Genomic DNA, 49849 nt, shown 5'->3' on the forward strand with positions numbered 1-49849 from the left:
GAAGGGTACCACCAATCAGCAGTTGGCCACCTCTCGCCATTCATCCATGAGTGTCGCACTTATTATCTGAATTCCCGTAGAACTATTTATGTCATTGAATAATCTATCAATAAGAGTCCAAATCCTGATACCGCTGCTGTTGGCCAGCCTGCTGATGTTGGTGATGATCGCCATCAGTAAACAGGGGCTGGACGAAGCCATCCGTGACATAGATGAGACGACCCAGAGCGTGGTCCAGAACAAGGACGACATTGCCAAACTGATCCACGCCACCTACCGGCTGCGCACCAGCGCCATCTATGGCCTCTACGATGCCAAGCTGTTTGCCGCGCTGCCGGCGAACCTCAACAGCGCCGAGCAGGAGATCAACAGCATCCTAGCTCGTCTGGTGATCCCCGGTGCCGAGCAGGATAACCGTCAGGTCGCTGCCGCCCTGCAGGCCTACCTGGGCCATACTCGCGGCAACATGCTGCCGCTGCTGGCGCAAAAACATCAGGGTGGCGGCGATCCGGTCGCCTACGAGGCGGCCCGCCTCCATTTCCGCGAGCTGGGTGAACAGCTGATCAAGCAGATCGACAGCATGTCTGCCCACATCAACCAGCTGACCCAGCAAGAGCTGGCCGAAGAGCAGGCCCACTATGACGCTACCGTGCTGCGTACCCTGCTGCTCACCGCCGGCACCCTGCTGGCGGCGCTGATCTGCGGCTGGGTGCTCTCCGGTCGTATCGTCAGCCCCATCGCCCAGTTGCAGGAAGTGATGCACGCGGTGGCGCAAGGGCGCTTCAACGTCCGTGCCAAGGCGGAGGGCAACAACGAGCTGACCCGTCTGGCCAAAGATATCAACCTCACCCTGACCCAGCTCGGCAGCACCATAGAGAGCCTGACCGGCATCAGCAACAGCGTCGCCTCCGCCGCCACCGAACTGGCTGCCGTGATGACCCAGTCCGAGGCCAATGCAAGGCAGCAGCACAGCGAGATTGAACAGGTTGCCTCCGCCGTGACCGAGCTATCCAGCACCGCTGACAACGTCAACCACAACGCCGCCATCGCCGATGAGCTGGCGCGGGATGCTAATGGCCGGGTCGAACAGGGGCTCGCGCTCTTTACCGAAAGCATCGCTGCCAACAGCCGGATGGCGGGCAGTCTGGAAGATGCCGCCGCCATCGTGGCCCAGCTCAAATCCCAGTCCGAGCAGATCGGCAAGGTGATTGAAGTGATCCAGGGGATCTCCGAGCAGACCAACCTGCTGGCGCTCAATGCCGCCATCGAAGCGGCCCGTGCCGGTGAAACGGGGCGTGGTTTTGCGGTGGTGGCCGATGAGGTGAGAATGCTGGCCGCCCGCACCCAGGACTCCACCAAGGAGATCCAGACCATCATCGAGCGGCTGCAGAGCCAGTCCCAGTCCGCCAACAACGGCGTGCAGGAGACGCTGGAGATCCTCAGCCATAACCAGCGCCTCTCGGCTCAGGTGCAGGATCTGCTAAGTGGCATTACCGGTGCCGTGCGCCAGATCAACGACGCCAACGCCCAGGTCGCCACCGCCGCCGAGGAGCAGTCCTGCGTCACCGCCGACATCAACCGCAACATCACCAATATTCACGAGATCGTGAGCCAGAGCTCCGCTGGTATCAGCCAGAGCGCCACTGCCAGCAACGAACTCTCGCAGCTCGCCGAGCAGCAGCGCAAGCAGCTTTCCCGATTCCAGCTGTAAGCACAGGAAGTGAACAAGACAAAAAGGCCCGCGAGGGCCTTTTTGATTCACGGGGCAATCCGTTTGTCCCTGTTTTAAACGCTATTTTTTGGCCGTTGGTGCCATAAGGGGCTGGGCTGCCCAGTCAAATATCGGTATGGTAGAGGCACGTTATTCCCCCTCACGTGAGCACACCATGAGCCTGAGATTCAAGAAACCCGCTTTTATCGCCCTGGGGCTCATCGCCCTCATTTCCGCCGCCTGGCTCGACTACTATCTGCCGGAGCACACCATCGCCACCATCACCGGAGTCGAGGTAAAGCGCACCGACAAGGATGGCCCCATCAGCCAGAAGAACCCGGCTGACGGCCCCACCACCGACGTCTACTACATCTATACCGAGCGTCCCGGCGAGAAGATCCGGGTGTTCCGCAATGAAGATACTGAGTGGGGCTGGCCCTTCTACTTCAAGTTCAACGCCGCCGACGTGCAGGCCAAGGCCAAATCGATGGAGTTCGAGAAGCGTCTGGCCATCATTACCTCCTACGGCTGGCGCATCAACATGTTCTCCATGTTCCCCAACGTCACCAAGATTGAGAGCACCGAACCCGATGCCTCCACCTGGAGCTTCTTCCGCTGGTTCTGGTTCGGCCTCTGGGCACTGGTGATGGGCAAAGCGGCCATTGCGACCTGGCGCTACTTCGATCGTCTTGAGGACGAGATATGAGTGAGCCGAGTAAAACCCGCACCAGCTTCTACCGGCGGCTCTACGTGGCCTGGCTGATCAGCCAGGGCACGGATACAGTGCCCGCCATCATGGAAGCGACCGGTATGCCGCGCCGCACTGCGCAAGATACCCTGAGCGCGCTGGCCGAACTCGATATCAGCTGCGCCTTCGAGCAGACCGAGGGGGCTCGCCACCTGCAGGGGCACTACCGTATCAGCGACTGGGGTCCCATCAATCCTGACTGGATTGCAGCCCAACTGCCTCTTATCAAAGAGACGCTGAGTTACCCCTGATCCGGAAGCCTGCCAGCAATAAAATAGAGGGGCCAGCCGACAAGGCTGGCCCCTCTATTTCCAGGCCGATTTCCAGGCCGATGGTGTGGCAGGTCGCCCTACTCGGGCATGGCCGAATCTTCCAGTTCTTCTTCCGACTCCCCTCTGGTGCAATCGATGATGGATCGCTTGGGGTTGTTGGGATCGCGCAGCAGCAGGGGCGCCAACCCCTCGTCATGCTTCTGCTCGTCACTAAACTCGCTGCCGTAGGCGTTGTGAGTCAAGCGGCGGGCGTTGGCGATGGGGGTATCGACAAAGAGAGCGTGCACTTCAAAGCTTGCGGCAGGCACGATAAAGCCGACCACCGGCAGGCCGTGCAGCTCCTCGTGCACCTTGTACCAGGCAAAGCCGTCGCTCACCTTGTCGGGGGTGTAGTTGGCCAGCTGTAGATTGGCGGCTCTGCCCGTCTCATCCACATAGATATCGGTAAACTCGCAGGTCGCCAGCCCCTGCCACATCCGCTCAAATGGCGTCGCACAACCTGTCAGTTGCAACCCGGCCAGCAGCACCACCCCTCTCTTCCACATTCCCCGCCCCTTCTTGCAAAAATGAACCGGTGCTCAGCCAAATGCCCGCAGCCGCGTCACCAACAGATCGATAAAGCCCGGACGATCCAGCCCCAGCAGCACCAGCGCATTGGCTGGCTTGCCGGTCAGACCATAACGATCCACCACCGTCATGCCGCAAGTATGGGTGCCGCCAGTCTCGATATCGACCCGGCACTCGACCCCGTGGAACAGCTCGGGAGCCAGCAACCAGGCAATGGTACAGGGGTCGTGCAGCGGTGCACCAGCAAATCCCCACTTGGGATCCCGGTGGTAGATCATGAAAAAGTCGAGCAGCCCGGCCACGCACTGGGCCACCGGATTGCTGATGGCGCGCACCCGCTCGATATCCTCGTCCATCACCTGCGCCTCATGAGTCACATCGAGGCCACACATGGTGATGGGAATACCCGACTTGAACACCATATCGGCCGCTTGTGGGTCGACATAAATATTGAATTCCGCCGCCGGGGTCCAGTTGCCCGCCCCTGCGGCGCCCCCCATCAATACGATGCGTGCAATCTTGGGTTTGAGCTCGGGATGAGCCGCCAGCAACAGGGCGATATTGGTGAGCGGCCCGGTCGGCACCAGAGTCACCGGCTCCGGGCTCTCGCGCAGGCACCTGGCCATCAATTCAATCCCCGTCATCGCCTGCGGCGCAAAGGCAGGATCCGGCAGTGTGGGGCCATCGAGGCCCGATTCGCCGTGAACGTTGTCGGCGATAATCAGCTCGCGGGCCAGTGGTTTCGGCGCCCCCGCCGCCACAGGAATATCGTCCCGCCCCAGCAAGGTGAGGATGCGCAGGGCATTGTTGAGGGTCTTGTCCGGCGTCTGGTTGCCCGCGCTGGTGGTGACCGCCAGCACCTCAAGTTCAGGGCTGGCCAGCGCCAGAATGAGGGCAATGGCGTCGTCGTGGCCGGGATCACAATCGAGAATAACGGGCAGTGCCATGGAAAGGGTCCTTACAACATAACAGGGAGCCATACCTTAACAAGCAAGCTTCGGATGAACTCGGGAAGGGGTCACAAAACGGGGCCTTGTGGGTGACCCAGGCGGTTTACACGGCACACCGCCTCGCTCAAAGCAGCTCATTATCAAGAGGTTGCATGGCGCATCCCGTTCATTTTCCGAGGCAGCGCACCGCCCATTCGCCCGGCCGCGCCGGTTCGGGTATGATCGCCCCCCTTTTCCAGCCCGTGCGTCCTATGTCTGTTATCGTCGACACCTTTATCGCCCCACCCTGCAGTGCCGCCATCGAGATCCTGTTTGAGGATGATCATCTGCTGCTGATCAACAAGCCGAGCGGCCTGCTGAGCCTGTCGGGAAAGAACCCGCAGAACCTCGACTCGGTGCATTATCGACTGGTACAGGATTACCCCGGCTGTACCCTGGTGCACCGCCTCGACTTCGGCACCTCAGGCATCATGGTGGTGGCCAAAAACAGGGCCATCAATGCCCTGCTGTGCCAGCAGTTCAGCCAGCGGGTAGTGAGCAAGGCCTACAGCGCTCTGCTGTGCGGCCATCTGGCTGACGATGAGGGGGTGATCGATGCCCCCATCGCCAAGGATCCGGCGATTTTCCCGCTGATGAAGATCTGCGCCGCCAGCGGCAAACCCGCCCGCTCCCGCTATCGGGTGATTGAGCGGCTGGCGCAGCAGATGCAGGGTCAGGCTGTGCCACTGACCCGGGTAAGGCTGGTACCGGAGACCGGCCGCACCCATCAACTACGGATCCACTGCCAGCTGCTGGGCCACCCCATTCTCGGCTGCGATCTCTACGGCGGTCTGCTGTCACCTGACTGCGAACAAGCACCGCGGCTGATGTTGCATGCCAGCGAGCTGGATTTTGCACATCCGGTGAGCGGCGAGCCGATGCAGATCCGCTGTGCCGCGCCTTTTTAGGAGCAATCAGTAGAGGCCGTCAGTAGATGGCAATAGACGCGAGTGCGGCGGGAATAGAGAAAGGCGTGACGCGAGAAGACGGGAGAAGAAAAGGGACAAACGGCGGATAAAGATAGGGGCCGCGCTTTCGCAACGGCCCCCACCCCCCACTCTTTGTGGTGCTATCAGATCAGCTTGCGGGCAGCGCCCAGTACGATCTTGATGGCATCAGATTCGGTCTTCGCCATGGTTTCGGCGTTCGGGATTTCCTGCTGGGTACGGTTGACGATAACGCCAGCTACCATACCGGCACGCAGGCCCTGGCTGGTGCACATGGTCAGCAGGGTGGCAGATTCCATCTCATAGTTCAGCACGCCCATGGCTTGCCACTCTTTCATGGAACCCTGGAAACGGCTCACTACGCGGCCGGATACGGTGTCGTAACGCTCCTGACCCGGGTAGAAGGTATCGGAAGAGGCAGTCACACCGATGTGCAGCTTGGAGCCCATCTCTTTGGCAGTGTTGACCAGCGCGGTGGTGCAGTCGAAGTCGGCAACCGCCGGGAACTCCATCGGTGCAAAGTGCAGGCTGGCACCGTCGAGGCGCACGGAACCGGTAGTGACGATCACGTCACCCACGTTCAGGTGCGGCTGGATGGCGCCGGTGGTGCCGATACGCAGGAAGGTGTTGATACCCAGCTGGGCCAGCTCTTCTACCGCGATGGAGGTGGACGGGCCACCGATACCGGTAGAGCAGATGATCACGGCCTTGCCGTCCATCTCGCCGCGCCAGGAAGTGAATTCACGATGGCTGGCCAGGTGCACCGGGTTATCCAGCATCTCTGCGATGCGCTTGACGCGCTCGGGGTCACCGGGGACGATCGCCAGGGTGGCGCCTTGCAGATCCGCTTTCTTCAAACCCAAGTGAAATACATCAGACATAGTGGACTCCTGGTTGCCCCCTGCCAGCATGGTCAGGGCGCAAGTTAAGATGATTCTTTATGATACTTTCAAGCCTTTACCCCCTCTTCGGGGAGGCGCCAACTATGGTCGAAAGCGCTTTCCAATTCCTTGAAGCGCCTCACACTTCCACGCATTGACAGTCACAAAGATCGCGCAAAACGTTTGCTAACCCAATGAAATAATTGACAAACGTTTTTCTGAAAAAGGGTCTCGAACAGGGAAAGTCAAGCCCGGTTCAGCGCTTAATTAACGACTCGTGATCGACCCCGTAAAGTTGTAAACAAGATGCTTTTGTATCCCTTTCGAGATGATAGCCTAGCGGCCAACTACCACTTAATGGCTAACTACAGGAAGTCCATCATGGCTACATTCAAGTTCTATATTCCCGCAATCAACCTGATGGGTGCCGGCTGTCTGCAAGAGGCCGCCGCCGATATCAAGGGTTACGGCTATCGCAAGGCACTGATCGTCACCGACAAGATCCTCAACCAGATTGGCGTGGTCGCCAAGCTCACCACCCTGCTGGCTGAACATGGCATTGAGAGCGTGGTTTTCGATGAAACCAAGCCGAACCCCACCATGACCAACGTCGAAGCGGGTCTGACCATGATCAAGGCCAACGGCTGCGACTGCGTCATTTCGCTCGGTGGTGGCTCACCCCATGACTGCGCCAAGGGTATCGCGCTGGTCGCCGCCAACGGTGGCAACATCAAGGATTACGAAGGGGTGGATCGCTCCGCCAAGCCGCAACTGCCGCTCATCGCCATCAACACCACCGCCGGTACCGCCTCCGAGATGACCCGCTTCTGCATCATCACCGACGAAGCGCGCCAGGTGAAAATGGCCATCATCGACAAGCACGTTACCCCGCTGATGTCGGTCAACGACCCCGAGCTGATGCTGGCCAAGCCAGCCGGTCTGACCGCCGCCACCGGCATGGATGCCCTGACCCACGCCATCGAGGCTTATGTCTCCACCATCGCCACCCCGGTGACCGATGCCAGCGCCGTGATGGCCATCGAACTGATTGCCAAGCACCTGCGCACCGCCGTCAACCAGGGCGATGATCTGCACGCCCGCGAGCAGATGGCCTATGCCCAGTTCCTGGCCGGCATGGCCTTCAACAACGCAAGCCTCGGTTACGTTCACGCCATGGCGCACCAGCTGGGCGGTTTCTACGACCTGCCCCACGGTGTCTGCAACGCCGTGCTGCTGCCCCACGTTCAGGCTTACAACGCCCAGGTGAGCGCGGCTCGTCTGAAGGATGTCGCCCGCTACATGGGTGTGGACGTGAGCGCCATGAACGACGAGCAGGGCGCCGCCGCTGCCATTGCCGCCATCAAGCAGCTGGCGCTGGATGTGAAGATCCCGGCCGGTCTGGAGCAACTCGGCGTCAAGGCCGATGACTTCGATACCCTGGCCAGCAACGCCCTGAAAGATGCCTGCGGCTTCACCAACCCGAAACAGGCCAGCCACGACGAGATCGTCGCCATATTCCGCGCAGCCATGTAATCGCTGCCTGATTGCCAGAAAGGGTCGCAGTGCGACCCTTTTTATTGGCTGATGGATCAATGGCTTTTTACTTCCGTGGAGGGAGTCGGTATGATTTGCCGAGCCAAAAAGACTGTATGGATGATCTGAACTCGATATGCGGATGAAACACCTGATTGCCGCGGCTTTGACCGCCCTCACCCTCTCCGGTTGCAGCCTGGTCTATCGCATTGATATTCCCCAGGGCAACTATGTGGAACAAAAACAGGTCGACAAACTGCGCCAGGGGATGACCCGCGAGCAGGTCAGCTATGTGCTGGGGACCCCCATGCTGCGCGACGGCTTTGACCCCAACACCTGGTACTACCTCTATGAATTCCAGCCGGGCCACGGCGACAAGGAGCGTAAAGAGCTCACCGTCACCTTCGCCAATGACAGGCTGACCACAGTGACGGGTGACTTCCCGCTGCCAGCAGCCTTCAATACCCCGCTCTGATATCTCGCAAAACCGGCCTCGCGCCGGTTTTGTTTTATCCACCCCCCGCGCTATGTATCCTGACCGTTATCCTGCCAGGCAACACTGAGTCATTTCCCCCCATTGCAGCTGCCCGCAAATTGCCTGATGCTGATGAGCAGCCACCATGGCATCAACACCATCGAATGACACAGGGAGAATCCCCATGAGCCGGATCCTGATTGCCGGAGCCAGCGGCCTGATCGGTCGCGAACTGGTGCAGCAACTGCCTGCCGAACATGAACTGACCCTGCTCTGTCGCAAGCCGGGCAAGGAGGCACACCACTGGCTGCCGGTCAATTTTGATTAGCTGGCCAGCGTCACCCTCTCCCGCCCGGTGGATATTGCCTTTTGTGCGCTCGGCACCACCCGCAAGGAGGCGGGCTCTGCCGAGGCGTTTCGCCGGGTCGATCTCGACTATGTGCTCGCCTTTGCCGAACTGGCCCGCCGCCACGGTTGCCAGCGGCTGATCGTGGTCTCGAGCATGGGAGCAAACGCATCGTCTCCGGCTCTCTATCCGCGTACCAAGGGGGAGATGGAGCAGGCCCTGCTGGCCCAATCCTGGCCACGGCTCGCCATCGTGCGCCCCGCCATGTTGCTGGGGGATCGCCAACCGCCGCGCCGCTCGGAGCAGATCTTTCAGGCCATCTATCCGCTGTTTCGGCCGCTGCTGGTGGGCAGGCTCGCCCGTTGGCGCGCCATCGAGGCCCAGCAGGTGGCCCGCGCCATGATCGCCCTCTCGCAACTGCCCGCCGGGTGCGAGATTGTCGAAAATGAGCAACTGCTGACCCTCTGAGCCCGGCCTTTTCCACCGCTTTCGCATACCGTCGTTAAAACAGAAGGGCAAGCCAACCGGCTTGCCCTTCGTTTCTCTGTTGGCGTGATACACCCCAACCACCTCTTGCCACTATTGACTGCCGTCGCTGGTCAGGACGAGCGCCATCAACCACGAATATGGTCGATAAAGGCGTCGATCTGCTCGCGAGTGCAGGCCGGATTCATAAAGACCGCCTTCTCCCCGGCGATGTAGGAGTATTTGCCGCGGGCGTCGTAGTCTGAGTGGGCCACCGCCTCCACCCAGTTGGTGTAGAGCCCCACCTTGCCGCGCCCCTTGAACAGGCTGCGGTGGTAGTCGGTGTTGCGCTGCAAACGGGCCTTGTAGGCGGGATCGCTGGAGCGGGCCAGCTCGAAGGCGAACTCGGCCTCCGGATCGCTCACCCACTCGGGGTTGTAGATCTTGAAGCCGACGCTCGGCCCCTGATTCTCCTGCGCCACCAGCTTGACGTTGCCGAGCTGGCTTAACCGGAAGCGGAAGTAGTTGGCATTTTGCAGGCAGTGGGCCAGCACGGTGCGATACCCCTCGACCCCCATGTAGTTGAGCGCCGCATAGGCACCGAACAGGCCGCTTGCGCCACGGGAGCACTCGATGGTGGATTGCAGGTGGGTCTGGCCCTGAATGTCCCGCTCAAAATAGGAGAAGTTCTCCGGGTCATTCTCCATCGCCTTGAGATCATCCTGCTCCTTGATCATCACCAGACTGGAGGTGTAGGGCACATAGCCCCACTTCTGGAAGTCGACAGTGAACGAATCGGCATATTTGAGCTCGGCAAAGCGCGCCACGTTGCGCTCGATCCCCGCCAGGGTGGCGCTGTTGATGGCGAGCGGGTTGGTGGCAAAGTCGTAATCGAGGAAGAAGATCATCGACCAGCCGATGGCCGCATCGACGTGGATATGGGGCTTGACCGTCACCTCGAACTGCTCGCAGAGGCGATTGCGCAGCTCGAACACGGGTTTCACCTGATCCACCCCGAAGGTGTCGGTGGTGCCCATGGTGAGCATGATGGTGGGTACCACGTGCTTCAGGGCGAAGCAGGCGGTCAGGGTGCGCTCGAGGTGGTCAAGATCGATGTCATTGTTCTCGCCGACCTGAATGCGGATGGTCTTGTTCTCGATATCGACCCCAAGCAGGGAGAGGTTGGTGATATTGGAGTAGTGACCGCCCTGGGAGTTGATAATGCGGTAATCCTGATAGTGGCCGAGCCCCTTGTGCTTGGCCTCCGGCAGGCTTTTGCGAATGCCGAGCAGGTAGCCATAGAGGTTACAGAAGGTGCCCCCCTGGGTGAAGATGCCGGTGGCACGCTCGGGATCATAACCCGCCAGCAGCGCTATCTGGCGCACCACCTTCTTCTCCAGCTCCTCGGCCACCCCGGCATATTCGGAGTAGACCAGATTGGGGTTGGCCAGAATGCCCAGCTGGGCGCCGTAGATGGCGGGATCCGCCGACATGGTGATGACGTTCTCGACGCTGGAGGGGTTCTCCCAATCCTTCGACAGGGCGGCGGCAAACAGCAGCTCGGCCATCGGCTCGCCCGGGGTGCGCATGGTGGCGGGCACCGGCATGGTCTCGCAGAGATCGGCAAGGCGGGCGCGGCCATCTGGCCAGGCGTTCAGACGGGCATCCGGGGCCAGGCCACGGGCCCGAAATTCATTGAGGGTGGCAAAGCCGGGTTCGCGAAAAACCGGCCAGAGATCGGGATTGCGCGAGAAAAAGTTGGCTTTTACGGCTGCAAACCGGTTTGAGAACTCGGGGTGGACGGCGTTGACGCTTTCGTCTTTCAGATAAACTAAGTCACTCATTTTTATACCATTAGTACAGCAAATGTGCGGCCGTTATACCCCTGTGCCAGCGGGGCCGACAGCGACAATATCTAATGGCCTACCCTACTTTTTGTCATGTATCAGCCATGACAAGGGCTGGCAAAAAGGCGCCTTTGGGGCGCCTCTTTGCATTTCGTGATCTCGTTCACATGTTGGCTGACATAGTCCTTACTACCAGACGGCCATCAGCCAGCGTCCCCCTCAACGCAGGGAGGCCAACAGCCACTGGGCAAACTCCATCAGCTCGCTCTGCTGCTGCGGAAAAGCTGCCAGCCAGGGCTGCAGGCGCGCGGCGACCGCCTCCGACCGATAGTCGCAACCCGCCAGCTCGGCCGCCAGCAGATCGAACGGGGCGGGTTCCAGGGTATCGCTGAACAGCTGCGCCCGGGTGATAACCCCCTTCTCCACATCAAAGTGCAGCTCCACGCCGCCCCAGCCAAAGCGCTCCTCCAGCAGATGGCTGAACGCCGGGGCATGGCCATAGTTCCACTCCCAGCTGCGCTGGCGGGCGAAGGGCTCGGCAAAGCCCGGCAGATCCGGCATCTGCGCCGGGGAGATATGCTCGGGTTCGACCCGCGCACCGTAGTGGTGGAAAAACGCCTCGGTAAGCGCCTCGCTCACCTGCTGATGGTCGATCCCCGGCAGCAGTTCGCACAGATTGGCCACCCGGCTGCGCACCGAGCTGATCCCCTTGGCGGCCAGCTTCTTGGGGTCGGGATTGAGGTAGTTGGCGAGGCGACCAAGATCGGCATCCAGCAGCAGGGTGCCGTGGTGGAAACCGCGATCCAGGGTCTCCCGATAGGCTGACCCCGATACCTTGCGCTCCCCGTCCGGGGTGGCCACCAACAGATCGTTGCGACCGGAGGCAAAGGCCTCGATCCCCAACCGCTTGAGCCCGCCCAGCACGATGGCGGTGGAGATGCTCTTGTCATACTCCGGCTTGCCCGCCATGAAGGTGAAGCAGCTGTTGCCAAGGTCGTGGAACACGGCGCCACCACCACTGCTGCGGCGCGCCAGGGTCACGCCATCCTCTTCTATGCGGCGGGTATTGCACTCCTTCCACGGGTTCTGGGCCCGGCCGATCACCACGGTATTGGCGTTGCGCCAGAGGAACAGCACCCGCTGGCCGGGGTCCATCTGGCGGAAGATGCACTCCTCGACAGCCAGATTGAACAGGGGATCGTGAGAGTCGGAGATAAGAAGACGCAAGCGGGACATAACAGGACCTTATCCGGAACAGGGGGCAACATGATAACACTGACGGGGCCACCACTGACCCGTTTCACCTTAACCGGCGCGCAGCAGCATGCATACATTGGCTTCACACCCGACCGTCCCATAAAAGTATCTTTTGATATAACGACACAACTTGACGTGAAACCACGAAAAAAATGCAGTCAAACCACAAAGACAACGATAAAAACGGGAAAAAATGGCTAGAATGCGACCACTTTAATTGGCCATATGGCTCTCTTCTTCGTCACATAACTCGCCAAAAAACAGTATGCGCATATCGAGTGTGATGAATGACACAAAAATGACTTTTAATGTCTCGGACACCCCATTGCAAACGCCTTCACCCCCCTTGCAGGTTACAACGAATTGCTTGAATCTAGCTTAGACACCGCCTCCCGAGAGAACGCTGTATGACGGAGAACACCGACCCCCGCCAGCGCCCCAGCTGTTTCCTGCCGATGCTGGTCAGTATGGTCATCGCCACCCTGATCTCTCCCCCCTTGCGGGCCGAGGAGCAGGTCATCGTGCAACTGCCCTGGCAACATCAATTCCAGTTTGCCGGTTACTACGCGGCCATCGCCAAGGGCTTCTATCAGGATGCCGGTCTGCGGGTCACCCTGCGCGAGGCGAACGACCGGACCGATGTGGTCAGCGAGGTGATCTCGGGAAAGGCCCATTTTGGCATCAGCGGCAGTGACCTGCTGCTGGACCGGGCCGCTGGCCGACCAGTGGTGGTGCTCGCCGCCCTGCTGCAACACTCGCCACTGGTGCTGCTGACGCTGGAGCGGCCCGATATCCGCAACCCGGCGGATCTGGCCAACAAGCGGCTGATGCTGGAGCCTGGCTCCAACGAGCTGTTGACCTATCTGACCCGGCATAACGAGCGCCGTGACTGGGTCACCGTTCCCTATGAGAGAGGACTGCAGGCACTGCTGGCGGGCGAGGTGGATGCCATCAGCGCCTACAGCTCCACCGAACCCTTCTATCTGCAGCAAAAAGGGATCCCCTATCGGGTCTTCAGACCGCGTACCGTCGGCTTCGATTTCTACGGTGACAACCTGTTTACCTCCGAGCGGGAGCTGATCACCCGACAGGATCGGGTATACGCCTTCCAGCAGGCCAGCCTCAAGGGGTGGCGCTATGCGATGGACAACCCCGAAGAGATGATCAACCTGATCATGGATCAGTACCCGAGCGGCGCGGGTCGTGAACAGCTGGCGTTCGAGGCCCGCGAAACCAGAGCGCTGATGCAGCCGGATCTTGTCGAACCGGGTTACATGCAGCAGGAGCGCTGGTTGCAGATCGCCAAAACCTATCTGGAGGCAGGCATGCTCCAGGTGCTGCCCAACCTCGACCACTTTATCTACGACCCGGCGCAAGAGCGGCTGCGCCAGCAGCGCAAGCTGCTCGACAAGAGCGTGGCGGTGGCCATGCTCGTCACCTTTACCCTGATGACTCTGCTCGGCATCTTCTTGCACCTCTATCTGCGGCTGCGTCAGGAGGCGCGGGATCGCCAGCGGCTGACCCGTGAACTGGCCCAGAGCGAACAGCACTACCGCTTCGTGGCGGAGAACAGCGCCGATGTGATCTGGACCATGGATGCCACCAGCTTGCGCTTTCGCTATGTCAGTCCGGCCATCGCCGCCCTGAGCGGCTACGAGGCTCCCGAGCTGTTCGCCATGCCACTCAAGCAACTGCTGCCAGATGCCTCGCGGCAACTGCTGCGCGAGGAGATCTCCGCCACCCTCACCGCCTGGCAACAGGGGGAACACGACCAGACCCGCCGGGTCATCCGCACCCAGTTGCGTCACAAGCATGGCCATCTGGTGGCGACCGAGACCATCACCACGCTCCATGGCAGTGGCGCGGCCCAACCCGAGGCGATCCTGGGCGTCACAAGGGATATCACCGAGCGGGCGGCGCGGGAGGCCATGATGCACCGCCTCGCCTTTTACGACCCCCTCACCGGCCTGCCCAATCGCCGCCTGCTGCAACAACGGCTCAAGGAGCTGCTGGAGCAGGAGGCGCCCCGTCCGCTGGCGCTGATGTTTATCGATCTCGATCACTTCAAGCCGATCAACGACACCTTCGGCCATGAGACCGGGGATATCCTGCTCAATCTGGTGGCCGAACGAATGCGTCACTGTGTGCGGGAGCAGGATCTGGTGGCGCGGCTGGGGGGCGATGAGTTCGTCATCTTGCTGCCCGATACCGGCGATGAAGTGCTGGCGGTGGCCGACAAGCTGCACCGCCAGTTGCGCGATCCGTTCCAGCTGGAGGGGCAGGAGCTGCTTATCTCCAGCAGTATCGGGCTGGCGCTCTATCCGGAGCACGGAGAGGATGCCAAGACCCTGATGCACCAGGCCGATCAGGCGATGTATCAGGCGAAGCATCGCGGCCGTGGCCGGGTCTGCCTCTTTAGCGCAGGGCTTGATCCGGAGCAGGGAGCCCTGCTGTGGCAGCCCGGCCACGAGTGCGGTCACCCGCGCATCGATGCCGAACATCGCCAGCTGTTCGTGCTGACCAACCGGCTGCTTGAACGGGTCAAGGATCAACACGAACACCCGGCCCCGTTTCTGGAGAGTCTGGAGAGCCTGTTCGAGATGGCCCGTCACCACTTCGCCTTTGAAGAGCAGATGCTGGCGGAGATCGACTATCGGGAGCTCGCCAGCCACCGTCAGGATCACCAACGCCTGCTCAACAAGGCAGGTCAGCTGCTGCACGCCGCCAAAGCGGGGACGCTGGGCAACGACGAGCTGCTCAACTTCATCATTCAGGAGCTGGTGGTCGGCCACATGAGTCAGGCGGATCGCCGCTACTTCCCCCTGTTCAGATCTGAGCGCAACCTGCCGGTCGCGGAGGTGGTCGCCTAGTTCCCCCCTGTTCAGATCCGAGCGCAGCGTGCCGATCGCAGAAGGGATCGCCTAGTCCCCCCTGTTCAGGTCCGAGCGCAGCGTGTCGATCGCAGAAGGGATCGCCTAGTCACCCCGCAGGGCAACCACGGGGTCGAGACGCACTGCCCGCAGCGCGGGGGCGACCCCGGCCAGCAGGCCGACCAGCGCGCTGCAACCGAGCGCCAGCAGCAGATAGAGAGGATGGAGGGTGAGCGGCAAGCCGGCCGCCAGCAGGGCAAGCAGCAGCTTGAGCCCGCCGAGCAGGGCCAGCCCCATAGCCCCGCCCAGCAGCGCCAGCACCACGGCTTCGAGCAGAAACAGCAGCAGAATACGGCGCCGCGGGCAACCCAGCGCCATCAGCAAGCCCACCTCGGGGATCCGCTCCTGCTGGGCGATGCTCATGATGCTGAAGATGCCGACCGCCCCGATCAGCAGCGAGATAATGCCAAGCCCGCCAACCGCCAGTTTGATGATGGAGAGGATCTTGTCGAGGCTGGTCAGCATGTCCTGCTGGGAGGTGAGGGTAAAATCCTCGGCGCCGTGGCGGGCGATCAGCACCCGCCGGATCTGGGCCGAGATGTCGGCCTCCGTCTGCCCGGCGCGATAGATGACATCGATCTCCTGCAGCCCCTCCTTGTTGAACAGCGCCTGGGCGTGGGCGGCGGGCAGATAGATCATGTCGTCCAGATCAAAACCGAGAAATTGCCCCTTGGGGGCCAGCACCCCGGCCACCCGAAAGCGGCGATCACCGGCGCGTAGCAGACTACCCGGCGCATCCCCACCGGGGAACAACTCCGCTGCCACCTTGGAGCCCAGCACCGCATAGGCGCGGGGCATGGCACTGTCATCGGCGGGCAGAAAGCGCCCCTGCACCAGGGTGAGGCGCCAGCCGGAGAGCGCCGCCGGGCCGGTGCCCAGAATGGCGGTGCTGCGGGTCAGCCCGCGGCTGCGCACCTCCCCCTGCCCCTGCACCACCGGCAGTGCCGCCTCGATACCTGGCAATCTGGCGAGGGCATCGGCATCCTCCAGCAGCAGGGGACGGCTGCTGGAGAGAATACCGGGCGGGCCGCCTGCGGTTTCGGTCTTGCCCGGCGTCACGGCGATCAAGCGGGTGCCAAATTGGGAGAAGCTGTCGAGCAGATAGAGCCTGAGCCCCTCGCCGATGCCGGTGAGCAGGGTCACCGAGGCGATCCCGATGGCGATACCCAGCGCCGACAGCAGGCTGCGACTGCGCCCCGCCAGCAAGGCGCGCCAGAGCCAGAACAGCAGATCAGCGGCGCGCATCAGCCCCCACTCCATTGCCCGCTGCGCAGGCTACTGACCGGATCTTGCCGTGCCGCCCGGGAGGCGGGCAGCCAGCTAAAAAAGAGCCCGGTCAGCAGGGCCGCCGGTATGGTGCAGAGGGTCGCGAGCAGAGGGACTGCCGCCGGAAAAGCGGGCCACACCAGCCCGGCGAGGGCCACCAGGGCATAGCCCAGGGCTGTGCCAAACAGCGCGCCACCGCCGCTCAGCAGCAGCGCCTCCCATAAAAACAGCTGGCGGATCTGGCGACTGTCGGCCCCCAGCGCCTTGAGCAGACCGATCTCGCCGGTGCGCTGGCGGGTGCTGATCAGCGCCAGATTCATCATCATGATGCCGGAGACCAGCAGGCTGATGGCGCCGATACCGGCAACCGCCAGGGTGAGAGTCGAGAGAATGGTGGAGAAGGTGGCCAGCATGGCGTCACGGCGCACCACGGTCACATCGAGCACCCCGTGGCGCGCCTGCATCAGCTGCTCCAGTCGCTTGACCAGCGGCGGCACGGCCTGCCCCGCCAGCTGCTGGATCAGCAGCCGAAACAGCCCCTCGGTATTGAACAGCCGCATGGCGCTGCCGACCGGGATCAGCGCGGCTTCCGCCATATCCATCCCCAGATTGCTGCTCTGGCTGGTGAAGACCCCCACCACCCGAAAACGGCGATTGTCAAAACGCAGCCACTGGCCGACCGGGTCGGCCTGACCGAACAGCTCCCGGGCCACCTTGGCCCCGAGCAGGACGGCCGGTCGATCCTCTGCGGCATCCCCCGGCAACCAGCGGCCGGAGAGCAGCTCCAGCCCGTGGGTATCGCGCAGCCCGTTGCTGCTGCCAAGCAGCATGGTCTGGCGCAGCCGCGCCCCCTGTTTGGCCTCGGCAAAGCCCATCACCAGCGGTACCAGCCGCACGTTTGGCTGGTGCTGGCCAAGATAGTGCATGTCATCGAGAGTGATCTGCCGCAGGCTGTTGCCGGTGACCGGCGGCAGCCCGCCGGTGGTCTCCTTGCGGCCCGGGAACATCACCAGCAGATCCTTGCCAAGGGAGCTGAACTGGTCGGCCACATAGCGCCTCGCCCCTTCCCCCAGCGCGGTGAGCAGCAGCACCGAAGTGACGCTCAGACTCACCGCCAGGATCAGCACCAGTGCCCGTGAGCGCTGGCGCAGCAGGGCCACGGCGGCAAAGCGGATCACATCGGGCCGACGCATTCAGCCTCCGTCACTATGAGTGCTATCAATGCTATCGGTGCTGATACGGCCATCGTTCATCAGTATCCGCCTGCCCGCTCGTTCACCGAGGCGCGGATCGTGGGTCACCACCACCAGCGTGATCCCTTGCTCCCGGTTGAGCCCCTCCAGCAGGGTAATCACCTCCTCCCCGGAGCGGGAGTCGAGATTGCCGGTGGGCTCGTCAGCCAGGATCAGCCGCGGCGCCATTGCCATGGCACGGGCGATGGCTACCCGCTGACGCTGACCGCCGGAGAGTTCGGCAGGGCGGTGTCCGGCCCGGTTCTCCAGCCCCAACTCCCCCAGCAACTGCTGGCTGCGGCGATGGCGCTCGGCGGGAGCAATCCCGCACAGCATCAGCGGCAGCTCGACGTTTTCACGGGCGGTGAGGCGGGAGATCAAGTGAAACGACTGGAACACGAAACCGATACGATGGCCGCGCAGCTGGGCCAGCGCCGGCTCTGACAGGGTGGCGGTATCCTCCCCTCCCAGCCAGTAGCGCCCCTCGTCGGGCCGATCCAGCAACCCCAGCACATTGAGCAGGGTCGACTTGCCGGATCCCGAGGGGCCCATCACCGCCAGATACTCCCCCTCGGCAACCCGCAGAGAGACGCGATCGAGGGCAGCCACCTCGCTGCCACCCAGAGTAAAGCGACGACTGACGGCATCGAGGCGAATGAGATTACTCATCCGGCTGCTCCGTGGCGGCGCTGAAAGGGCCCTCCCCGACAATCTGTCCGGGCTGGGCCGCCAGCCGATCACCGGCAGCGAGCCCCTCGGCCACCTCAATCCAGTTCCAGTTCTCCACGCCCCAGCGGGGCACCACCCGCACCAGCTTATCCCCTTCCAGCCGCAGCACGCTGCCATCGTCGGCCCGGCTGCTGGCCGCCACCCGTAGCACATCGCTGGCGCGGGTCACTTCGACCTCAAGGTCGGCGCTGTAGCCAATAAGCAGGGGGACATCGGTGGGCAGGGCAGTGAGTGCAGCCTCCACTTCCACGGTACGAGCCTGCTTCTCCAGCTCCTTCACATAGGGGGCGATGCGGGTCACGGTGGCGGCAAAATCGCGCCCGGGCATGGCGTCGAGCAGCACCCGAGCCTGCTGGCCCACCTTGAGGCGGGCGGCATCCACCTCATCGATGGGGGCTGAGACATACAGACAGCGATCGTCGATAAGATCGATAACCGGAGGCATGGCGACCCCAGGTGGTGAGGGGGTCATGTACTCGCCCAGCTTGCTGTTGACCTCCGCCACCACACCGGCAAACGGCGCCAGCAGGCGGCGCTCGCTCAGGCGGGCCTCCACCTGGGCGACCTGCGCCTCGTCGACCCGCTCCTGCTGACGGGATGCGCGGCAGATATAGCGGCGGGTATCGGCCAGATTCTGGGCCTGCTCCGCAAGCGTGCGGGAGGTGAGGTTTTTGGCCAGCAAGGTGGCCAGCCGGTTGGCCTCCCGCTCGTAGTAGGCCGCCTCGCTACAACGCTCCTCGCGCTGGGTCTTGCCAAGGGCCTGCTGGGCACGGGCACGGGCGAGATCGGCACGGATATCATCACTCCAGAGGGTCAGCAGCAAATCCCCCTGTTTCACCCGCTCCCCGGCCTTGACGGCGATCTGCTCCACCACGCCGCCACCGGGCAGACTGAGCCCGGCCCGCTGACACGACTTGATGGTGCCAGCCCGGGTGTTGACCACGGTGACCAGCACATCCCCCCGCCCCACTTCAACCAGCTTGACCGGCGTCGGCAGCGGTCGCCACCACCATGCCACAGCAGCCACCGCTACCACGGCGCCACTTCCCCACCACAACCAACCTCTCTTCATCGCGCATCCTTTCGCTAGTGACTCCCGTCATGAGCGTCGGGAGAGCAGGGCATAATAGAGCAAGGGTATCACCACCAGGGTGAGCAACGTGGAGACCAGGATCCCGAAAATCAGGCTGATGGCCAGTCCGTTGAAGATGGGATCATCGAGGATAAACAGGGCCCCGATCATCGCTGCCAGCGCCGTCAGCATGATGGGTTTGGCCCGCACCTGCGCCGCTTCGATCACCGCCTGCTCGAACGCCACCCCGGCGCTGTGCTGCTGCTCGATAAAGTCCACCAGCAGGATGCTGTTGCGTACGATGATCCCGGCCAGGGCGATCATCCCGATCATCGAGGTGGCGGTGAACTGGGCCCCCAGCAGGGCGTGGCCCGGCATCACCCCGATGAGGGTGAGCGGAATGGGCGCCATGATGATGAGCGGCACCAGATAGGAGCGGAACTGGGCCACCACCAGCAGATAGATGAGGATCATCCCCACCCCGTAGGCTAGCCCCATGTCGCGGAAGGTCTCGTAAGTGATCTTCCACTCCCCGTCCCACAACAGCGCCACCTCTCCCAACTTGTCGGGCTGCTGTACGTAATATTGGGGCAGGTCGATATCGGCACCGGCGGCAAACATGCCGTAGAGCGGGCTGTCGGTATGGCCGCCCATGTCGGCCACTACCATCACCATGGGCTGCATGTTCTTGTGCATGATATAGCTGGGGGCCACCTCATCACGGCGACTCACCAGCTCGGAGACCCGCACCAGCTGGCCGCTCTGGCTGCGCACCTTGAGGGCCAGTACGCCCGCCAGATCCCGTTTGTCACCGGGTGCCAGCTCGATGCGCACTGGCACCGGATACTTGGCGCCGTGCCCCTGCAGCCAACTGGCATCCTGATAACCCACCCCGCCATTGAGGGTGCTCACCAGGTCCCCGAGATCGACTCCGAGCAGGGCCGCCTTGCTACGATCCACCACCAGCCGCCACTTGGGCTGCGGGTCGGTCAGATAGATGTCGACATCCACCAGATCCGCCGTGGCCACAAAACGGGCCTGAACGGCGCGAGCAGCCGCTTCGCGGGCGGCCTGAGTCGGGCCATACACCTCGGCGACGATGGGTGACCAGACCGGCGGGCCGGGGGGCACTTCCACCACTTTGAGGTTGCCCCCTGCCACACTGGCGATGGCCTGCAGCGGTGCCCGGACCGACTGGGCAATCTGGTGGCTGCTGCGATGGCGCTCATGCTTGTCTACCAGATTGACCTGAATATCCCCCACGTTGGCACCGCTGCGAATGAAGTAGTGACGCACCAGCCCGTTGAAGTTGATGGGGGCGGCGGTGCCGGCGTAGATCTGGTAATCCTTCACCTCAGGCACCTTGGCAAGCTCCCGCCCGACCGCCAGCAGGGTGCGCTCGGTCTGCTCCAGCGTCGCCCCCTCCGGCATGTCGAGCACCAGCTGGAATTCCGACTTGTTGTCAAAGGGAAGCATCTTGAGCACTACCCACTGCACCATGGGCATGGCGGTGGCCGCCCCGACCAGCAGCAACACCGCCAGCCAGAGCTTGCGTCTGGCACGTTTGGCGCCATCACCGATCAGGAAAGGGGTCATCAGCCGCTGGAAGACGCCAGCCTTGGCCTCACCGTGGGCGACATGTCCCTCGCTCTTGAGCAGGTGGCTCGCCAGCCAGGGTGAGAAGATAAAGGCCACCAGCAGGGAGATGAGCATCCCCATGCTGGCATTGATGGGGATGGGGCTCATGTAGGGGCCCATCAGCCCGCTGACAAAGGCCATCGGCAGCAGGGCCGCGATGACGGTCAGGGTCGCCAGTATGGTCGGCCCCCCCACCTCGTCCACCGCCCCCGGAATAAGATCCTTGAGCGCCCCCTTGCCCAGGCCACGATGGCGGTGGATGTTCTCCACCACCACGATGGCGTCATCCACCAGAATGCCGATGGAGAAGATCAGTGCAAACAGCGACACCCGGTTGAGGGTAAAGCCCCAGGCCCAGCTGGCAAACAGGGTCAGCGCCAGGGTGATGACGATGGCAACTCCTACCACCAGCGCCTCGCGCCAGCCCATGCTCACCAGTACCAGCAGCACCACCGCTGTGGTGGCAAAAATCAGCTTGCCGATCAGGGTGTTGGATTTGGTCTCGGCGGTGATGCCGTAGTCCCGGGTCACCGTTACCTCGACCCCGGCAGGGATAAGCCGATTTTTGAGACTCTCGACCCGCGCCTCAACCCGCTTGGCCACCTCGACCGCGTTCTGGCCCGGCTGCTTGCCGATGGCCAGCGTCACCGCCGGATAACTGGCCTGCCCCTGCCCCATCCAGCTGCGTTTGGTCGGAGTCTCCTGACCCAGAGAGACACTGGCCACATCCCCCAGATAGACCGGCTTGCCGTCGTGCAGCCCCACTACCAGCTCGCGGGCCTCCTGCTCGCTTTGCAGGAACTGCCCCACCTGCACCTTGATCTCCCGGTTATCTTGCTCGATAGCCTGTGTCGGGCCTACCTGATTGGCGGCGGCAAGTCGCTGACTCAGCTCACCCCAGCTGATGCCGTGGGCGCTGAGTGCCGCCGGATCCGGCATCACCCGCAGCACGGCGCTCTGGCTGCCCAGCGTGTAAATATCGCGGGTACCGGGCAGTCGCTTGAGTTCGGTCTCCAGCTCATGGGCGACCCGGGTCAGCTCGGGGGCCCCCAGTTGCTTGCTCCCCTCTTTGTTCCACTCTTTGCTCCATAAGGTGAGACTGACGATGGGGACATCATCGATCCCCCGGGGTTTCACCAGCGGCTGACCGACTCCGATCCCCTGTGGCAACCAGTCGCGGTTGGAGTCAAGCTGGTTGTTGAGATCGACAATGGCCTGCTCGCGGCTCACCCCCACCTTGAACACCACCACCAGCAGGGCACCATCGGGTTGGGAAAAAGAGTAGAGGGTATCAATTCCCTTTATCTGGGAGACCACCTGCTCGGCAGGGGTGGTAACGAGGGATTCCACCTCTGCCGGCGTGGCTCCCGGGAAGGGGATATAGACATCGGCGAAGGTGACATCGATCTGCGGCTCCTCCTCCTTGGGGGTCACCAATACCGCAAACAGGCCGAGCAAGAGCCCCACCAGCGCCAGCAGCGGGGTGATGGCCGAGCCCTGAAACAGCGCAGCCAGCCGACCGGCAGGCCCCAGCCTCTCCTTGTTGCCGTTCAGCTCGCTACTCATGGGCCAGCTCCTGCTGCCGCGCCCAGGCATCGGGGGCCAGCTTGTCACCGGCTTGCAGCCCGGCCAGGATCTCGCACTGCCCTTCAAAGCAGTGGCCGACCCGCACCGGCGTCAGGGCCCAGCCAGCAGGTTGCTGCAGATAGACGCCGTTGAACTCCCCTTGCCGCAGCAGGGCGCGATCCGGCACCTGCAACACCTGACGCTCACCCTGTTTGAGCTGCACCTTGAGCCACATGCCGGGCAGCACCCCGGCGGTTTGCGGCGGCAGGTCGAGGCGCAACCTGAAGGCGTGGCTCTGGCTGTCGGCATAGTTGAAGCGGGTCAGTTTGACCGGGGTGACAGGCTTGCCATCAGGCAACAGCACCTGCACATCCGCAGGCTCACGAGCCAGCGTCAGGGCGGATTGGGGCAGCTCCACCTCCACCCGCAAGGTGTCGAGGGAGAAGCCGGAGAGCAGCGGGGTACCGGGGGCGACCGTCTCTCCCAGCTCCACCAGCCGCTTGGTCACCACCCCGGCGTAGGGGGCCAGAATGCGGGTATAGCCGTAAGCCTCGCGGGCCTGAGTGAGGGCCGCATCGGCCGCATTGACCTCGGCGCGAGCCGCACGATCGGAGGCCTCGGCATTATCAAGTTGGGCGCGGGTGATCACCCCCTTGGCAATCAGCGCCTGAAAGCGGGCGAGCTGGCGCTCGGCTTCCACCTGCTGGGCCTGCGCCCGGGCCAGCCGCGCCTCGGCCCCCGTGACGGCGGCAAACTGCTCCTTGCCGCTGATCTCCAGCAGCGGCTGCCCCGCCTGCACCTGATCGTTCACATCCACCAGCATGCGGGAGACCCGGCCGCTGGTCTGGGCCGCCACCGTCCCCTGATTGATGGCAGTGACGGTGCCATCCAGCGTCAGCCAGTCGGTCACCGGCTGTGGCGCCACTGTCAGCAAGGACTCTGTCTGCGGGGGCTCTGTCAGTGGGGCAATAGGCTCCCCGTCTGCTGCTAGGGCCCGGCTGGATGTCATGGCCTGCGATGTCATCACCAGCAAAGTGATCCCCAGCAACCGGATCTTTTCCATCATTACTCTCCTTCCCTGGCATCATCAGTCACTGCACGGGATCAGTCGGTATTGGACTGGCGCACCTTACCCTTTCCCCGAGCTGGCGCCTTGGTCAGCACCCTGGCCAGCCCTCTATCAAACAGCAAGATCCCGGCCACCATGGCCGCTATAAACAACAGTATCATGGGCTGTCCGCTGGAAATGAGACTCAGAGCAGGCCCCGGACAGATGCCCACCAACCCCCAGCCGATGCCAAACAGCGCGGCCCCGCCGATCAGGCGGCGATCCAGCCGAGGGGCCGGTACGGCGACGATGGGCTCACCCAACAAGCTCTGGCGGCGGGGTTTCACCAGCAGAAAATAACCCGGCATAAAGACCAGCAAAGCCCCCCCCATCACGAAGGCGAGGCTGGGATCCCAAGCCCCGGCCAGATCGAGAAAACCGGTGACCCGGGCGGGATCCACCATGCCGGAGATGGCCATCCCCAGCCCGAACAGCAGGCCCGCAAACAAACTTGTCAGCAACTTCATGGCGATCAGCCCCTTACAGCAGATGATGAGTGACAAAGACGGTGATAAAGCCAACCGCCATAAAGGTCAGGGTGGCGACAATGGAGCGCAGGGAGAGCCGCCCCATGCCACAGATGCCGTGGCCGCTGGTGCAGCCATTGCCAAGACGGGTACCGATGCCGACCAGCAGACCGGCCAGCAACACCAGCGGCCAGCCGGGCAGACTGGTGAATGCAGGCATGCTGGCCCAACCCAGTGTCAGCGCCAGCCAGGCACCCGCCCCCAGTCCCAGCAAAAACAGCACCCGCCACGGCGCACGGTGTTGCAGCGCACCGGCCAGAATGCCGCTGATCCCGGCAACCCGGCCGTTGAACAACATCAGGATCAGAGCCGACAGCCCTGCCAGCATGCCGCCGCCCAAAGAGAGCAGCCATTGGCTTTCCATCATCAAGATTCCTTATTTTCTGAGTGACAAAAATGGGTTTGCAGCGCCCCCAACACATCGGCGGCCGCCTCGCTCACTAGCGAGTAGTAGATCTGCTGGGAGACCTTACGCGAACGGATCAGGCCGTAGCGCTTCAATACCGAAAGTTGCTGGGAGAAGGCCGACTGCCCGAGTTGGCTGTGGGCCAGCAGCTCCCCGACCCCCTTCTCCCCCTCCACCAGCTGGCAGAGCACCATCAGGCGTTCAGGATGAGCCAACGCCTTGAGCAGGGAGGCGGCGGCTGTCGCATGTCTGTTCATCTCGTCGAATTGGCTCATAAGCGTAAATTAGCAATTGCTGATATTTGTTCTATTGTATAAAACAACACTAAATTAGCAATATCTAAAGTAGATAGGGAGAAAGACCATGACAGTAGATAACGGCGTCAGAATCGTCGCGGGTTGCATGTTGCTGCTCTCGCTGATCCTTACCACCTGGGTTCATCCGGGCTTTGTCTGGTTGAGCGCCTTTGTCGGGGTCAACCTGATCCAGAGCGCCTTCACCGGTTTCTGCCCGGCCGCGATGATCCTCAAACGGCTGGGGTTGAAATAGGGTCACGGGTGACGGTGGGGAGAGCAGAAGATGGAACGAGGGCGGTGATGATGCTCACCGCTCTTTCATCGTCCTTGTAGTAGCCAGCCGACCCCGATTATTGACAAACTTGTATCTAAATGTTGCTGAAAGGGAGTTGAGGCTTTACCTCACCGCTCTGGATGAGTACCATTTCGCCGTTCTTAACACAGCGGAGACCATCAGTGGGCAACTCATCAAGTGACAGATGTCTGCCGACCCTTATCGTCGGCACCCCGGTCGCGAGCTAGCCGCAGATTTCCTCTGCCGCAACTCGCAACCCTGCGAGAAGCGGAAATCCACTCCCCTCTTCTCCCTTTTTACACTTGACGTCTGGCAACCAGTGGCCAACCGCCATGGTCGCCATGCCTGCATAGTTTCTGCTTCCCACAAGGAGGCTGCTATGCGTTTTATCTCAATCAAACCGGCTGCGGATCGCGCGGTCGCAACAGGTTCTGTTGCAACCCGGGCTCACCCCCTGCTGAGCAAGCTCGGCCGTGGCATGTTGCCACGCTGGCTGGGCGGCAAACAGCATCAGCACCACTACCGGCTGCAGATCCGCTGCGAGGATCGCGCCGATATGGAGCAGGTGCTGGATCTGGTGAACCACACCCTGCAACCGGCGGGGCTGCAACCGATGCAATCGATGAAGCCGGGTCGCGGCGGCGGGCGTGAGCTGGTGCTCAACCTGCAGTGCACCCCGCCCCAGCGACGCTATCTGGTGCAGTTTGTTCATCAGGTCGGAGTAGCACATCCGGTGCGCTGGCAACTGCGCCCACGCATCGACTGCGATCCCGAACTCAACTGACCGCACACCTGCGTTAACCACAGTGAAAGGGGCCAGCCACGCTGGCCCCCTTGTCGTGAGCAACAGCTTGCTCTGCGGCTGATCGGATAGCCGATACGCCGTTCATGCTCGCATCCATGTTCGAACCTATGTTCGCGCCCATGCTCGGCTCGCCCCTAGGTGCCCGAGAGTCGGTGCGCTGTGTTGTGTTTCTGCTGGCCATCCGCGCAATCATCCCCTGATCCATCCGCCTCCCGGCGTTTCATCATGGATTGCGCCAAGCCAGCACTTATCAGAAGGAGTACGCCATGAAGATGTGGCAACAAATTGACATGATCTCCCTGCTCGACACTCTGGCCAGCCTGCTGCTCGCCTTTGTGCTTGGCAGTCTGGTCGGGCTGGAGCGCCAATACCGCCAACGTACCGCGGGCCTTCGCACCAACGTGCTGGTCGCCGTGGGGGCCGCCCTGTTCGTCAGTCTGGCCCAGCGCATCTATGACCTGCACGGCGGCAACTACAACGTGGTCCATGTGGTGGCCTATATCGTCTCCGGCATCGGCTTTCTCGGCGCAGGTGTCATCATGCGCGAGTCGGGCAATATCCGCGGCATCAACACCGCCGCCACCCTCTGGGGCGTGGCGGCGGTAGGCGCCGCCTGTGGTGCTGGACTCGCCATGGAGGCAATTCTGGGGGCCCTGTTCGTGCTGGCCGCCAACACCCTGCTGCGGCCATTGGTCAATCAGATCAACCGCCGCCCGGTGGACAATACCGACACCGAAGTGACCTACAAGGTGACGGCCTTGACCCAGCGTGAACATCAAAAAGAGGTGCTGCACTGGCTCGAAGAGATGCTGGAGCAGGCCAACTACCCCTTGAGCGAACTCGATATCGAGCCGTTCGGGGTGCGGGATCTGGAGATCTCGGCGGTGCTGCTCGCCACCTCCATTGATGGCGACGAGCTCGACGCCTTGATGCAAAAACTGGCCATCCACCCCCATATCAAGCAAGTGTTCTGGCGCGCCAGCACCACGGATTGAGCTCTCGGTCAGAGGAATGGTGCCATCCACCAACAGCAAAAAGCCCCGCCAGCAATGGCGGGGCTTTCTCATATGGGATGGGTGAAGTGTGACTAACGGCGGCTGCGCCAGCGCACCCTGGGGGTGATCACCTGGGCGGTCTGTGCGGGAGGATTGCCCGCTATCAGTTGCTGCATCAGCTCGAAAGCGGCGAGAGCCAGCGCCGGACAATCCTGCGCCACCGAGTCGATGCGCATGGGAATGCAGTCGAGCAGGTCGTGATCATCGAAGGTACACAACCGCATACCCGTCTCCATCAATCCCGCCTCGTTGAGGTAGCGCAGTACCCCTTCCAGCAGGGTAAAGGAGGCGGTAAAGAGCCCCCTAGGAGGCGCTCCCAGCTCGGCCACCAGCTCGGCCATCAGCTGATAACCGGAGCTCGGCTGATAGTCGCGATGACGCACCCGGGCGGCATCGGCTTCAAAACCGGCACGATGGAGCCCCAGCTCATAGCCCGCCAGCCGGTGACGGCTGGGGGAGAGATCCAGCAGGCCACCGAAGTAGTAGATCTCCTCGCCGCACTCGCTGGCCATGTCCCGCACCAGCTCGGCGGTCGCCTTGCAGGCATCGGAGATCACCATGGGCAGGCGCGACTCGCCGATGTGGCGGTCGAGCTGCACCACCGGCAGGCGGTCGTGGATGCGGGCATAGATGTCATCGCTGTGGCCGCTGGAGGCGACAATCAGCCCATCCACCTGACGGCTGATGAGGTTGTCCACCACCCGCTGCTCGAGGGCGGGATCATCCTCGGAGCAGGCGATCAGCAGCTGGATACCCGCCTCCCGGCAGTGGGCCTCGAGGGCACGGGCAATGCGGGCAAAACCGAAGTTGGTGAGATCGGGGATCACCAGCCCCCAGGTGTAGCTGCGGGTCTCGCGCAGGGAGCGGGCATGAAAGCTCGGCAGGTAGTGACACTCCTCCGCCACCGCCTGAATGCGCTTGCGGGTATCGTCGGCAATGCGGTACTCCGCACTCTTCCCGTTGAGCACCAGACTGGCGGTCGCCTTGGACACCCCCGCCAGTTCGGCGATCTGGGCAATCGTGATCCGTTTCTTCTTCTCCACCTGGCCTCCCGGCTGACTAGAACCGGGCTATTGTACTAGGCACGCCGACAGCGGCCAGTGATTGAGGCAAATTTTGCAGCCATCATCGCCGTTGCCTGATGAAAGTTGCGGCTTGTCCCCGGGGAAGTAGCGCGCCGACAGGCTGTTTCGCCCCTCATCGATGAAACACTCCAGACTGGAGCGATCGCACAGGACGGTGATCCGCCCGCCAGCCCATGGGCTGCTGCGGGTCTCCCACGTCCCGCTCTGCCAGTTCTGGCGCCGCAAGGTGATGCGGTCCGGCTGCCACACCAGCTCGGCCACGGCACCGAACCAGAGACTCCCCTCACCACACAGATCCAGATCGAGCCAGGCCGAGTCGATGGCCAGCCCCGAAAACTCGCCAAGCGTCCCCTCGAAACGGGTCAGCTCTCCCTTGAGCGCCGCAAGCTCCGCCACCGGCCGCTGGCAGAGCCACTCATCCTGCCAGAACAGCTCCCGCGGGCAGCTCATCTGGTGGATCCAGCCGTAAGCGACAGTGGGCTGGCTCATCTCGTTCTCCTCCGGCAGACCCAGCCAGCCAAACAAGAGGCGGCGACCCTGAGTGTCCAGGGTAGTTTGCGGCGCATAGAACTCGAAGCCCCGATCCAGCTCGTGGAAAGCCCCGTGCTCGAAGCGCTCGCCGTCGAAGTTGCCAGAAAGCCAGCCGCACTGGTAGAGGTTGCGATAATCCTCACCCACCGGGGCAATCCCCTGCGGGCAGCTGATCAGCACATGGCGCTCCCCCAGCGGGAAGAGATCCGGGCACTCCCACATATAGCCAAACTCACCCAGCCCCCCTCGCCCGCTACCGGCGATGGGGCCCACCCGCTGCCAGCTTTGCAGGGTGTCACCGCGATAGAGCAGCACTTCGCCCTTGTCATCCAGGGTGCGGGCCCCCAGCACCATCAGCCACTGCTGGCCGTCGTGCCACACCTTGGGGTCGCGCACGTGGCCGCTGTAGCCTGCGGGCAGATCCAGCACAGGCCCCAGCTTGGCAAAACCACCCTCACCGTCGGCCCGGGCCAGACACTGATAGGCGGTGCGGCTGCCATCCGGGTATTTGACATTGCCGGTGTAGATAAGAGTCAGGCGCCCCTGCTCGTCGCTCACCGCCGAGCCCGAATAGCAGCCGTGGCTCTCATAGGCTTCGGTGGGCAATAGCGCCACCGGCTCGTGCTGCCAATGCAGCAGATCGGTGGAGGTGACATGGCCCCAGCCCTTGTTGCGGTGCTCGCAGCCCAGCGGATTCCACTGGTAGAAAAGGTGGTAGCGCCCGTCGTGCTCGATAAAACCGTTGGGATCGTTAAGCAGCCCCACCGGGGCTGCCAGATGCCAGCGAGGCCGATGGGGATCGGCCGCCGCCTTGAGCTGTCCGGCCAGCAGCGACCGGACAATCTGGTTGAGAAGATCGCTTTCCTTCATCACTCCACCTTGTACTTGAGCAGGTAGGATGCGGCGAAGGCGGCGCCAAAGGCGATCACCAACCCGATGATGTAATGAATAAGGCTCATGGGCTGGACGATGGCCATGCCGGGAATACCGGTCAGCCCCACCGCCGTCATTCCCACCTTGGCCGCCACCACGTAGGCGCCGCCGCAGGCCCCGCCAAACAGACCGGCGAGGAAGGGTTTGATGTAGCGCAGGTTGACGCCAAAGATCGCCGCTTCGGTGATACCCAGCAGGCAGGACATGGCCGCCGGCACGGTAATGGCCTTGATCTTCACATCGCGGGTCTTGAAGTAGACCGCGAGGCAAGCCCCGCCCTGCGCCACGTTGGCCATGGCCCAGATGGGCAGCAGGAAGTTGACGCCAATTTGCGGATTGGCCAGCAGCCCAGCCTCGATGGCGTGGAAGCTGTGATGGATGCCGGTGATGACGATCAGCGAATAGGTGCCGCCAAACACCAGGCCCGCCAGCCAGCCCGCCTGCTCATAGAGGGCGCTCAGACCGAACGAGATGCCATCCCCCAACACCCGACCCGACGGGCCGATGAAGAGCAGCGCCACGAAGCCGGTGATGATGACGGTGAGAAACGGCGTGAGGATCAGATCCAGCGCGTCCGGAATGCGCTTGCGCAGCTGTTTCTCCAGATGGGACATAAACCAGACCGCCAGCAGCACCGGGAAGACGGTGCCCTGATAGCCGATCATAGCCACGTCGAGCCCGAAGAAATCCATGGTCTTGAAGCCACCGGCCACGCCCCAGGCGTTGGTCAGTGCCGGATGGGTGAGAATGCCGCCGAGGGTCGCGCCGAGGTACGGATTGCCGCCAAACTCCCGCGCCGCCGTAAAGCCGATCAGGATCGGCAGTATGATAAAGGCCGCCGAGCTGAACATGTCGAGCATCACAAACAGAGCGCTGTCGGCATTGACCCAGCCGTAGGTGCGCACCATGCCGAGCAGCCCCATCAGCAGGCCCGAGGCCACGATGGCCGGAATGATCGGCACGAAGATGTTGGAGAGCGTTCGCGCCAGCCGCTGGGCCACGTTGAGCTTGGCCGTCGCCATGTCGGTCAGCTCCGCCTTGCTGGCCATGCCGGTGCCGGTCAGCGCCACGAACTCGGCATAGACCTTGTTGACCAGACCGGTGCCGAAGATCACCTGAATTTGACCCGCGTTGCTAAAGCACCCCTTGACCCCCTCCAGCTTGTCGATGGCGGCCTTGTTCACCTTGCTGTCATCGGCCAGCACCAGCCGCAGCCGGGTGGCGCAGTGGGCGGCGCTGACGATATTCTCCTTGCCCCCGAGCAGGGGCACCAGATCCTTGGCTATCGCACTGATATTCATATTCTTCCTCTTATGACCCGCCACGCTGGCAGGCCCTTGTCACATGAGAGTAGGGGCTGTCGAGCCGGGCTTCTAGCCGCAGATCAACAGCCGCTTGTGTCTGATCGCAAAAATTCATCCAGTTCGGTGCGGGTCGGCAGCGCCGTCATCGCCCCCTTGGCAGTGGTGGCGAGCGCCCCGCAGCCGTGGGCCTGCGCCAGGATGGCGGGCAGCTCGGCCAGAGTGGGCAGCGACGAACGCCCGGCCAGCGCCGCCAGTAGCCCGGCGACGAAGGCATCCCCCGCCCCCGTGGTGTCGAGCGGAGTCACTTTCTGCCCCACCCACTCCAGCAGCTCGCCACCCAAACGGGCCACCACACCGGCCGCCCCCCGGGTCACCAGCACCAGTGCCGGGCCAGAGAGCGTCGCGAGCCCGGCGGCCAGATCATCCTCGCCGCTCAGCAGTTGCAGCTCCTCCACCGAGAGCTTGACCACATCCGCCAGCACGATGGCTTCGCGTACCAGCGGCAGCATCTCGGCGGGGTTGCCCCACACCTCCGGGCGTAGGTTGGGGTCAAAGCAGACCCGCCCGCCTGCCGCCTTGATGGCGGCCATGGCCTGCAGGCAGCTGGTGCGCACCGGCTCGTTGGCGAGCGCAATCGAGCAGGTGAGCAGCCACTGACCGGCATTAAAGCGGGGCAACTCATTTGGGGTGAGGAACTGGTCAGCGCTGGGGCGCACCATAAAGGTGAAGCTGCGCTCCCCCTCGTCATCCAGTGCCACTAGCACAGTGCTGGTACGATGGTCAGGATCGAACCGCAGCGCGGCGATATCCACCCCCTCCCCGCGCAGGGTGTCTGCCATAAAGCGGCCGAACGGATCGGCACCGACCCGGCCGATAAAGGCCGCATCGCCACCAAGCCGTGCCACGCCAACCGCCACATTGGCGGGTGCGCCACCCGGACACTTGAGGTAGTGCAATGCCCCTTCCGGGATCAAGTCCACCACCGCATCCCCCATTACCCACACACGATTCGTCACCTTGCTACTCCACTGCTGCATCGGATCCACGGTCAAACCCGAACTCTGTTCTGTTGGCTGGCATTATCAGCTAAACCGTTTTAGCCAACCAACAGATCTCGGCACCGGCTGCCATTTTTGTGATCGGGATAACGAACTAGAACCAGGTTTCCATCTGTACGCCAAAGTTCCACTCGCCACCGGCGGTGAAGTTGCTCTGGCCCATGGCATCGTCGCTGGCATAGTTGTCGAGCTCGGAGGACCAGTCCATCCAGGTGGCGAACACCCGCAGCTCGGGCCGCTCGAAGAAGCCGGCGGTCTGCGCCTTGAAGGTGGGGGCGAAGGTGAGCTTGGTGAAGTTGCCGTTCACCGCCTGGCGACCCTTGTAACCCTTGGGGTCGAGATCCATGTACTGCCAGGCCGCCTCGTAGACCAGCTCGACGTTCTGGCTCAGCACCTGCGCCACTCGGGTATTGAAGGTGAGCCAGCGGTACTCGTCCCCTTTCACGTAGCGATCCTGACTCTGCTCGGCCAGCAGGGCCGGGGCAAAACGCCAGCGGGGCCCAAGATCGGTGGCGCCAAACACGGCGACCCGCACTGCATCGGCATCCGGCAGCAGCTCGCTGTCAGAGCCCAGCCCCTTGAGCTCGGCACCCAGACCATGACCGTACAGCACCGCCGCCTTGGCAAAACCGGGGTTGATGCCAAAGAAGCTCTCGCCGTGGTAGGCCAGCAGGGTGTGGGCCCCCTTGTCCGCCGCCTCGCTGCCTGCTCCCTTGTCATTGATGCGGGCGTCATTGTCCTTGGCCGAGAGACCGTTCACCATCCACTGCCAGTTGCCGACGCGGTTGTTCATGGTGAGGATGTAGCTCTCGATATCGGAGAGACCGCTGGCGCTGATGTCGCCGTAATCCCGGCCATAAAGAGAGAAGTTGGCCTTCCAGCTGTCGGCCAGCTGCACGTCGTAGACGCCGCCGCCGGTACCGGCCAGGAACACCACGTCAGAATCGAGCCAATGGATGTCGAAGTTGTCGCGGTCAAAGCGCTTGCCCGCCCACAGCACCGCATTCTTGAAGGGGCCGTCGAAGCTCGCCAGATTGCCGATCTCGGCAAACACCTGACGGGTATTGAGGCTCGAATCGCTGGCGGTCCAGTCGTTGCTGGTCTCCACCCCGTCTGCCAGCATCAGCTTGTAGCGGGCCCAGCTGCCATCCTCGAAGGTCTGGGTTTTCAGCAAGTTGGCTTCCATGTAGGTGTCATCCTCGTTGCCAAGGCGACCGACAGCTCCGCCCACCGAACCGGCTGGCGTGAGGTAGGGGCCGCCGCGGCCGCCGTTGCCATTGCTGTTGACCAACAGGCCCGAGCGGGCATAGCCGTGAAACTCGAAACCCTGGGCACCAGCGGTCTTCTCATCCACCTTCTGGCTGCGGTTGTTGGCCACCTGCGCCTGCTCGCTGGCGGCGCTCGCCTTCACTTCCGCCTGACTGGCACGGCTCTCTGCCGCCTCGGCTCTCGCTTCGGCCGCCTGTACCCGCGCCTCCAGCGCCGCCAGTCTGGCCTCGACACTCTCACCTGCGACACTCGCCTGCGCCGCCCATAGCGGGCTGCTCATCCCCAATCCCAGCGCTACCGCCAGCGCCAACTTGCTCTTGAACATCATCATCTTCCTCACCTGTCATCTGTAGCCCGAACGGGCGCTGTTGTTATCGACAGCCAGAGCATAGCTAAACCGCTTTAGCTAACTCAATATGACAACTAAACCGTTTCAGCAACAGTGTGAGCGGGATAACATTTGTACAGCAGGAATTGGCGGGAGTTGTGAGGAGGATCCCTCATCAGGATCCACTCAATAAGGCGGATCCTGGCTAAACGGCGGGCAAAAAAAGAGCCGGCACAAGGCCGGCTCTGTTTATTCGGGTCGCTGAAATCAGCTGGTCAGATCGTCGAAGAAGCGTTTCACCCCTTCGAAGAAGCCTTCCGATTTCGGCTTGTGGGTCTTGGCAGCGGCACCGCTGAACGACTCGTCCAGCTGGCGCAACAGCTCTTTCTGCTGCTCGGTGAGGTTGACCGGAGTCTCGATCACCACCTTGCACATCAGATCCCCTACCTGGCCGGAGCGCACTGACTTCACGCCCTTGCCGCGCATGCGGAACATCTTGCCGGTCTGGGTCTCCGGAGTGACCTTGAGCTTGACGCGGCCATCCAGGGTCGGCACTTCAATCTCGCCACCGAGGGCAGCAGCGGTGAAGCTGATGGGCACTTCGCAGTAGAGGTTGTTGCCATCACGCACGAAGATCTCGTGCTCTTTGACGTGTACCTGTACGTAGAGATCCCCTGCCGGTGCCCCTGCTTCCCCCGCTTCCCCTTCGCCGGAGAGACGGATGCGATCGCCGGTATCGACGCCCGCCGGAATTTTCACCGACAGGGTCTTGGTGCGCTGGTAGCGACCTTCACCGTGGCACTTGCGGCACGGATCCTTGATGATCTTGCCGCGACCGTGACAGTGCGGGCACGCCTGCTGCACCGCGAAGAAGCCCTGACGCATCTGCACCTGGCCGGAGCCGTGGCAGGTCGGGCAGGTCTGGGCACTGCTGCCGGTGTGGGCACCGGAGCCGTTACAGACTTCGCAGTGAACCAGGGTCGGCACCTTGATCTCCTTGGAGACCCCGCGTACCGCCTCTTCCAGCGTCAGCTCCATGGTGTAACGCAGGTCGGAGCCACGGGCCGGGCCACGACGGGCACCACCACGGCCACCGCCGAAGATGTCACCGAATACGTCACCAAACATGTCGGCGAAGTCGGCATTGCCGCCAAAGCCGCCGTGGCCACCGCCACCCTGGCTCGGGTCAACACCGGCATGGCCGTACTGGTCGTATCGGGCACGCAGGTTGGCATCGGTCAGGACCTCGTAGGCTTCCTTGACCTCTTTGAACTTCTCTTCGGATGCGGCATCACCCTGGTTACGGTCCGGGTGATACTTCATGGCCAGGCGCTTGTACGCCTTCTTGATCTCGCGATCGTCGGCATCTTTCGCCACACCCAGTACTTCGTAGAAATCGCGCTTCGACATACTCATCCTGTGGTTACGCAGACGGGCGTTGGTTACCCAACGCCCGTGAATTCATTGACCAAGCCGATGGGCGAAGCGGACTTCGCCCATCTGGGTAGGGCTTACTTCTTGTCGTCTTTCACTTCTTCGAACTCGGCGTCGACCACGTCGTCGTCAGCCTTGGCAGAAGAGGAGGACTGACCGGCATCAGCACCGGCTGCGCCCTGGGCCTGAGCCTGCTGCTGGGCAATTTCCATCAGCTTCTGGGACGCTTCCAGCAGAGCCTGCTGTTTGGCTTCGATGGCAGCCTTGTCGTCACCCTTGAGGGCCGCTTCCAGCTCGCTCACCGCGGCTTCGATCTTGCTCTTCTCGTCGGCAGGCAGGGCTTCACCGGCTTCGGTGATCTGCTTGCGGACGGAGTGGACCAGACCATCAGCCTGGTTGCGGGCATGCACCAGCTCTTCGAACTTTTTGTCCTCGGCCGCGTTGGCTTCGGCTTCGCGTACCATGCGCTCGATCTCGTCATCAGACAGACCAGAGGAAGCCTGGATAGTGATCTTCTGCTCTTTGTTGGTCTCTTTGTCTTTCGCAGAGACGTGCAGGATACCGTTGGCATCGATGTCGAAGGTCACTTCGATCTGCGGCAGACCGCGCGGTGCCGGACGGATGCCTTCCAGGTTGAACTGGCCCAGAGACTTGTTGTCGCTGGCGCGCTTGCGCTCACCCTGCAGCACGTGAATGGTCACGGCAGACTGGTTGTCTTCGGCTGTGGAGAACACCTGGGACTTCTTGGTCGGGATGGTGGTGTTCTTCTCGATCAGCGCAGTCATCACGCTACCCATGGTTTCGATACCCAGGGAGAGCGGGGTGACGTCCAGCAGCAGTACGTCGGTCTTGTCACCGGACAGTACGGCACCCTGGATGGCAGCACCCATGGCCACGGCTTCGTCCGGGTTGACGTCTTTACGCGGCTCTTTGCCAAAGAACTCGGCAACGGTCTTCTGAACCAGCGGCATACGGGTCTGACCACCAACCAGGATCACGTCGTCGATCTCGCCAACTGCCAGACCGGAGTCTTTCAGGGCGACACGAACCGGCTCCAGAGAGTCCTTCACCATGTCTTCTACCAGGGATTCCAGCTTGGCGCGGGTCACCTTGATGTTCATGTGCTTCGGACCGGTGGCATCTGCAGTGATGTACGGCAGGTTGACGTCAGTCTGCTGGGCAGAAGAGAGCTCGATCTTGGCTTTCTCGGCGGCATCTTTCAGACGCTGCAGAGCCAGCTGGTCGTTACGCAGGTCGATGCCCTGCTCACGCTTGAACTCGTCTACCAGATAGTTGATGACGCGGTTGTCGAAGTCTTCACCACCCAGGTGGGTGTTACCGTTGGTCGCCAGTACTTCGAAGGTGGTTTCGCCTTCAACTTCGTCGATCTCGATGATGGAGATATCGAAAGTACCGCCACCCAGGTCATATACGGCAACCTTGCGCTCGCCCTTGACCTTGTTTACGCCGTAGGCGAAAGCAGCTGCGGTCGGTTCGTTGATGATGCGCTTAACATCCAGACCGGCGATGCGACCGGCATCCTTGGTAGCCTGACGCTGGGCGTCGTTGAAGTAGGCCGGAACAGTGATAACTGCTTCGGTTACCGGCTCGCCCAGGTAGTCTTCGGCGGTCTTTTTCATCTTTTTCAGCACTTCGGCAGAGATCTGCGGCGGTGCCATTTTCTTGCCCTTCACCTCAACCCAGGCGTCACCGTTGTCGGCCTTGGCGATGGCGTACGGCATGATCTTCAGGTCACGCTGTACTTCGTCATCTTCAAAACGACGGCCGATCAGACGCTTGATGGCGAACAGGGTGTTTTTCGGGTTGGTGATGGCCTGACGCTTGGCCGGCTGACCAACCAGGATCTCGCCATCATCGGCATAGGCAATGATGGACGGAGTAGTACGATCGCCTTCTGCGTTCTCGATCACGCGAGCAGTGTCGCCGTCCAGAATGGCAACGCAGGAGTTGGTAGTACCCAGGTCAATACCGATGATTTTACCCATTTGAGAAATCTCCAAATACTTTGAATAAACTGGCGAGGAACTCGCCTTAATGCGTTAACGGCTAGGTGGGGCCTGCCAATCTGGCTTTCAAGCTCCCGGCATCAAAATTTTTGTGCCGCCGTGGCCTTGCATCCTATATGGGGTCGCAAGCGGCCACTTCAAGCCCTGCCCCGCAAAAACCCCACCTTTTGTCGTGATCAGTCCATGACAGACCAGACAGATAAACAAAAAGCCCGCCAAGCGGCGGGCCTGGGCATCAAGTGCCGACTCAGTCGGCGGCCTTGGATACCATGACCATGGCCGGACGGATCACGCGACCGTTCAGCTCATAGCCTTTCTGCATCACGGCAATCACGGTGTTCGGCGCCACGTCGGCACTCGGCACCATGCTCATCGCCTGATGGGCATTCGGGTCAAACGGCTGGTTGGTCGGATCCAGCGCAACCAGACCGAACTTGGCCACACCGCTCTGCATGGATTTGAGGGTCAGCTCGACACCTTCCACCATCGGCTTGAGGGCGTCGTTCTCCTTGTCGGCGAGCTCGATGGCGCGCTCCAGGTTGTCCAGCACCGGCAGCAGTTCGGCGGCGAACTTCTCCAGCGCGAACTTGTGCGCCTTCTCCACGTCCAGCTCGGTACGACGACGCAGATTCTCCATCTCGGCAGCGGTACGCAGGGCGCGTTCGCGCTCTTCCGCCGCCTTCTGGATGGCGGTCTCCAGCTGCTCTTCCAGTTCGGCGATACGGGCCTGCTCGGCTGTCACTTCACTGTCTACATCGGTCGGCTCGACTGGCTGGGCTTCCACTTGCTCCATCGCTTCAACCTTTTGCTCTTCGTGGTTCATGACATCTCCAGATTCCGGGGTTACTTACGAGGGCCTTGACGTCTGGCTGAGCGACCAGTGACATCAGACCGACTATGTTGGCGCTATTATGGGGATGGATCCCTGTCTTTCAAGGGGAAAAAGGCCAATCCGGGTCACTCAAACAGGACTATTGGCACTTTCCTTGCTGCATCTCTGGCAATCCAGCTCAGCTTTTAACCAGCAGCGTCAAGGAGATAGCCCTCCCCCCTCAGCGAGGGAAGCGCGCGGGAGGACGTCACAAGCGTGACAAACCGCTGTATACTGCCCCCAATACTCACCCAGACCCGACAGACTATGGATTCTCCGTTCAAAACCATCGCCCTGATTGGCAAGCCTCACCATGAAGGGGCCAACCAGACGCTGACCGGCCTGCATCAATACCTGACCTCACGCGGTTTCCGGGTACTGGTGGAGAGCCGGGTTGCCCAGACCCTGAGCATCCTCGATGAAAACGTCATGGATCTGGTCCAGCTAGGCCAACAGGCCGATCTGGCCATCGTGGTCGGCGGTGACGGCAACATGCTGGGGGCGGCGCGGGTGCTGTCGCGCTTCGATGTGGCGGTGATCGGGGTTAACCGGGGCAACCTTGGCTTTCTGACCGATCTCTCGCCGCAGGATTACCTGCTGCCGCTGGAGCAGGTGCTCTCCGGTCACTACAAGAGCGAACACCGCTTCCTGCTGGAAGCCTCGGTCTATCGCCACGGCGAGCGCAAGTCGAGCAATCTGGCGGTCAACGAAGCGGTGCTGCACCCGGGCAAGATCGCCCACATGATCGAGTTCGAGGTCTATATCGATGGCAGCTTTATGTATAGCCAGCGCTCGGATGGCATCATTGTCGCCACACCGACCGGCTCAACTGCCTACTCCCTGTCGGCAGGTGGGGCCATCCTCACCCCCAAGCTCAACGCCATCACGCTGGTGCCCATGTTCCCACATACCCTGAGCAGTCGCCCAATCGTGCTCGATGCCGACAGCGAAGTGCGGCTGCTGGTCTCGCCGGACAATCAGGACGATGCCATGCAGGTGAGTTGTGACGGTCAGGTGACGCTTGCTGTCCACCCGGGGGACGAGATCCTCATCAAGAAGAGCCACCACCAGCTCCATCTGGTTCATCCCCTCGACTACAGCTACTTCCACGTACTGCGCAACAAGCTCGGCTGGGGCAGCAAGCTGTTTTAATCGGCGCTGACCGACAACGGCATTGCCACAGAGGGCGCCTGAATTGGCGCCCTTCTCTTTTCTTTTGTGGCAACGTCCCCTGCACTCTCATATCAGTACCTCGCGCCAATAGTCAGCACCGCATTCTCATAGCTATACCGCACTGGCGCGGCTTTCCTTTGTTAAAAATAGCAGGGCCCTCTTTACTGTATATAAGACCAGTATATACTGGATGCATACACAGTAATGTTGACCTATACAGGATGAGACCATGCTGACCCAGCTGACCGTCAACAACTTCGCTATCGTCAAGTTTCTCGAACTCGATCTGCAACCGGGGATGACCTGCATCACAGGGGAAACCGGTGCCGGTAAATCCATCGCCATCGACGCTCTCGGTCTCTGTCTGGGTGAGCGGGCCGAAGCCGGCATGGTGCGCCCCGATAGCGACAAAAGCGAGGTCAGCGCCCGCTTCCTGCTCGACAACAACCCGGCCGCCCGCGCCTGGCTCGCCACCAACGAGCTGGAGAACGAGGGTGAGTGCATCGTGCGGCGAGTCATCTCTGCCGAAGGGCGTTCGCGCAGCTATATCAACGGCGTGCCCGTCCCCCTCACCCAGCTAAAGAATCTGGGCCAGCTGCTGGTCAACGTGCACGGTCAGCATGCCCACCAGATGCTGCTCAAACCCGACTACCAGCTCGCCCTGCTCGACGGCTACGCCGGCCACCATCTGCTGCTCGACGAGGTGCGCCAGCACTATCAGCAGTGGCGCCAGCTGCAAAACGAACTTAACCGGCTCAAGGCCGAGCAGCAGCAGCGGGAAGCCCGTCGCCAGCTTATCGAGTATCAGGTGCAGGAGCTGGACGAATTTGCCCTGCAGCCGGGCGAGTTTGAGGAGATCGAGGAGGAGCACCAACGGCTGGCCAACGGCACCGAATTGATGCAGGAGTGCGGCTTCTGCCTCGATCTGCTCTACGACAACGAAGAGACCACCATCGCCGGTCTGCTGCAGACAGCCGTCGACCGGGCCGAGGGGCTGGTCAGCATGGACAGCCGACTCACTCCGGTGCTGGAGATGCTCAACGAAGCCCTGATTGGGGTGCAGGAGAGCCACAGCGAACTGCGCAGCTATCTGGATCGGCTGGAGCTGGATCCCGAACGTTTCAACGAGCTGGAAACCCGCCTCTCCAAGGCGATCAATCTGGCCCGCAAGCACCATGTCAAACCGGCAGAGCTGGCCCAGTACCATCAGGAGCTGGCCTCCGATCTCGCCCGCCTCAACTCTGACGAAGAGCGGTTAGAGGGGATGGAAGATGAGCTGGCCGAGGCCCGTCAGGCGTTTGTTCAAGCCGCCGAGGCCCTGAGCCAGAGCCGTCAGCGTTACGCCCAAGAGCTGGGCGCCAAGGTGACCAGCAGCATGCACGAACTGGCGATGCCCGATGGTCGCTTTGCCATCGAGGTGCGCCCCGATGCCCAAAGCAGCCTCTCTCCGCTGGGAATAGATCGGGTCGAATTTATGGTCACCACCAACCCGGGTCAGCCCATCCAGCCGCTTGGCAAGGTGGCTTCGGGCGGTGAACTGTCGCGTATCAGCCTTGCCATCGTAGTGATCAGCGCTCGCAAGGTCTCCACTCCGACCCTGATTTTCGATGAAGTGGATGTGGGGATCAGCGGCCCGACAGCCGCCGTGGTAGGTCGCCTGCTTCGTCAGCTTGGCGAGTCGACTCAGGTGATGGTGGTCACTCACTTGCCGCAGGTGGCGGGCAATGGCCACCAGCACATGGTGGTGAGCAAGCACACCGACGGCAAGACCACCGAAACCCGGATGGATGCGCTCGATCAGAGCGCCCGGCTCAACGAACTGGCTCGCCTGCTGGGAGGGGATCAGATCACCGACATTACCCTGGCCAACGCACGCGAGCTGCTGCACCATTAATTCCCTGGCCAGCCTGATGGCAACATAACCACCGGCTGGCTCTGGCTCTGGCTCTGGCTCTGGCTCTGGCTCTGGCTCTGGCTCTGGCTCTGGCTCTGGCTCTGGCTCTGGCTCTGGAAAAGCATCCTGCTTCAGCAGGGCAAATACATCCCGGCAATTTGTCAGAGCGGTGAGATCACCGACCCAGATCAATAAAATGGTGGATTTGGCCAAGCAGGCAGCAACATCTGCCGGGATCGGGTTGCCTTGACGAGAGGGATTTCGCATAGTGTTGCCCCCTTTATGGGTATCCAATTGTGAGGCTTTGTCTATGATCCACGTTTTTGGCCACAAGAATCCCGACAGTGACAGTATCTGCAGCGCTCTGGTGATCGCTGACTGGCTCAATGCACAAGGCCGTCAGGCCACCCCATGGCGCCTCGGCGATCTGCGTACCGAAACCCGCTTCATTCTGGAGCAGGCTGGTGTCGCCGAGCCCGAGCGGCTGACTCAGGATCTGACAGGTGAAGATGTCTGGCTGGTCGACTTCAGTGATCTGGAGCAGGGCCCAACCACCCTCTCCCAGGCCAATGTACTGGGTCTGGTGGATCACCACCGCCTCGGCTCCCTGATCACCCAGTCTCCGCTGGATGCCTGGATCCGTGCCGTTGGCTGCACCTGCACTATCGCTTTTGATCTGCTGAGCCAACAAGGTACCGTGACCCGCAGCCAGGCTCGCCTGATGCTGGGTGCCATCATGAGCGACACCCTCTGTCTCACCTCGCCGACCACCACCGAGCAGGACAAGATCGCCTGCGAGCGTCTTGCACCGCTGGCCGAGGTGTCGCTGGCCGAGTTTGGTCAACAGCTGCTGATGGCAAAAACCGATCTGAGCGGTCTCACTCCTGCGCAGTTGCTGCAGCAGGATGAGAAAGCATTCCAGGCCGAAGGTCTGAACTTCATCATGAGCCAGATTGAAGTGGGCAGCGAACAACAGCTTGCCGACCAGATCGACACTCTGCAGCAAGAGATGGCACACCGTGTTGAAGCCGAAGGGCTCGACTTCTTCGCCCTGATGGTGACCGACCTGACCGCCGCCACCAGCCGCATCTACTTTACCCGCCATGCCAAAGTACCGGCAGAGTCCAGCTACCACCCGGGCTTTGTGAGCCGCAAGAAGCAGGGTCTGCCCTGGGTGATGGCGTTGCTGGCCAAGGCTTAAGCACGCCTATCACCAAGCCTCAGCAAAAGCCCCGCCTCTGTGCGGGGCTTTTTTATTTCACCACCGCTCGAGTCGCAACTTGCCACCCAATTGACAGGTAACACCATAACTTTGCTTACATATTTTCGGCTGTTATTTACCATGGCTTTGCTGCACGATTGTCGCCCTATAACCCTTTCGTGTTCTGATTTCATTCAGGTGTTCAATGAAAATAAGCTCCAAGCTGAGAACCCGGGCGATCTTCACTCTGCTCGGGCTGGCACTGATCGGCTGGCTGGTATGGCCAAGCGATCCTCCCAAAGCGATCCTCAAAGCGCCGGTTACCCGGGAAGATATTGCCCAGACCGTGCTGGCCAGCGGTGTGCTGCAAGCCGTTGAACAGGTTGATGTCGGCGCTCAGGTTTCCGGCCAGGTCACCAAGCTGGCGGTCGAGGCAGGCGATCGGGTCAAGAAGGGGGATTTGTTGGCGGAGATTGATCCGCTCATCGCCCAGAACAACCTGAAAACCGCCGAGGCCGAGCTGGCAAGCAACCGCGCCCAGCTCAAGATCAAGCAGGCTCAGCTCAAGCAGTATCAGCTGGCATGGCAGCGCCAGTCACAGATGTTCAGGCAGGAGGCGAGTTCGCGCGCCGATCTGGAGAGCGCCGAAGCGCAGCTGGCCGTCACCCGGGCTGATCTGCAAAGCAGTCAGGCCAACATCGACAACGCCATCATCAAGGTGGAGCGGGCCAAGACCGAGCTCGGCTACACCAAGATCCTGGCGCCGATGGATGGCACCGTGATTACCATTGTCACCCGCCAGGGCCAGACACTGGCAGCGAGCCAGACGGTACCAACCGTGCTCAAGCTGGCCGACCTCGATACCATGACGGTCAAGGCACAGATCTCCGAAGCGGATGTCACCAAGGTGAAGGCGGGGATGCCGGTCTACTTCACCCTGATTGGCGATCCGGACACCCGCTATCAGGGGAAATTGCGCGCCGTGGAGTTAGCGCCTACCAACATCAACGATCAGGCTGCAACCGGTACCACCACCAGCAATGCAGCCGTCTACTACTACGCCCTGTTCGATGTGCCAAATCCAGACCATACCCTGCGGGTCGCCATGACGGCCCAGGTGACCATAGTGCTCGGTGAGCGCAAGCAGGTACTCACTGTGCCGCAAACTGCCCTCGGCAAGTCGCTGGGAGACAACGAGTATGAAGTCACCGTGATCAAGGACGATGAGACGACCGAAACCCGCCATATCAAGACCGGCATGAAAGATGAAATCCGGATCGAAGTCGTGAGCGGTCTGGACGAAAAAGAGCAGGTGCAGCTCAATCACGGCGCACCTGCCGCTCAGGATGATGTGGCGGTCATGCTATGAGTGAGCCCCTGATCCAGCTAAAAGGGATCGAGCGGCGCTACCAGAGCGGCGAGCAGGAGGTGACCGTCCTCCATCCCCTCGATCTGGTTATCGAAGCCGGAGAGATGATCGCTATCGTTGGCGCCTCCGGCTCCGGCAAATCGACCCTGATGAACCTGCTGGGCTGCCTCGATCGCCCCAGCGGTGGCCAGTATCTGTTCCGGGGAGAGGATACCGCGACGCTCGATGCGCTGGCGCTCGCCCGCCTGCGCTGCCACCACTTCGGCTTTATCTTCCAGCGCTATCACCTGCTGCCCCATCTCGATGCGGCCGCCAACGTCGAGATCCCGGCCATCTATGCCGGTACCAGTCGCCATGACCGACAAGCACGGGCACGTCAGCTGCTCGGTCGCCTCGGGCTCGCCGAGCGCAGTCACCATACGCCGGGACAACTCTCCGGCGGCCAGCAGCAACGGGTCAGTATTGCCCGGGCGCTGGCCAATGGTGGCGAGGTGATCCTGGCAGACGAACCAACCGGCGCGCTGGACAGCCAGAGCGGCAAGGAGGTGATGGCGATCCTCAAAGAGCTCCATCAGCAGGGGCACACCATCATTCTGGTGACCCATGACATGGAGGTGGCCAGCCACGCCGACCGGATCATCACCCTCAAAGATGGCCGGGTGCAGGCAGATAGCGGGCGCAAGGTCGCTGCCAACCAGCCGGTGCTCAACATGCCGCCAGCCGCTGGCGAAGGAGTCAGTTATGACTGGGATCGCTATCGTGAAGCGGGGCGTATGGCGGTTCACGCCATGCTGGCCCACCGGATGCGCACCTTCCTCACCATGCTGGGGATCATCATAGGCATCGCCGCCGTGGTGAGCGTGGTCGCGCTGGGACAAGGGGCGAGAACCAAGGTGATCGACCAGATCAATGCGATGGGTACCAACACCATCGAGATCTTTCCGGGCAAGGGGTGGGGTGATGAGAAGATGGCGAGTATCCAGACCCTCAACAAGGGGGATCTCGATGCCCTGCTGGGGCAACCCTATCTGGCCGGCGCCAGCCCCGAGATTGCCAGCCCGGGCCAGCTGCGTTACCGCAACAAGACCAGCAGTGGCAGCGTGACCGGGGTGAGCAACGACTACTTCAAGGTGAAAGGGATGACGCTGGTGAGTGGACGCCTGCTCGAGTGGCAAGATATCCAGCAACGTGCCGCCGTCGCAGTGGTGGACAAGAAGAGCATTGGCAGCCTACTTGGCAAGGATGATCCCGTTGGCAAGGTGGTGATGGTCGGCACGCTACCGGTGCGCATCATCGGGGTTGTCTCGCAGGAGACAGGTTTTGGCCCCTCCAGCCAGTCGGTCAATGTCTGGCTCCCCTACAGTGCGGTGATGAGCCGCCTGATTTCGCAGCATCACTTCAGCCAGCTCACCATCCGGGTCAAGGATGGCATACAGCCGGCACTGGCGGAGCAGGCGGTAATCGAGCTGTTGACCAAACGCCACGGCGTGAAGGACTTCTTCACCTTCAGCAGCGACAGCATCATCAAGTCAGTGGAGAAAACGACCGCCACCATGACCCTGATGGTCTCGGCCATCGCGCTGATCTCGCTGATCGTCGGCGGCGTCGGGGTAATGAACATCATGCTGGTGTCGGTGGTGGAGCGAACCCGCGAGATCGGCATCCGCATGGCGGTAGGTGCCCGTCAGTCCGACATATTGCAGCAATTCCTGATTGAAGCGGTGATGGTGAGCCTGCTCGGCGGGATTTGCGGGGTTGGCCTCTCCCTCGGGATCGGCATGCTCTTCTCCCTGCTGGTCGACAGCATCAAGATGCAGTTCTCGCTCTTCTCTATCCTGATGGCGTTTGGCTGCTCGTCACTCATCGGGATCCTGTTTGGTTATCTGCCAGCACGCAACGCGGCAAGACTCGACCCCGTGGTCGCGCTGGCGAGGGAATAACATGTACAAATTATCCTGGCTGGCCCTCTGTATCGCCCTTGGTGGCTGCAGCCAGCAGAGTACCTATCACCGGCAAGATCTCGCCATCGCTCCTGTCTGGCAGCAGGCGAACAGCGAACAGCTTGCCACCCAGGCAGGCCCCTGGTGGCAAGCCTTTCACGACCCGCAGCTCAACCAGCTGGTCGAGGCGGTGCTGGCCGCCAACCCGGACATGCGCATTGCCGCCCTCAAGCTCAAGAGCGCCCGGCTGGGTGCTGATCAGGCCGATACCAATCTCACCCCCTCGGTCAATGGCAGCCTGGGCGCGAGTAGCAACAAGGATCTGAAGAGCGGTAAATCAACCAGCAGTATGGGGCCATCACTTGGCCTGAGCTATGAAGTGGATCTGTGGGGCAAGCTGGCATCGGCGCGGGATCAGGCAAGCTGGGAAGCGGCCGCCAGCGAGCAGGATCTGGCCAGCACACGTCTGATGCTTATCGGCAATAGCCTTGAGCAATACTGGCAGCTTGGCTATCTCGCCTCGGCCATTACCTTGAGCGAGCAACAGCTGGCCAACTTGGCCCGCACCGAGCAGCTGACCCAGGCCAAATACAAGGCCGGAGCCATCACTCGACTCGATCTGGCACAGGCCCGCCAGCAGCAAGCGGGCAAACAGGCTGAGCTCGCCTCTCTCAAGGCACAGCAGGAGCAGGCCCGTAATGCCTTGCGCCTGCTGCTTGGCCGCAGCCACGGACAGCTGGAGTATGCACCGACTTCGCTGACAACCCGGCCCATTCCTGAATTGGCTGTCGGCATTCCCGCCGATCTGCTGGCCCGTCGCCCCGATGTGACAGCGGCGGAGCTGCGGCTGCGCAAAACCCTGGCCAGAGGGGACGAGATCCGCACCGGTTTTTATCCGAGCCTCACCCTGACCGGCAGTGCCAGCACGGCATCGGATAAATTGGCGCAAGTGCTGCAAAATCCGGTCGGCTCTCTGGGTGCAACCCTTGCCCTCCCCTTCCTTGAGTACAACCACACCCGTCTTGCTATTGCGAGTTCACAAGTTGATTACCAGATTGCCGAAAGCGAGTTTCGCAAGCAGCTCTATACCGCGCTGGTCGAGGTGGAAGACAATCTGGCAGCACGAAGCTACGGCCAACAGCGGCTCAGCTACCTGCAGGAACAACTCGGGTATGCCAAAGAGTCTGAGCGATTGGCCAAGACGCGCTTTGAAGCTGGGGCTACCGGAGTTCAGGCCTGGCTCGACGAGCAGAACCGCCTGTGGGATGCCGAGCAGAGCCTGCTGGCTCAGCAGAAGGAACAGCTCAACACTACAGCGAAAATCTATCGTGCTATCGGCGGCAGCGATAAGCTGACCCAATAATCAACATGCCCCACCTCGTGAAAGCGGGTGGGGCCTTGTAGATTTCTCCCATTTTCTTCTTTCTTTTTACTTCCCCACTCCAAGGCTCTCCCTTGTCTAGAAATATGCAGGATGAGAGATAACGCTTGATGCACTTGTGTTTCTGTTGTCATATCCCCCTTCCCATCATTTTGAAGCAAATACATACAAGGTAAACAACCGACATTCCGCACCTGATTTAGGAATAAATTTGTCGGTAGCGCTCACCCAATACCTCCAAAATGATCTGCTGGTCTCCTGTTAGCTCCGTTACTTGTGGCGGAGCTTCTCCCAGTCGATATTCATGGATGCCACCAAAGCGCAAAAAGATCCAACGGGCCGTCGGCTGCTGGGTCGGTTTCTTTTTCATATCCGCCACACTGCGATTCTGCTCCACTAATCCCTGCCGGATCCGGTGCTCCAACGCTGCGTAAATCATCAGGCTACAGGTCATCACCATGAGCAACGCTTCAATCCGCTCCGGCTTTTTCAGGTACAGTGAGGAGGTTAAAAACTCCGGGCTCTTGAGAAAACGAAAGCCTCGCTCGACATTCTGCTGTGCTTTATAGGTGGCCAACAGTTCGGCCATAGTCAGCGTATCGCTGTGGTCATTGGTTGCCAGGATGAACACCCCGGTCTGGTTGCGAGCCTCTTCAACGCAAGCCAGACTAGTTGCCGCCAACCCAGTGATTTGAAACTGATGGCCAATTGGCTCTTCGCCACTCTTGGGTCTGCCACGTCCTGTATAAACGGGTTCACCTACCACTTCGGCATCCAGTTGCAGCAGCATCAAGCTGGCGGTAAAACGGCTCAACTCAGCGTGGGCATCCGCTTGACAGGCAAAGCGTCGGGCACACAATTTGGCGAAGGCTTTGAGCTCGCGGGTGCTCTCTTTAAGCAGGTTTTTTGCCAGTGTCTGCTGCTCGCGATGGCTGGCCTGTTCGCTGCGCACCAACATCCAGCGCTGCGCGACGCCGGCATAATGGGCGGATTGCCAACAGCCATGATAACCATTGCCCAGCGCAACCAGCGACTGGGTGCCAATCGTTGCCACGGCCTGCTTGGCCTCATTCAACGTGACAGGCACCCGGGTGACAAACAGTTGCTGCTGTTGCTCCAGCAATTGCAAGGTCTCGGCGCAGTACAGTGCTGCATCACCGACCAGATAACGGCTCTCCTGCGCGGCCTTGAGGCTGCTCAAATGGCGACGAACAGTCTGGGCAAAGGCTTTGGTGTCGTTACTGTTGCCACTGAGGGCCTGCATGTAGATGGGTAGCCCGGCCTGATTTTCACAGATGAGTTCCAGAATAACCTGGTTCAGCTCTGGCCGATGATCTCGACTATAACCCCGCACCAATTGCAGCTTGCCGGTCTGCTCGCCATCGGCCTGGTCATAGGCGCCATCGACGTGGAAGCTGGTGATATCGAGGTGCACAGCGGTGCTTTTGAGCCCCAGCCGCTCGACGACTTGCGCCGCCATCACCTGATACAAGGTGCTGACATCGGCGTCGAAGAGGGCATCGAGACAGCGCCCGAGCACATCATCATTGAGGTCATCAGCACAGATCCCGGGGCCGATCAGGCGCTCAACCGGCTTGTTAGCGAAAAATTGCGGGAACATGTGCAGGGTGCTGCTGTGAAAGCCGAGGCCGTTCACTATCATGGCGACCAGCGCTTGACCATGTGAGACCTTGAAAGGGGGCGTTTTGGGGAGCACGGCATCGATCATGCGGGCAATGCCCAGTTCTTGGCAGAGTGCGGCGACCAAACCAAGGTGATCGAGGTTACGGATAGAGATAGCGGGAGCGGCCATGATGATCTACCTGCAAAAGAGAGTAATAGATCAGAATGGCCGATCGCCGTCAAGCTTTGAAAAAGCCAAAATTAGGTGCGGAATGACGGAAACAACCCTTGTCGGGATCGAGCCGCGCACTACCTGCATTTATCGCAGCTCATAAAATGCTAGAGATAAGGTTTACGGAGAACCAGTTTACAAAGAGGGACGAAAAATAGTGGTGAGCGGATTGAATAATCCAGTGAGAATATGCAGCAGGCAAAAATAATGCCGCACAGAGGCGGCATTATCGGATATCCAAACTGACAAAATCAGATCAGGAAATCGTTCAGGTCTTTGCCCAACGCTACCTGAGCAGCAATGGCTTTCGGCATACGGCCTTGACCGGTCCAGGTTTTTTCCTGACCATCTTCTTCGTACTTGTATTTAGCCGGACGCGGAGCACGCTTGCTCTTGGCAGCACCAGTCGCAGCAGCCGGAGCAGCGGCACTAGCCAGCAGCTCACGAGGATCAATACCAGCCTGCTGCAGCATTTCGGTGAATTCGCTCAGCTTGCGCTGACGCTCTTCCTGTTCCGCACGTTCCTGCTCAACAGAATCCGCGCGCTCTTGATAAACCAGATCAAACTTCTCTTTCGCTTCCAGCAATTGTTCAAACGGCAGCTCACGAATAGCCGCACGCAGACTACGAATGTTCAGCAGAACCTTCAGAAACTCGTTCATTATTTCCTCACAAAAAATCGGTCACAGAGATAACAGTTTTAGAATAGCATGGACAATTCACGACAACATACAGTTTTTATTTACTTCAAGCTTTTTATTCGCAGTTAAGTCAGTGGTGGTTGTCTGTGTTCGCAAAAGAGAACACAGATATAGATGAAACACGCTTATGCCAGGCTGCCATTCTGAAAAAAGGCTAAATAAACGACAAAGATAGACTCATAATTACCACTTAGTGCCAATGAACCCACTCCGAATCTGCTAGGTCTATGCTTGATAGTCATGAGAGATATCTCAGTAAAATGCACAGCGCAACACAATCCACTATATCAAATCAGGAGAGTAGGTCTGCAAACTCAGTGGTTAACTGATATACCCCTTCCCCAATTAAGCCCTCGAAGAAATTGCCATCAAACAATTAGCTTATCCATATAAATCATCATGTTATGAGATCCTAATAGCTGGTTCTTGATTTCTACAGCGGCAAAGGTAGTAACCCTTAACCATCCCCTCATATGAGCGAGGCGTGGCGCGGCTTCTGAGGTATGATCGCCATCCTTGACCAGCTAATACC

The 49849-nt window shown here is 61.2% G+C and carries 41 protein-coding genes and 1 pseudogene; 17 read left to right on the forward strand and 25 right to left on the reverse strand.

Features of this window, described 5'->3' with window-relative positions; genetic code table 11:
- Nucleotides 1–88: 88 nt before the first annotated feature.
- The 3 genes from OKC40_RS12665 (at nucleotide 89) to OKC40_RS12675 (ending at nucleotide 2710) form a co-directional block, all read left to right on the forward strand.
- Nucleotides 89–1711: a methyl-accepting chemotaxis protein gene (locus OKC40_RS12665; protein WP_270795398.1), complete on the forward strand. Its 1623-nt coding sequence runs from the start codon at nucleotides 89–91 to the stop codon at nucleotides 1709–1711.
- Nucleotides 1712–1886: 175 nt separating this feature from the next.
- A complete protein-coding gene (locus OKC40_RS12670; protein ID WP_005344342.1) occupies nucleotides 1887–2417 on the forward strand; it encodes a DUF1523 family protein in 531 nt (176 codons plus the stop codon).
- Nucleotides 2414–2710: a winged helix-turn-helix domain-containing protein gene (locus tag OKC40_RS12675; RefSeq protein WP_139472933.1), complete on the forward strand. Its 297-nt coding sequence runs from the start codon at nucleotides 2414–2416 to the stop codon at nucleotides 2708–2710. Before OKC40_RS12670 ends, OKC40_RS12675 begins: the two co-directional genes overlap by 4 nt.
- A gap of 98 nt (nucleotides 2711–2808) precedes the next feature.
- Here OKC40_RS12675 and OKC40_RS12680 read toward each other — a convergent pair whose 3' ends face one another.
- Complete coding sequence (locus OKC40_RS12680) at nucleotides 2809–3276, reverse strand: hypothetical protein (RefSeq protein ID WP_270795400.1); 468 nt, start codon at nucleotides 3274–3276, stop codon at nucleotides 2809–2811.
- A gap of 33 nt (nucleotides 3277–3309) precedes the next feature.
- Nucleotides 3310–4245 carry a pyrimidine-specific ribonucleoside hydrolase RihA gene (gene rihA / locus OKC40_RS12685; protein ID WP_270795401.1) on the reverse strand — a complete coding sequence of 312 codons (936 nt, stop codon included), beginning with the start codon at nucleotides 4243–4245 and terminating at the stop codon, nucleotides 3310–3312.
- Nucleotides 4246–4466: 221 nt separating this feature from the next.
- Between rihA and OKC40_RS12690 the strand changes: the two genes are divergently transcribed.
- Entirely contained in the window at nucleotides 4467–5195 is a 729-nt protein-coding gene (locus OKC40_RS12690) for an RluA family pseudouridine synthase (RefSeq protein ID WP_270795405.1), read from the forward strand.
- A gap of 164 nt (nucleotides 5196–5359) precedes the next feature.
- On the opposite strand, the gene udp is transcribed toward OKC40_RS12690, so the two are convergent.
- Entirely contained in the window at nucleotides 5360–6115 is a 756-nt protein-coding gene (gene udp / locus OKC40_RS12695) for a uridine phosphorylase (RefSeq protein ID WP_042018691.1), read from the reverse strand.
- Nucleotides 6116–6496: 381 nt separating this feature from the next.
- Between udp and yiaY the strand changes: the two genes are divergently transcribed.
- From yiaY to OKC40_RS12710, 3 genes and pseudogenes are all read left to right on the forward strand, one after another.
- Nucleotides 6497–7648 (forward strand): L-threonine dehydrogenase, encoded by a 1152-nt coding sequence (gene yiaY, locus OKC40_RS12700; RefSeq protein ID WP_270795406.1) that lies wholly within the window; start codon nucleotides 6497–6499, stop codon nucleotides 7646–7648.
- Nucleotides 7649–7784: 136 nt separating this feature from the next.
- Nucleotides 7785–8123 carry an outer membrane protein assembly factor BamE gene (gene bamE / locus OKC40_RS12705; RefSeq protein ID WP_005337980.1) on the forward strand — a complete coding sequence of 113 codons (339 nt, stop codon included), beginning with the start codon at nucleotides 7785–7787 and terminating at the stop codon, nucleotides 8121–8123.
- A gap of 184 nt (nucleotides 8124–8307) precedes the next feature.
- Nucleotides 8308–8937 (forward strand): annotated as a pseudogene (locus OKC40_RS12710) (NAD(P)H-binding protein).
- A 146-nt stretch (nucleotides 8938–9083) separates the two neighbouring features.
- Here OKC40_RS12710 and OKC40_RS12715 read toward each other — a convergent pair.
- Both OKC40_RS12715 and OKC40_RS12720 read right to left on the reverse strand, forming a co-directional pair.
- Entirely contained in the window at nucleotides 9084–10778 is a 1695-nt protein-coding gene (locus OKC40_RS12715) for a pyridoxal phosphate-dependent decarboxylase family protein (protein WP_270795408.1), read from the reverse strand.
- Nucleotides 10779–11000: 222 nt separating this feature from the next.
- Nucleotides 11001–12017 carry a lipoate--protein ligase A gene (locus OKC40_RS12720; RefSeq protein WP_270795410.1) on the reverse strand — a complete coding sequence of 339 codons (1017 nt, stop codon included), beginning with the start codon at nucleotides 12015–12017 and terminating at the stop codon, nucleotides 11001–11003.
- Nucleotides 12018–12445: 428 nt separating this feature from the next.
- Here OKC40_RS12720 and OKC40_RS12725 point away from each other — a divergent pair, with 428 nt between their 5' ends.
- A complete protein-coding gene (locus OKC40_RS12725; protein WP_270795412.1) occupies nucleotides 12446–14908 on the forward strand; it encodes a diguanylate cyclase domain-containing protein in 2463 nt (820 codons plus the stop codon).
- Between the two features lie 105 nt (nucleotides 14909–15013).
- Here the strand turns inward: OKC40_RS12725 and OKC40_RS12730 are convergent, their stop codons facing one another.
- The 9 genes from OKC40_RS12730 to OKC40_RS12770 are packed head-to-tail and all read right to left on the reverse strand — an operon-like array spanning nucleotide 15014 to nucleotide 24787.
- Nucleotides 15014–16213: an ABC transporter permease gene (locus OKC40_RS12730; protein WP_182939253.1), complete on the reverse strand. Its 1200-nt coding sequence runs from the start codon at nucleotides 16211–16213 to the stop codon at nucleotides 15014–15016.
- Entirely contained in the window at nucleotides 16213–17427 is a 1215-nt protein-coding gene (locus OKC40_RS12735) for an ABC transporter permease (RefSeq protein ID WP_270795414.1), read from the reverse strand. Before OKC40_RS12735 ends, OKC40_RS12730 begins: the two co-directional genes overlap by 1 nt.
- Nucleotides 17428–18135 (reverse strand): ABC transporter ATP-binding protein, encoded by a 708-nt coding sequence (locus OKC40_RS12740; RefSeq protein WP_107684168.1) that lies wholly within the window; start codon nucleotides 18133–18135, stop codon nucleotides 17428–17430.
- On the reverse strand, nucleotides 18128–19267 hold the full coding sequence (locus OKC40_RS12745; protein WP_182939251.1) for an efflux RND transporter periplasmic adaptor subunit: 1140 nt from the start codon (nucleotides 19265–19267) through the stop codon (nucleotides 18128–18130). The genes OKC40_RS12740 and OKC40_RS12745 overlap by 8 nt, the downstream gene beginning before the upstream one ends.
- Before the next feature lie 27 nt (nucleotides 19268–19294).
- Nucleotides 19295–22471 (reverse strand): efflux RND transporter permease subunit, encoded by a 3177-nt coding sequence (locus tag OKC40_RS12750; RefSeq protein WP_182939250.1) that lies wholly within the window; start codon nucleotides 22469–22471, stop codon nucleotides 19295–19297.
- The gene (locus OKC40_RS12755) at nucleotides 22464–23534 is read right to left on the reverse strand and encodes an efflux RND transporter periplasmic adaptor subunit (RefSeq protein ID WP_182939720.1); all 1071 of its coding nucleotides are present in this window, start codon (nucleotides 23532–23534) and stop codon (nucleotides 22464–22466) included. Before OKC40_RS12755 ends, OKC40_RS12750 begins: the two co-directional genes overlap by 8 nt.
- A 41-nt stretch (nucleotides 23535–23575) precedes the next feature.
- On the reverse strand, nucleotides 23576–24046 hold the full coding sequence (locus OKC40_RS12760; protein WP_182939249.1) for a YeeE/YedE family protein: 471 nt from the start codon (nucleotides 24044–24046) through the stop codon (nucleotides 23576–23578).
- 13 nt (nucleotides 24047–24059) lie between these two features.
- On the reverse strand, nucleotides 24060–24473 hold the full coding sequence (locus OKC40_RS12765; protein ID WP_270692793.1) for a YeeE/YedE family protein: 414 nt from the start codon (nucleotides 24471–24473) through the stop codon (nucleotides 24060–24062).
- Nucleotides 24473–24787 (reverse strand): ArsR/SmtB family transcription factor, encoded by a 315-nt coding sequence (locus OKC40_RS12770; RefSeq protein ID WP_005338008.1) that lies wholly within the window; start codon nucleotides 24785–24787, stop codon nucleotides 24473–24475. The genes OKC40_RS12765 and OKC40_RS12770 overlap by 1 nt, the downstream gene beginning before the upstream one ends.
- Nucleotides 24788–24875: 88 nt before the next feature.
- Here OKC40_RS12770 and OKC40_RS12775 point away from each other — a divergent pair, with 88 nt between their 5' ends.
- The 3 genes from OKC40_RS12775 to OKC40_RS12785 all read left to right on the forward strand — a co-directional run bounded on the left by OKC40_RS12775 (nucleotide 24876) and on the right by OKC40_RS12785 (nucleotide 26903).
- A complete protein-coding gene (locus OKC40_RS12775; RefSeq protein ID WP_111807469.1) occupies nucleotides 24876–25061 on the forward strand; it encodes a YgaP family membrane protein in 186 nt (61 codons plus the stop codon).
- 421 nt (nucleotides 25062–25482) lie between these two features.
- Nucleotides 25483–25887, forward strand: coding sequence for a hypothetical protein (locus OKC40_RS12780; RefSeq protein ID WP_270795418.1), 405 nt, complete (start codon nucleotides 25483–25485; stop codon nucleotides 25885–25887).
- Nucleotides 25888–26174: 287 nt separating this feature from the next.
- Nucleotides 26175–26903 (forward strand): MgtC/SapB family protein, encoded by a 729-nt coding sequence (locus OKC40_RS12785; RefSeq protein WP_042657034.1) that lies wholly within the window; start codon nucleotides 26175–26177, stop codon nucleotides 26901–26903.
- 92 nt (nucleotides 26904–26995) lie between these two features.
- On the opposite strand, the gene OKC40_RS12790 is transcribed toward OKC40_RS12785, so the two are convergent.
- From OKC40_RS12790 to grpE, 8 genes are all read right to left on the reverse strand, one after another.
- Nucleotides 26996–28006 carry a substrate-binding domain-containing protein gene (locus OKC40_RS12790; protein ID WP_100646367.1) on the reverse strand — a complete coding sequence of 337 codons (1011 nt, stop codon included), beginning with the start codon at nucleotides 28004–28006 and terminating at the stop codon, nucleotides 26996–26998.
- A 27-nt stretch (nucleotides 28007–28033) separates the two neighbouring features.
- A complete protein-coding gene (locus OKC40_RS12795) occupies nucleotides 28034–29449 on the reverse strand; it encodes a glycoside hydrolase family 32 protein (protein ID WP_270795420.1) in 1416 nt (471 codons plus the stop codon).
- Nucleotides 29449–30813 carry a sucrose-specific PTS transporter subunit IIBC gene (locus OKC40_RS12800; RefSeq protein WP_270795421.1) on the reverse strand — a complete coding sequence of 455 codons (1365 nt, stop codon included), beginning with the start codon at nucleotides 30811–30813 and terminating at the stop codon, nucleotides 29449–29451. The genes OKC40_RS12795 and OKC40_RS12800 overlap by 1 nt, the downstream gene beginning before the upstream one ends.
- An 83-nt stretch (nucleotides 30814–30896) precedes the next feature.
- On the reverse strand, nucleotides 30897–31853 hold the full coding sequence (locus OKC40_RS12805) for an aminoimidazole riboside kinase (protein ID WP_270795422.1): 957 nt from the start codon (nucleotides 31851–31853) through the stop codon (nucleotides 30897–30899).
- A 115-nt stretch (nucleotides 31854–31968) separates the two neighbouring features.
- Complete coding sequence (locus OKC40_RS12810; protein WP_270795423.1) at nucleotides 31969–33474, reverse strand: carbohydrate porin; 1506 nt, start codon at nucleotides 33472–33474, stop codon at nucleotides 31969–31971.
- 264 nt (nucleotides 33475–33738) lie between these two features.
- Entirely contained in the window at nucleotides 33739–34881 is a 1143-nt protein-coding gene (gene dnaJ, locus OKC40_RS12815) for a molecular chaperone DnaJ (RefSeq protein ID WP_033136595.1), read from the reverse strand.
- A 101-nt stretch (nucleotides 34882–34982) separates the two neighbouring features.
- Nucleotides 34983–36911 (reverse strand): molecular chaperone DnaK, encoded by a 1929-nt coding sequence (gene dnaK / locus OKC40_RS12820; RefSeq protein WP_270795425.1) that lies wholly within the window; start codon nucleotides 36909–36911, stop codon nucleotides 34983–34985.
- A 268-nt stretch (nucleotides 36912–37179) separates the two neighbouring features.
- Nucleotides 37180–37755: a nucleotide exchange factor GrpE gene (gene grpE, locus OKC40_RS12825; protein WP_033113489.1), complete on the reverse strand. Its 576-nt coding sequence runs from the start codon at nucleotides 37753–37755 to the stop codon at nucleotides 37180–37182.
- Between the two features lie 315 nt (nucleotides 37756–38070).
- Here grpE and nadK point away from each other — a divergent pair, with 315 nt between their 5' ends.
- Complete coding sequence (gene nadK / locus OKC40_RS12830) at nucleotides 38071–38955, forward strand: NAD(+) kinase (protein WP_041208339.1); 885 nt, start codon at nucleotides 38071–38073, stop codon at nucleotides 38953–38955.
- A gap of 250 nt (nucleotides 38956–39205) precedes the next feature.
- Nucleotides 39206–40870 (forward strand): DNA repair protein RecN, encoded by a 1665-nt coding sequence (recN, locus tag OKC40_RS12835; RefSeq protein WP_270795428.1) that lies wholly within the window; start codon nucleotides 39206–39208, stop codon nucleotides 40868–40870.
- Here the strand turns inward: recN and OKC40_RS12840 are convergent.
- A complete protein-coding gene (locus OKC40_RS12840) occupies nucleotides 40867–40995 on the reverse strand; it encodes a hypothetical protein (RefSeq protein WP_270795429.1) in 129 nt (42 codons plus the stop codon). The genes recN and OKC40_RS12840 overlap by 4 nt on opposite strands.
- A 185-nt stretch (nucleotides 40996–41180) precedes the next feature.
- Between OKC40_RS12840 and OKC40_RS12845 the strand changes: the two genes are divergently transcribed.
- The 4 genes from OKC40_RS12845 (at nucleotide 41181) to OKC40_RS12860 (ending at nucleotide 46743) form a co-directional block, all read left to right on the forward strand.
- Entirely contained in the window at nucleotides 41181–42071 is an 891-nt protein-coding gene (locus OKC40_RS12845; RefSeq protein ID WP_270795430.1) for a manganese-dependent inorganic pyrophosphatase, read from the forward strand.
- Nucleotides 42072–42276: 205 nt separating this feature from the next.
- On the forward strand, nucleotides 42277–43440 hold the full coding sequence (macA, locus tag OKC40_RS12850; protein WP_042032483.1) for a macrolide transporter subunit MacA: 1164 nt from the start codon (nucleotides 42277–42279) through the stop codon (nucleotides 43438–43440).
- The gene (locus tag OKC40_RS12855; protein WP_270795431.1) at nucleotides 43437–45380 is read left to right on the forward strand and encodes a MacB family efflux pump subunit; all 1944 of its coding nucleotides are present in this window, start codon (nucleotides 43437–43439) and stop codon (nucleotides 45378–45380) included. The genes macA and OKC40_RS12855 overlap by 4 nt, the downstream gene beginning before the upstream one ends.
- A gap of 1 nt (nucleotide 45381) precedes the next feature.
- The gene (locus tag OKC40_RS12860; protein ID WP_270795432.1) at nucleotides 45382–46743 is read left to right on the forward strand and encodes an efflux transporter outer membrane subunit; all 1362 of its coding nucleotides are present in this window, start codon (nucleotides 45382–45384) and stop codon (nucleotides 46741–46743) included.
- A 217-nt stretch (nucleotides 46744–46960) separates the two neighbouring features.
- Here the strand turns inward: OKC40_RS12860 and OKC40_RS12865 are convergent, their stop codons facing one another.
- A complete protein-coding gene (locus OKC40_RS12865; protein ID WP_270795433.1) occupies nucleotides 46961–48574 on the reverse strand; it encodes an IS1634 family transposase in 1614 nt (537 codons plus the stop codon).
- A 293-nt stretch (nucleotides 48575–48867) separates the two neighbouring features.
- Entirely contained in the window at nucleotides 48868–49278 is a 411-nt protein-coding gene (locus OKC40_RS12870; protein ID WP_104015297.1) for an H-NS family histone-like protein, read from the reverse strand.
- Nucleotides 49279–49849: the final 571 nt, after the last annotated feature.

It is taken from the genome of Aeromonas sp. QDB11, from assembly GCF_027705265.1.
GTDB classification, from domain to species: domain Bacteria; phylum Pseudomonadota; class Gammaproteobacteria; order Enterobacterales; family Aeromonadaceae; genus Aeromonas; species Aeromonas allosaccharophila.

What these genes read in the sequence shown, in the direction of transcription:
- OKC40_RS12665 (WP_270795398.1), top strand. Translation starts at nt 89, where the DNA reads ATGTCATTGAATAATCTATCAATAAGAGTCCAAATCCTGATACCGCTG.
- OKC40_RS12670 (WP_005344342.1), top strand. Translation starts at nt 1,887, where the DNA reads ATGAGCCTGAGATTCAAGAAACCCGCTTTTATCGCCCTGGGGCTCATC.
- OKC40_RS12675 (WP_139472933.1), top strand. Translation starts at nt 2,414, where the DNA reads ATGAGTGAGCCGAGTAAAACCCGCACCAGCTTCTACCGGCGGCTCTAC.
- OKC40_RS12680 (WP_270795400.1), bottom strand. Translation starts at nt 3,276, where the DNA reads ATGTGGAAGAGAGGGGTGGTGCTGCTGGCCGGGTTGCAACTGACAGGT.
- rihA (WP_270795401.1), bottom strand. Translation starts at nt 4,245, where the DNA reads ATGGCACTGCCCGTTATTCTCGATTGTGATCCCGGCCACGACGACGCC.
- OKC40_RS12690 (WP_270795405.1), top strand. Translation starts at nt 4,467, where the DNA reads ATGATCGCCCCCCTTTTCCAGCCCGTGCGTCCTATGTCTGTTATCGTC.
- udp (WP_042018691.1), bottom strand. Translation starts at nt 6,115, where the DNA reads ATGTCTGATGTATTTCACTTGGGTTTGAAGAAAGCGGATCTGCAAGGC.
- yiaY (WP_270795406.1), top strand. Translation starts at nt 6,497, where the DNA reads ATGGCTACATTCAAGTTCTATATTCCCGCAATCAACCTGATGGGTGCC.
- bamE (WP_005337980.1), top strand. Translation starts at nt 7,785, where the DNA reads ATGCGGATGAAACACCTGATTGCCGCGGCTTTGACCGCCCTCACCCTC.
- OKC40_RS12715 (WP_270795408.1), bottom strand. Translation starts at nt 10,778, where the DNA reads ATGAGTGACTTAGTTTATCTGAAAGACGAAAGCGTCAACGCCGTCCAC.
- OKC40_RS12720 (WP_270795410.1), bottom strand. Translation starts at nt 12,017, where the DNA reads ATGTCCCGCTTGCGTCTTCTTATCTCCGACTCTCACGATCCCCTGTTC.
- OKC40_RS12725 (WP_270795412.1), top strand. Translation starts at nt 12,446, where the DNA reads ATGACGGAGAACACCGACCCCCGCCAGCGCCCCAGCTGTTTCCTGCCG.
- OKC40_RS12730 (WP_182939253.1), bottom strand. Translation starts at nt 16,213, where the DNA reads ATGCGCGCCGCTGATCTGCTGTTCTGGCTCTGGCGCGCCTTGCTGGCG.
- OKC40_RS12735 (WP_270795414.1), bottom strand. Translation starts at nt 17,427, where the DNA reads ATGCGTCGGCCCGATGTGATCCGCTTTGCCGCCGTGGCCCTGCTGCGC.
- OKC40_RS12740 (WP_107684168.1), bottom strand. Translation starts at nt 18,135, where the DNA reads ATGAGTAATCTCATTCGCCTCGATGCCGTCAGTCGTCGCTTTACTCTG.
- OKC40_RS12745 (WP_182939251.1), bottom strand. Translation starts at nt 19,267, where the DNA reads ATGAAGAGAGGTTGGTTGTGGTGGGGAAGTGGCGCCGTGGTAGCGGTG.
- OKC40_RS12750 (WP_182939250.1), bottom strand. Translation starts at nt 22,471, where the DNA reads ATGAGTAGCGAGCTGAACGGCAACAAGGAGAGGCTGGGGCCTGCCGGT.
- OKC40_RS12755 (WP_182939720.1), bottom strand. Translation starts at nt 23,534, where the DNA reads ATGGAAAAGATCCGGTTGCTGGGGATCACTTTGCTGGTGATGACATCG.
- OKC40_RS12760 (WP_182939249.1), bottom strand. Translation starts at nt 24,046, where the DNA reads ATGAAGTTGCTGACAAGTTTGTTTGCGGGCCTGCTGTTCGGGCTGGGG.
- OKC40_RS12765 (WP_270692793.1), bottom strand. Translation starts at nt 24,473, where the DNA reads ATGATGGAAAGCCAATGGCTGCTCTCTTTGGGCGGCGGCATGCTGGCA.
- OKC40_RS12770 (WP_005338008.1), bottom strand. Translation starts at nt 24,787, where the DNA reads ATGAGCCAATTCGACGAGATGAACAGACATGCGACAGCCGCCGCCTCC.
- OKC40_RS12775 (WP_111807469.1), top strand. Translation starts at nt 24,876, where the DNA reads ATGACAGTAGATAACGGCGTCAGAATCGTCGCGGGTTGCATGTTGCTG.
- OKC40_RS12780 (WP_270795418.1), top strand. Translation starts at nt 25,483, where the DNA reads ATGCGTTTTATCTCAATCAAACCGGCTGCGGATCGCGCGGTCGCAACA.
- OKC40_RS12785 (WP_042657034.1), top strand. Translation starts at nt 26,175, where the DNA reads ATGAAGATGTGGCAACAAATTGACATGATCTCCCTGCTCGACACTCTG.
- OKC40_RS12795 (WP_270795420.1), bottom strand. Translation starts at nt 29,449, where the DNA reads ATGAAGGAAAGCGATCTTCTCAACCAGATTGTCCGGTCGCTGCTGGCC.
- OKC40_RS12800 (WP_270795421.1), bottom strand. Translation starts at nt 30,813, where the DNA reads ATGAATATCAGTGCGATAGCCAAGGATCTGGTGCCCCTGCTCGGGGGC.
- OKC40_RS12805 (WP_270795422.1), bottom strand. Translation starts at nt 31,853, where the DNA reads ATGCAGCAGTGGAGTAGCAAGGTGACGAATCGTGTGTGGGTAATGGGG.
- OKC40_RS12810 (WP_270795423.1), bottom strand. Translation starts at nt 33,474, where the DNA reads ATGATGATGTTCAAGAGCAAGTTGGCGCTGGCGGTAGCGCTGGGATTG.
- dnaJ (WP_033136595.1), bottom strand. Translation starts at nt 34,881, where the DNA reads ATGTCGAAGCGCGATTTCTACGAAGTACTGGGTGTGGCGAAAGATGCC.
- dnaK (WP_270795425.1), bottom strand. Translation starts at nt 36,911, where the DNA reads ATGGGTAAAATCATCGGTATTGACCTGGGTACTACCAACTCCTGCGTT.
- grpE (WP_033113489.1), bottom strand. Translation starts at nt 37,755, where the DNA reads ATGAACCACGAAGAGCAAAAGGTTGAAGCGATGGAGCAAGTGGAAGCC.
- nadK (WP_041208339.1), top strand. Translation starts at nt 38,071, where the DNA reads ATGGATTCTCCGTTCAAAACCATCGCCCTGATTGGCAAGCCTCACCAT.
- recN (WP_270795428.1), top strand. Translation starts at nt 39,206, where the DNA reads ATGCTGACCCAGCTGACCGTCAACAACTTCGCTATCGTCAAGTTTCTC.
- OKC40_RS12840 (WP_270795429.1), bottom strand. Translation starts at nt 40,995, where the DNA reads ATGCTTTTCCAGAGCCAGAGCCAGAGCCAGAGCCAGAGCCAGAGCCAG.
- OKC40_RS12845 (WP_270795430.1), top strand. Translation starts at nt 41,181, where the DNA reads ATGATCCACGTTTTTGGCCACAAGAATCCCGACAGTGACAGTATCTGC.
- macA (WP_042032483.1), top strand. Translation starts at nt 42,277, where the DNA reads ATGAAAATAAGCTCCAAGCTGAGAACCCGGGCGATCTTCACTCTGCTC.
- OKC40_RS12855 (WP_270795431.1), top strand. Translation starts at nt 43,437, where the DNA reads ATGAGTGAGCCCCTGATCCAGCTAAAAGGGATCGAGCGGCGCTACCAG.
- OKC40_RS12860 (WP_270795432.1), top strand. Translation starts at nt 45,382, where the DNA reads ATGTACAAATTATCCTGGCTGGCCCTCTGTATCGCCCTTGGTGGCTGC.
- OKC40_RS12865 (WP_270795433.1), bottom strand. Translation starts at nt 48,574, where the DNA reads ATGGCCGCTCCCGCTATCTCTATCCGTAACCTCGATCACCTTGGTTTG.
- OKC40_RS12870 (WP_104015297.1), bottom strand. Translation starts at nt 49,278, where the DNA reads ATGAACGAGTTTCTGAAGGTTCTGCTGAACATTCGTAGTCTGCGTGCG.